Annotated in this window: 49 protein-coding genes, 2 tRNA genes and 5 pseudogenes (1 of these 56 cut by a window edge); 32 read left to right on the forward strand and 24 right to left on the reverse strand. The window is 62.6% G+C overall.

The window, feature by feature from the left end; genetic code table 11:
* Positions 1-24 precede the first annotated feature (24 nt).
* From EN804_RS17850 to proC, 3 genes are read left to right on the forward strand one after another with little or no spacing between them, the layout of a single operon-like run.
* Complete coding sequence (locus EN804_RS17850) at positions 25-1,023, forward strand: glycosyltransferase (RefSeq protein ID WP_135920514.1); 999 nt, start codon at positions 25-27, stop codon at positions 1,021-1,023.
* Positions 992-2,320 (forward strand): O-antigen ligase, encoded by a 1,329-nt coding sequence (locus EN804_RS17855; protein ID WP_135881012.1) that lies wholly within the window; start codon positions 992-994, stop codon positions 2,318-2,320. The genes EN804_RS17850 and EN804_RS17855 overlap by 32 nt, the downstream gene beginning before the upstream one ends.
* A 60-nt stretch (positions 2,321-2,380) precedes the next feature.
* Positions 2,381-3,196, forward strand: coding sequence for a pyrroline-5-carboxylate reductase (proC, locus tag EN804_RS17860; protein WP_127278913.1), 816 nt, complete (start codon positions 2,381-2,383; stop codon positions 3,194-3,196).
* Positions 3,197-3,244: 48 nt separating this feature from the next.
* Here proC and EN804_RS17865 read toward each other — a convergent pair whose 3' ends face one another.
* Both EN804_RS17865 and EN804_RS17870 read right to left on the reverse strand, forming a co-directional pair.
* Positions 3,245-3,454 carry a type II toxin-antitoxin system VapB family antitoxin gene (locus EN804_RS17865; protein ID WP_135916961.1) on the reverse strand — a complete coding sequence of 70 codons (210 nt, stop codon included), beginning with the start codon at positions 3,452-3,454 and terminating at the stop codon, positions 3,245-3,247.
* Between the two features lie 276 nt (positions 3,455-3,730).
* Positions 3,731-5,044 carry an NAD(P)H-dependent oxidoreductase gene (locus EN804_RS17870; protein ID WP_135920515.1) on the reverse strand — a complete coding sequence of 438 codons (1,314 nt, stop codon included), beginning with the start codon at positions 5,042-5,044 and terminating at the stop codon, positions 3,731-3,733.
* A gap of 343 nt (positions 5,045-5,387) precedes the next feature.
* Here EN804_RS17870 and EN804_RS17875 point away from each other — a divergent pair, with 343 nt between their 5' ends.
* The 3 genes from EN804_RS17875 (at position 5,388) to EN804_RS17885 (ending at position 7,634) form a co-directional block, all read left to right on the forward strand.
* Positions 5,388-6,794, forward strand: a complete 1,407-nt coding sequence (locus tag EN804_RS17875) for a PTS transporter subunit IIC (protein ID WP_127278916.1) — start codon at positions 5,388-5,390, stop codon at positions 6,792-6,794.
* Positions 6,795-6,864: 70 nt separating this feature from the next.
* Positions 6,865-7,326: a PTS sugar transporter subunit IIA gene (locus EN804_RS17880; RefSeq protein WP_135920517.1), complete on the forward strand. Its 462-nt coding sequence runs from the start codon at positions 6,865-6,867 to the stop codon at positions 7,324-7,326.
* A gap of 20 nt (positions 7,327-7,346) precedes the next feature.
* Complete coding sequence (locus tag EN804_RS17885; protein ID WP_127278918.1) at positions 7,347-7,634, forward strand: PTS sugar transporter subunit IIB; 288 nt, start codon at positions 7,347-7,349, stop codon at positions 7,632-7,634.
* Between the two features lie 33 nt (positions 7,635-7,667).
* On the opposite strand, the gene EN804_RS17890 is transcribed toward EN804_RS17885, so the two are convergent.
* Entirely contained in the window at positions 7,668-9,062 is a 1,395-nt protein-coding gene (locus EN804_RS17890) for a multicopper oxidase family protein (protein WP_135920520.1), read from the reverse strand.
* Positions 9,063-9,243: 181 nt separating this feature from the next.
* A complete protein-coding gene (locus tag EN804_RS17895) occupies positions 9,244-10,062 on the reverse strand; it encodes an alpha/beta hydrolase (protein WP_135881018.1) in 819 nt (272 codons plus the stop codon).
* A gap of 191 nt (positions 10,063-10,253) precedes the next feature.
* On the opposite strand from EN804_RS17895, the gene EN804_RS17900 reads away from it, so the two are divergent.
* From EN804_RS17900 to EN804_RS17920, 5 genes are read left to right on the forward strand one after another with little or no spacing between them, the layout of a single operon-like run.
* Complete coding sequence (locus tag EN804_RS17900; RefSeq protein WP_135920522.1) at positions 10,254-11,507, forward strand: ABC transporter substrate-binding protein; 1,254 nt, start codon at positions 10,254-10,256, stop codon at positions 11,505-11,507.
* Positions 11,508-11,510: 3 nt separating this feature from the next.
* Positions 11,511-12,248, forward strand: coding sequence for an ABC transporter ATP-binding protein (locus EN804_RS17905; RefSeq protein ID WP_135861928.1), 738 nt, complete (start codon positions 11,511-11,513; stop codon positions 12,246-12,248).
* Complete coding sequence (locus EN804_RS17910) at positions 12,245-12,958, forward strand: ABC transporter ATP-binding protein (protein WP_135920524.1); 714 nt, start codon at positions 12,245-12,247, stop codon at positions 12,956-12,958. The genes EN804_RS17905 and EN804_RS17910 overlap by 4 nt, the downstream gene beginning before the upstream one ends.
* 9 nt (positions 12,959-12,967) lie before the next feature.
* The gene (locus EN804_RS17915; RefSeq protein WP_027045159.1) at positions 12,968-13,843 is read left to right on the forward strand and encodes a branched-chain amino acid ABC transporter permease; all 876 of its coding nucleotides are present in this window, start codon (positions 12,968-12,970) and stop codon (positions 13,841-13,843) included.
* Positions 13,840-14,874: a branched-chain amino acid ABC transporter permease gene (locus EN804_RS17920; protein WP_135920527.1), complete on the forward strand. Its 1,035-nt coding sequence runs from the start codon at positions 13,840-13,842 to the stop codon at positions 14,872-14,874. The genes EN804_RS17915 and EN804_RS17920 overlap by 4 nt, the downstream gene beginning before the upstream one ends.
* Positions 14,875-14,896: 22 nt before the next feature.
* Here EN804_RS17920 and EN804_RS17925 read toward each other — a convergent pair whose 3' ends face one another.
* From EN804_RS17925 to EN804_RS17935, 3 genes are all read right to left on the reverse strand, one after another.
* Positions 14,897-16,213 carry an ArgE/DapE family deacylase gene (locus EN804_RS17925; RefSeq protein ID WP_135920529.1) on the reverse strand — a complete coding sequence of 439 codons (1,317 nt, stop codon included), beginning with the start codon at positions 16,211-16,213 and terminating at the stop codon, positions 14,897-14,899.
* A 41-nt stretch (positions 16,214-16,254) separates the two neighbouring features.
* Positions 16,255-17,160: a MurR/RpiR family transcriptional regulator gene (locus EN804_RS17930; protein ID WP_127870837.1), complete on the reverse strand. Its 906-nt coding sequence runs from the start codon at positions 17,158-17,160 to the stop codon at positions 16,255-16,257.
* Between the two features lie 94 nt (positions 17,161-17,254).
* A complete protein-coding gene (locus EN804_RS17935; protein ID WP_135920531.1) occupies positions 17,255-18,907 on the reverse strand; it encodes a DUF882 domain-containing protein in 1,653 nt (550 codons plus the stop codon).
* A gap of 328 nt (positions 18,908-19,235) precedes the next feature.
* On the opposite strand from EN804_RS17935, the gene EN804_RS17940 reads away from it, so the two are divergent.
* A complete protein-coding gene (locus EN804_RS17940; protein ID WP_135881023.1) occupies positions 19,236-19,607 on the forward strand; it encodes a VOC family protein in 372 nt (123 codons plus the stop codon).
* 128 nt (positions 19,608-19,735) lie between these two features.
* Here the strand turns inward: EN804_RS17940 and EN804_RS17945 are convergent.
* A tRNA-Thr gene (locus tag EN804_RS17945) sits at positions 19,736-19,810 on the reverse strand.
* Positions 19,811-19,971: 161 nt separating this feature from the next.
* Between EN804_RS17945 and EN804_RS17950 the strand changes: the two genes are divergently transcribed.
* From EN804_RS17950 to yacG, 9 genes are all read left to right on the forward strand, one after another.
* Positions 19,972-20,172, forward strand: coding sequence for a hypothetical protein (locus tag EN804_RS17950; protein WP_135920533.1), 201 nt, complete (start codon positions 19,972-19,974; stop codon positions 20,170-20,172).
* Between the two features lie 129 nt (positions 20,173-20,301).
* Positions 20,302-21,594 (forward strand): UDP-N-acetylglucosamine 1-carboxyvinyltransferase, encoded by a 1,293-nt coding sequence (murA, locus tag EN804_RS17955; RefSeq protein ID WP_127279570.1) that lies wholly within the window; start codon positions 20,302-20,304, stop codon positions 21,592-21,594.
* 201 nt (positions 21,595-21,795) lie between these two features.
* Positions 21,796-22,227, forward strand: coding sequence for a DUF2948 family protein (locus EN804_RS17960; RefSeq protein ID WP_135916967.1), 432 nt, complete (start codon positions 21,796-21,798; stop codon positions 22,225-22,227).
* Positions 22,228-22,234: 7 nt separating this feature from the next.
* On the forward strand, positions 22,235-23,527 hold the full coding sequence (hisD, locus tag EN804_RS17965; RefSeq protein ID WP_135920536.1) for a histidinol dehydrogenase: 1,293 nt from the start codon (positions 22,235-22,237) through the stop codon (positions 23,525-23,527).
* A 6-nt stretch (positions 23,528-23,533) separates the two neighbouring features.
* The gene (locus EN804_RS17970; RefSeq protein ID WP_135881025.1) at positions 23,534-24,019 is read left to right on the forward strand and encodes a UPF0262 family protein; all 486 of its coding nucleotides are present in this window, start codon (positions 23,534-23,536) and stop codon (positions 24,017-24,019) included.
* Positions 24,007-24,477, forward strand: coding sequence for a low molecular weight phosphatase family protein (locus EN804_RS17975; protein WP_127870835.1), 471 nt, complete (start codon positions 24,007-24,009; stop codon positions 24,475-24,477). The genes EN804_RS17970 and EN804_RS17975 overlap by 13 nt, the downstream gene beginning before the upstream one ends.
* 144 nt (positions 24,478-24,621) lie before the next feature.
* Complete coding sequence (gene infA / locus EN804_RS17980; RefSeq protein ID WP_006329283.1) at positions 24,622-24,840, forward strand: translation initiation factor IF-1; 219 nt, start codon at positions 24,622-24,624, stop codon at positions 24,838-24,840.
* 18 nt (positions 24,841-24,858) lie between these two features.
* Entirely contained in the window at positions 24,859-25,485 is a 627-nt protein-coding gene (locus EN804_RS17985) for a Maf-like protein (protein ID WP_127276802.1), read from the forward strand.
* A complete protein-coding gene (yacG, locus tag EN804_RS17990) occupies positions 25,482-25,679 on the forward strand; it encodes a DNA gyrase inhibitor YacG (protein WP_127276804.1) in 198 nt (65 codons plus the stop codon). Before EN804_RS17985 ends, yacG begins: the two co-directional genes overlap by 4 nt.
* Before the next feature lie 32 nt (positions 25,680-25,711).
* Here yacG and EN804_RS17995 read toward each other — a convergent pair whose 3' ends face one another.
* On the reverse strand, positions 25,712-26,917 hold the full coding sequence (locus EN804_RS17995; RefSeq protein ID WP_127276806.1) for an ROK family transcriptional regulator: 1,206 nt from the start codon (positions 26,915-26,917) through the stop codon (positions 25,712-25,714).
* 211 nt (positions 26,918-27,128) lie between these two features.
* Here EN804_RS17995 and EN804_RS18000 point away from each other — a divergent pair, with 211 nt between their 5' ends.
* The 4 genes from EN804_RS18000 to EN804_RS18015 all read left to right on the forward strand — a co-directional run bounded on the left by EN804_RS18000 (position 27,129) and on the right by EN804_RS18015 (position 31,127).
* On the forward strand, positions 27,129-28,256 hold the full coding sequence (locus EN804_RS18000; protein WP_189343531.1) for an SGNH/GDSL hydrolase family protein: 1,128 nt from the start codon (positions 27,129-27,131) through the stop codon (positions 28,254-28,256).
* Between the two features lie 111 nt (positions 28,257-28,367).
* The gene (locus EN804_RS18005) at positions 28,368-29,321 is read left to right on the forward strand and encodes a sugar ABC transporter substrate-binding protein (protein ID WP_127276810.1); all 954 of its coding nucleotides are present in this window, start codon (positions 28,368-28,370) and stop codon (positions 29,319-29,321) included.
* On the forward strand, positions 29,321-30,109 hold the full coding sequence (locus EN804_RS18010) for an ATP-binding cassette domain-containing protein (RefSeq protein WP_210212409.1): 789 nt from the start codon (positions 29,321-29,323) through the stop codon (positions 30,107-30,109). Before EN804_RS18005 ends, EN804_RS18010 begins: the two co-directional genes overlap by 1 nt.
* Before the next feature lie 16 nt (positions 30,110-30,125).
* Positions 30,126-31,127: an ABC transporter permease gene (locus tag EN804_RS18015; RefSeq protein WP_127276812.1), complete on the forward strand. Its 1,002-nt coding sequence runs from the start codon at positions 30,126-30,128 to the stop codon at positions 31,125-31,127.
* Between the two features lie 22 nt (positions 31,128-31,149).
* On the opposite strand, the gene EN804_RS18020 is transcribed toward EN804_RS18015, so the two are convergent.
* The 6 genes from EN804_RS18020 to EN804_RS18045 form a co-directional block, all read right to left on the reverse strand.
* Positions 31,150-32,520, reverse strand: coding sequence for an alpha-glucosidase/alpha-galactosidase (locus tag EN804_RS18020; RefSeq protein WP_127276814.1), 1,371 nt, complete (start codon positions 32,518-32,520; stop codon positions 31,150-31,152).
* A 19-nt stretch (positions 32,521-32,539) separates the two neighbouring features.
* Complete coding sequence (locus EN804_RS18025) at positions 32,540-34,207, reverse strand: ABC transporter ATP-binding protein (RefSeq protein ID WP_127276816.1); 1,668 nt, start codon at positions 34,205-34,207, stop codon at positions 32,540-32,542.
* A gap of 10 nt (positions 34,208-34,217) precedes the next feature.
* A complete protein-coding gene (locus EN804_RS18030) occupies positions 34,218-35,354 on the reverse strand; it encodes an ABC transporter permease (RefSeq protein ID WP_127276818.1) in 1,137 nt (378 codons plus the stop codon).
* Positions 35,355-36,362 carry an ABC transporter permease gene (locus EN804_RS18035; protein ID WP_127276820.1) on the reverse strand — a complete coding sequence of 336 codons (1,008 nt, stop codon included), beginning with the start codon at positions 36,360-36,362 and terminating at the stop codon, positions 35,355-35,357. It abuts the gene before it with no gap.
* Between the two features lie 134 nt (positions 36,363-36,496).
* Positions 36,497-38,578 carry an ABC transporter substrate-binding protein gene (locus tag EN804_RS18040; RefSeq protein ID WP_127276822.1) on the reverse strand — a complete coding sequence of 694 codons (2,082 nt, stop codon included), beginning with the start codon at positions 38,576-38,578 and terminating at the stop codon, positions 36,497-36,499.
* A 152-nt stretch (positions 38,579-38,730) separates the two neighbouring features.
* Positions 38,731-40,197: an alpha-glucosidase/alpha-galactosidase gene (locus tag EN804_RS18045; protein ID WP_135861950.1), complete on the reverse strand. Its 1,467-nt coding sequence runs from the start codon at positions 40,195-40,197 to the stop codon at positions 38,731-38,733.
* A 213-nt stretch (positions 40,198-40,410) separates the two neighbouring features.
* Here EN804_RS18045 and EN804_RS18050 point away from each other — a divergent pair, with 213 nt between their 5' ends.
* Entirely contained in the window at positions 40,411-41,319 is a 909-nt protein-coding gene (locus tag EN804_RS18050) for an AraC family transcriptional regulator (protein WP_189524534.1), read from the forward strand.
* Between the two features lie 22 nt (positions 41,320-41,341).
* Here the strand turns inward: EN804_RS18050 and EN804_RS18055 are convergent, their stop codons facing one another.
* The 5 genes from EN804_RS18055 to EN804_RS18075 all read right to left on the reverse strand — a co-directional run bounded on the left by EN804_RS18055 (position 41,342) and on the right by EN804_RS18075 (position 47,587).
* The gene (locus EN804_RS18055; protein WP_135861952.1) at positions 41,342-43,369 is read right to left on the reverse strand and encodes an aldo/keto reductase; all 2,028 of its coding nucleotides are present in this window, start codon (positions 43,367-43,369) and stop codon (positions 41,342-41,344) included.
* Between the two features lie 36 nt (positions 43,370-43,405).
* On the reverse strand, positions 43,406-44,485 hold the full coding sequence (ugpC, locus tag EN804_RS18060) for a sn-glycerol-3-phosphate ABC transporter ATP-binding protein UgpC (RefSeq protein WP_135861953.1): 1,080 nt from the start codon (positions 44,483-44,485) through the stop codon (positions 43,406-43,408).
* A gap of 8 nt (positions 44,486-44,493) precedes the next feature.
* Complete coding sequence (locus EN804_RS18065) at positions 44,494-45,330, reverse strand: carbohydrate ABC transporter permease (RefSeq protein ID WP_127276331.1); 837 nt, start codon at positions 45,328-45,330, stop codon at positions 44,494-44,496.
* On the reverse strand, positions 45,327-46,187 hold the full coding sequence (locus EN804_RS18070) for a sugar ABC transporter permease (protein ID WP_135881036.1): 861 nt from the start codon (positions 46,185-46,187) through the stop codon (positions 45,327-45,329). Before EN804_RS18070 ends, EN804_RS18065 begins: the two co-directional genes overlap by 4 nt.
* Positions 46,188-46,315: 128 nt before the next feature.
* A complete protein-coding gene (locus EN804_RS18075) occupies positions 46,316-47,587 on the reverse strand; it encodes an ABC transporter substrate-binding protein (RefSeq protein ID WP_127276327.1) in 1,272 nt (423 codons plus the stop codon).
* Between the two features lie 104 nt (positions 47,588-47,691).
* On the opposite strand from EN804_RS18075, the gene EN804_RS18080 reads away from it, so the two are divergent.
* The 3 genes from EN804_RS18080 (at position 47,692) to EN804_RS18090 (ending at position 50,243) form a co-directional block, all read left to right on the forward strand.
* Positions 47,692-48,564 (forward strand): helix-turn-helix domain-containing protein, encoded by an 873-nt coding sequence (locus tag EN804_RS18080; protein ID WP_127276325.1) that lies wholly within the window; start codon positions 47,692-47,694, stop codon positions 48,562-48,564.
* Between the two features lie 172 nt (positions 48,565-48,736).
* Positions 48,737-48,812 (forward strand) — tRNA-Phe (locus EN804_RS18085).
* A gap of 210 nt (positions 48,813-49,022) precedes the next feature.
* Positions 49,023-50,243 carry an integrase arm-type DNA-binding domain-containing protein gene (locus EN804_RS18090; RefSeq protein ID WP_127310301.1) on the forward strand — a complete coding sequence of 407 codons (1,221 nt, stop codon included), beginning with the start codon at positions 49,023-49,025 and terminating at the stop codon, positions 50,241-50,243.
* Positions 50,244-50,268: 25 nt separating this feature from the next.
* Here EN804_RS18090 and EN804_RS38025 read toward each other — a convergent pair.
* Positions 50,269-50,346, reverse strand: a pseudogene (locus EN804_RS38025) (IS6 family transposase); the annotation flags it as partial.
* Between the two features lie 89 nt (positions 50,347-50,435).
* Between EN804_RS38025 and EN804_RS18100 the strand changes: the two are divergent.
* Positions 50,436-51,080, forward strand: a pseudogene (locus EN804_RS18100) (transposase).
* Positions 51,081-51,288: 208 nt separating this feature from the next.
* Here the strand turns inward: EN804_RS18100 and EN804_RS18105 are convergent.
* Together EN804_RS18105 and EN804_RS18110 are read right to left on the reverse strand one after the other, a co-directional pair.
* Positions 51,289-52,334 (reverse strand): annotated as a pseudogene (locus tag EN804_RS18105) (IS3 family transposase).
* A 188-nt stretch (positions 52,335-52,522) separates the two neighbouring features.
* Positions 52,523-53,815 (reverse strand): LLM class flavin-dependent oxidoreductase, encoded by a 1,293-nt coding sequence (locus EN804_RS18110; RefSeq protein ID WP_245463608.1) that lies wholly within the window; start codon positions 53,813-53,815, stop codon positions 52,523-52,525.
* A 316-nt stretch (positions 53,816-54,131) separates the two neighbouring features.
* Between EN804_RS18110 and EN804_RS38030 the strand changes: the two are divergent.
* Positions 54,132-54,395: pseudogene (locus tag EN804_RS38030) on the forward strand (IS3 family transposase); the annotation flags it as partial.
* Between the two features lie 143 nt (positions 54,396-54,538).
* Here the strand turns inward: EN804_RS38030 and EN804_RS18115 are convergent.
* Complete coding sequence (locus EN804_RS18115) at positions 54,539-55,321, reverse strand: class I SAM-dependent methyltransferase (RefSeq protein ID WP_127310300.1); 783 nt, start codon at positions 55,319-55,321, stop codon at positions 54,539-54,541.
* 812 nt (positions 55,322-56,133) lie between these two features.
* On the opposite strand from EN804_RS18115, the pseudogene EN804_RS18120 reads away from it, so the two are divergent.
* Positions 56,134-57,081 (forward strand): annotated as a pseudogene (locus tag EN804_RS18120) (IS256 family transposase); it runs 247 nt beyond the window's last position.

A 57,081-nucleotide genomic window follows, 5' to 3' on the forward strand; every position in this document is an offset into this window, starting at 1 on the left:
GACTCAAGACGCGGCTGGATACGGATGATCCCTTTGCCATCGGACGGTTCGGTATCGATCGCGGGACGGTCTCCCCGGCTCGACGCGGAGGCCGTCGAAGCGATCGTCACCTTGCCGACTTTCAAGCGGCCCGAACAGCTGCTGGAGACGCTGGCGTCGCTGCGCCAGCAGCAAACCGGCAGGCGCTTTGCGGTCATCGTCATGGAGAACGAGGCCGAGGCGCGTGACGGTGCCAAGGCCGCGCTGCCGCTGTTCGAGCGCGGCGAGATACCGGGCATGGTCGTCATCGCGCATGAGCGCGGCAATTGCAGCGCCTACAATGCCGGCTGGCAGACGGCGATCCTGCATTTCCCGAACTTCAGGCATCTGCTGGTCATCGACGATGACGAGATTGCCGATCCGCAATGGCTGGAGCGGATGTGCCGGGTGGCCGAAACGCTCGGCGCCGATATCGTTGGCGGCCCGCAGGTGCCCGTCTTTGCCGATCCCGCCCACGCGACATGGGCCGAGCATCCTGTCTTCGCGCCTCCCTACCGGGAGACGGGACGGGTGCCCGCACTCTATTCGTCCGGCAATCTTCTGATCGGGCGTAACGTGCTGACAGCGATGGGGCCGCCCTTCCTAGACCTGAAGTTCAATTTCATGGGCGGCGGCGACGCCGACTTTCTCAGCCGGTCGGCGCAAAGGGGCTTCGTGCTAGGCTGGTGCGCCGAAGCCAAGGTGCGGGAGACCGTTCCGGCCCGGCGCGTCGAGACCAACTGGATCCGTGCCCGCAGCCTGCGCAACGGTGTCATCTCGACGCTGGTGGAAAAGAAGAAGCGCGCCGGCACGCCCTTCGCCGGTGCCAAGGTGTTCGCCAAGAGCCTGGCGCTCCTTGCCGCCTCGCCGCTTCGCGGCATGATGCGGCTGGCGCGCACGGGATCGCCGGCGATCGCCATCTATCCCGTCCATGTGGCGCTCGGCCGCGTGCTGGCCGAATTCGGATATGCCAATGAGCAATACCGCCAGCCTGAGAAAAACTGAGCGCGCCCCGCTCAGCGCCGCGTTCACGCGCGACGGCGTCGCGACCGCGATCGCGGCGCTGCTGTTCACCGTCATCATGGTGTCCTTCCGCCCGTTCCAGCCGGCCGGCGCCGAACTCACCGGCGAAGGTGGCGACATCGTCAATCAGCTCGGCTTCGGTTCGCTCGGCGCGGTTTCGATCTTCGCGCTGATGGCCTTCGCCGATCCGCGCGTCGTGCGCTCGCTGCTCAGCCCGTCCTGGATCCTGATGCTGGGTTTCTTCTTCCTATCGGTGGTGCTGGCAACGGATCCGCCCTCGGCCATGCGCGCGGCGTCCTTCACCATGATCGGCATCCTGACGATGGCAACGATCCTGGCGCTGCCTCGTGACGCCGAGGCTTTCGCCAGGGTCATCATCTTCACCGCCGTCGTGGTGATGGGCCTATCCTATCTCGGCCTCATCGCCTTTCCGCACGAGGCGATGCACACGGCCGACTCGCAGGAGCCCGAACATGCCGGCCTGTGGCGCGGCGTGTTCACCCACAAGAACATCGCCGGACCGATCATGGCCTGCTTCAGTTTCGCCGGCCTTTATCTCTATCGGCGCGGTCAGCGCTGGTGGGGCGCTGGTATCTTCTGCGCGGCGATGATCTTCATGCTGCACACTGGCTCCAAGACCACAGCCGGGCTTGTGCCGTTCTCGATCCTGATCGTCATGTTTCCGAGCCTGATGGGCATGCGGCTCGGCACGCCGATCCTGTTTGCGCTGGCGATCATCGCCACGGCGGTCGGCACGCTGGGCATCGTCTTCCTGCCGCCGATCAAACATCTGGCGGCGATCTATTTTCCCGACATGACCTACACCGGCCGCACCACATTGTGGGAGTTCGCCGGCTCGATGCTGGCGAAGAAGCCGTGGACCGGCTACGGCTATGAGAGCTTCTGGGGCACGCCGCTGCTGTTCAACCAGGACCAGCCCTTCGATCGCCCCTGGGACATCAGAACCATCGTGCACGGACATGACGGCTATCTCGACATTGCCGTGCTGATGGGCATCCCTGCCCTTTGCGTGGCGGTCTACACTTTCCTCATCGCACCGCTGCGCGACTACATGCGCATTCCGCAGCGCAAGGAAAACATCTTTCTCGGCGACTTCTTCATGATGGTGGTGCTGTTCACCGCGCTCAACGCCTTCCTCGAAAGCTTCTTCTTCCATCGCGGCGATCCGGTCTGGCTGTTCTTCGTGCTCGGCGTGCTGGGTCTCAGGCAAGTGTCGCTGCGGCCGATCGCGATGCGCACGCCCGTCCACCGGTCCTGAGAGGGCTTCCCCACCGATCCGCGAGCGTCTATGTCATGGCCTTTCCTCGGAGGGCTCTCGATGACGATCAGGCTTGTTCTCGCCGGCTGCGGCAATATGGGTTACGCCATGCTCTCGGGCTGGCTGAAGTCCGGCAAGCTCGCACCCTCAGCGGTTTTCGTGGTCGAGCCCAACGCGGACCTGCGCAATCGCGCCGCCGCACTCGGCTGCGGCACCGCGGCGGAAGCCGAAGCCATTCCGACGGATGCCGTACCTGAACTCGTCATCATCGCGGTGAAGCCGCAGGTGATCCGTGACGTCACCGCCGCCTACAAGCGCTTCGGCGACGGCCGCACCACTTTCGTCAGCATTGCCGCCGGAACGCCGTCGGCCACCTTCGAGCAAATCCTCGGCAACCGCGCGCCGATCGTGCGCTGCATGCCCAACACGCCGGCTGCCATCGGCAAGGGCATGATGGTGGTGTTTTCCAATCCCCTGGTTTCCGACGACGCCAGGCGTTTCGTCGCCGACCTGCTTTCGGCCAGCGGCGAAGTGGCCACCATCGACGACGAGAGCCTGATGGATGCGGTGACCGCCGTGTCCGGATCGGGTCCGGCCTACATCTTCCATTTCATAGAAGCGCTGACCGTGGCCGCCGAGAAGGCCGGCTTGCCGGCGGCGACCGCCAGGCTGCTTGCCATGCAGACCGTCTACGGCGCCGCGTCGCTCGCCGCGGAAAGCAGTGAGGACCCGGGTGTGCTGCGCCAGCAGGTGACCAGCCCCAACGGCACGACGGCGGCCGCGCTTGGCGTGCTGATGGGCGAGGACCGGCTGACCAAGCTGCTCACCGACGCGGTGGAAGCGGCGCGGCTAAGGTCGATCGAACTGGGGAAATAAGCGGGGACAGCTCGGGGTGTGTCAGGAATATCCCCACATGTCGCTGATCTATTCCTTATCCATAGTTCGGCCACCCGCTCCTGCCTTGGCTCTAAGATCGTGAGCTATGATGGCAAGCCTTTTGGCGAGCGAGAGTTGCTTTCGCTGCAGTTCGGATTCAAGCGCTTTGAAGACCGCCTTGGCCATCGACGTATTGCGCAAGTCTGCAAGCCGTCTCGCCAATTCGCGTGCGCGCGGATTTCTGATGTAGAGTTTCATCTGGGTCCTCGACGCTATGATTTTGACAGAATAGAAGCCTGAGCGGTAGTTCCTAACGTCGTCATCCTAGGGCGAAGCAGGAGCGAAGCTCCGTCGCGGAGACCCTAGGATCCATGCCGGGAGCTCAATGGAAGGGCGCAGCGGAGCAAAATTCTGCCACCGCTGCAACGCCTCTAAATCACGGCATGGATCCTGGGGTCTGCGCCGCGTCGCTACGCTCCTTGCTTCGCCCCAGGATGACGAAGTTGCGGTTACCGCTTTCCCGGCAATGCGAGGCTAGCTTCCGTAGAGCATTTCATCCTGCAGATGGCGCAGCGCAAACAGCCTGGTCGTCTGGTCGGGCGCGGCATTGTCGGCCGTCAGCAGATCACCTTTCCTGACTGGTTTCAGCACCTTGCCGCCCTCGAGCAGGCCGACCGGGACGGCGCGCTGAGCGCGGGCTTCGCGAACGGTCATCGTCCAGGAGCGATAGCAAGTTTCGCCGATCGCATCGAAGGTCTCGCCGACGGCGAGATCGCGCTTGGCAACGGCGCAGACCTCGGCAACCGGCCGCGGCAGCGGCACCATGTCCGGTTTGCCGAACAGCACGATGCGGGCGGCGGTGAGCGGCACTTCGAGCGACGTCAAATGGTAAGGCCGGAACAGGCTGTAATAAGGGCCGTGGCCGATATGCAGGTCGTCCATGCGTTCGATGATGCGCGGATGCGTCGCCTCGACGATGACGAAGACGCCGGGCGCCACACCCTTGCCGATGGTGTAGTCGACGACGCCCTTCTTCAGCAGGAGGCCACCGTCCTCGCGCGGGATCAGCACCTTGACGAGGTCGTCGCGGTCGGCCTTGGGACCATGCATGCCGGGCACGTCGGGCACCAGCCCGGTGGCGTTGGCGATGGCGCACATCTCGACCATGGTCTTGGAGCCGTCGATGAACTCGACCAGCATGCGCGGGTTCATGTTGCGGCGGATCGCTTCCTCGCGATAGTCGTCGGGCACCGCATCATGGTTGAGCGGGTTGTTCTTGCCCTTGCCGGCCGAGACGATGGTCAGGCCGAGGGCGGAGGCGAATTCGATCAGTTCCATGCAACTCGACGGCTCATCGCCGGCGCCGACCGAATAGACGACGCCAAGCCGGTCGGCCTGCTGTTTGAGATAGCAGCCGATGGTGACGTCGGCTTCGACATTCATCATCACCAGATGCTTGCCATGCTCCATCGCCATCAGGTCGAAATCGGCGGCAACGCCGGGCTTTCCCGTGGCGTCGATAACGACGTCGATCAATGGATTGGTGACCAGCATCTCGTTCGAGGTGATGGCTATTTTTCCCGCCTCGATCGCAGCAGTGACTTTCGAAGCGGCATCGGCTTCGACCGCCATCGCCTCGTCACCATAGGCGATGCGGATGGCATCGCGCGCGGTGTGCGGGCGCCGGGTCGAAACGGCGCAAACCGCAATGCCCGGCATCAGCATGCCTTGCGTGACGAGGTCGGTGCCCATTTCGCCGGAGCCGATGACGCCGATGCGCACGGGGCGGCCCTCGGCGGCGCGTCTGGCGAGATCGCTGGCAAGTCCCGTCAAGGCGACATTGGTCATGCAGGGATGTCCACAGCTTCTTGATTCGAGGCCGGATTAGCAGGGACGGGCCCGCTGTGCCAATGAAACCGCTCGCGGCCGGCGATTTCCAATGGAATCGCCGGGAAACGGCGCATTCGCCGCGAATTATTGGCCCAAAGGGTTGCCAATTGACATTGTCGTGAACAGCCACAATAAAACATTCGTTTGCTAACAAAGGCAAATGTTCACTCCGAAACACCGCTCGGACGAGCATTTCGCCTCTCGTTAGATTTGGGGAGGCCTTTGCGCCAAGGCGCGGCAAAGGCGTGGACGAGACAACGGAGCACCTTCGGGCAGAGCCCGTGGCTCCAGGGGAGGAAGAATGGATACTCTACTCGCTGGCCTCAAGGGGGCCATCGACACGCTCGGCGCGACAATCCTGCTGCCGATCGTCATTTTCATCATTGCCGTGGTTTTGGGCGCCAAGGTCAGCAAGGCCTTTCGCGCCGCCGTCACCATCGGCGTCGCCTTCATCGGCATCAACCTTGTGCTTGGCCTGATGTTCACGTCGATCGGCGACGTGGCCAAGGCCATCGTCACCAACACCGGCATCCATCGCGACATCATCGATGTCGGCTGGCCCTCGGCGGCCGCGATCGCCTTCGGCTCATCTGTCGGACTTTGGGTCATCCCGGTCGGCATCCTGGTCAACATCGTGCTGTTGCTGACGCGCATGACGCGCACGCTCAATGTCGACGTCTGGAATTTCTGGCACTTTGCCTTCGTCGGCTCGCTTGTCGTCGCCGCCACCGACAATCTGGCCTACGGCATTGCGATCGCGGCGCTCGTCGCGGCGCTTTCGCTGCTTTTCGCCGACTGGTCGGCGCGCGCGGTGCAGCAGTTCTACGGCGTTCCCGGCATTTCGGTGCCGCATCTCGCCTCGGCGCAGATCCTGCCGATCGCCATCATCCTGAACTGGATCATGGATCGCATTCCCGGCATCAACCGCATCAACATCAACACCGAAACCATCGAGCGCCGCTTCGGCGTGTTCGGTGAACCGGTCGTGCTCGGCCTCATCATCGGGCTCGTGCTCGGCGCCATCGCCTTCTACAATGCGGGCGATCTCAGTGTGGTCCTGGCCAAGGTGCTGGGCACCGGCATGACGCTGGCCGCGGTGATGCTGCTTCTGCCGCGCATGGTGAAGATCCTGATGGAAGGCCTGCTTCCGGTTTCCGACGCGGCGCAGGAATTCGTGCGCAAGCGTACCGGCGACCGTGAGCTTCTGGTCGGCCTCGATTCTGCGATCCTGATCGGCCATCCCGCCGCGATCTCGTCGTCGCTGATCCTGGTGCCGATCGCGATCATCCTGTCGGTGATCCTGCCGGGCAACCGCGTCATCCTGTTCGCCGACCTGGCGGTCATCCCGTTCATCGTCGCCATGACCGCGCCGCTGGTCAAAGGCAATGTGTTCCGCATGGTGGTGATCGGCACGGTGACCTTGGCGATCGGCTTCTATGTCGCCAACGCGCTGGCGCCGCTGTTCACCAGTGCGGCCGTCGCATCGGGTTTCAAGCTGCCGGCGGATGCGCTGCAGATCACCTCGGTGGTCGACGGCTTCCTGTGGGTGCCCTACGTGATCATCGAGGCGATCCAGGGGCTTGGCCTTATCGGCATCATCATCATCGCGGTGGTCATCGCAGCGCTGTTCGTGCTCTACCGGCGCAATACGCTCGGCTGGGAGCGGGCGGCAGGCGCCGAGGACGAGCCGGCCGAACACACCGCCTGAGCCTTGGCGGCTTCAATCTGAAACGATCGTGCGCCCTCCCCGGGCGCACGATTCATCGACGGAGCAAGACATGTCCGACGGCCTCATGCAGCTTCTGGATCCCGAGGCGATCGTGCTCGGATCCGATGCCTCGACCAATGAGGAGATCATCCGCATCCTCGCCGGGCGGCTCGAGGCGCTTGGCTATGTCAAAAGCTCCTATGCCGACGCGGTCGTGCGCCGCGAAATGACCATCCCGACAGGGCTGCCGCTGGAACGCGCCGACAATGTCGCGGTGCCGCACACCGATCCCGAGCATGTGCTGAAGCCCGGCATCGCAATGGGCACGCTCAAGCAGCCGGTGACCTTCGCCAACATGGAAGACCCCGACGAGAAGCTGCCGGTCGGCTTCGTCTTCCTGCTTGCCATCAATGACAGGGACAAGCAGATTGAAGCGCTGCAATCCGTCATGGAGACCATCCAGAATCCAGATGCATTGGACGCCTTGAGGTCGGCCAGGAACCTCGACGACGTGCGTGCCGTGCTCGGCTGATAACCAAGGAGGAGCAGCAAATGTCCAAACAGAAAACCATTCTCTTTGCCTGCGGTACCGGGATCGCCACCTCGACGGCGGTCAACGTCGCCGTGACCGAGGCGATGAAGAAGCGCGGTCTTACCTTCAACGCGCAGCAGGCCAAGGCGACCGAAGTGCCGGGGCTGGCCGACAGCGTCGACTTCATCGTCGCCACCACGCCGATCTCGGCTTCGGTGACCAAGCCGGTGATCAAGGGCCTCGCCTTCCTCACCGGCATCGGCAAGGACAAGGTGCTCGACGAGATCGAGGCGCAACTGCGCAAATAGGGCGCGGACAACGCGGCCTTCGATGGCCTGGCTTCAAACCACCCTGACGTAGCTCGTCATGCCTGATTTCTGGTGCTCGATGATGTGGCAGTGCAGCAGCCAGTCGCCGGGATTGTCGGCGACGAAACCAAGGCTCACCTTCTCATTGGGCTGGATGAGGTAGGTGTCGGAAATCAGCGGCTGAACCGCGCGCGTCGACGACGACAGCACCTTGAAGCTCATGCCGTGCAGATGCATCGGATGCGATTGCGGCGTCAGGTTCTCCATGTCGATGATGTAACTCTTGCCGAGCTTCAATTCGGCCAAAGGCGCGGTTGGATCGGATGTATCGCCCGGCCACGGCACTTTGTTGATCGCCCAGAAACTGTAGCCGAGCGAGCCGCATATGCCGTCGCTCGGGACGTTCTCCGCCGTGGCGCTGAGCGTCAGCGAAATATGCCGGGCAGCGGTGAGATCGACCTCGGCCACCGGATTGGCCTCCAGCGGCGCGAGATCGCGGCTGTCGCGTTTGAGGGAGGTTCCAACCGCGCGCAGCGTCGCCAGGGATTTCGGCTTGGTGCCCCTGACGTCCCGCAAGGTCACGAGCGCGCCCTCGTCGTCGGGCATGCGGACTGCGAGTTCCAGACGCTGACCGGGTCCGATCAGCAGGGCATCGGGTGCAAAACGCCGCGGCACCGGGTTGCCGTCCAGCGCGATGACATCAGCGTCGGCACCGTCGACGCGAAAGGCGTAGATTCGGGTGACATCGGTGATTGCAACGCGCAGCCGCACCAACCCGCCGGCCGGCGCGTCATATTGCGGCTGGTCGAGCCAGTTGGCGGTGCGCACCGTGCCGTAGGTGCCGGTTCTCGCCGCATCGCGCGGCCGGAACTGGTCGATGAACTGGCCGTCGTCGCCAAGGCGCCAATCGCGCAGATTGAGGACAAATTCGGCGTCGAATTTCGGATCGTTCGGGTTTTCGACCACGATCACGCCAGTCAGGCCGCGCCCCATCTGCTCCAGCGTGTTGCAATGCGGATGGTACCAGAAGGTGCCGGCGTCGGGCGGCGTGAAGGCATAGTCGAAATGATCGCCGGTGTAGACATAGGGCTGCACCAGGAAGGGCACGCCATCCATCTTGTTCGGCAGGCGAATGCCGTGCCAGTGGATGGTCGTCGGATCGTCGATGGCGTTTATCAGACGCGCGGCGAAGGGCTCGCCCTTCTTCATCCTCAGCACCGGCGGCATTCCGGCGTTGCCATAGGTCAGTACATCCCTGGTCGGGCCGACATCCATAAGCTTCGCCTGGATTTTTGCCGTCCGCAGCACCACCGGCTCGGGCGTGGCCGCGGCCGAGCCGCCAATCCTGCCGATCGCGGCAAGCCCGACACCGCTCGCGCCAGCGATGGCGGCGGTTTTCAAAAGCCTGCGGCGTGTGATTAGGGTCATTCAGCGCTCCAACTGCAGGGTGACCCGCATCCAGTGCGCCTTGGATCACAGGCGAGCCACCGGCGCAAACGTCGACACATTGCACATTGGCGATTGCTTGCGCCATCACTTCGAAACCGAAGTCGGTTTCGTGCCCTCTGACACCAGGGCCGAGTCATTGCCTCCCCAGGATCCCGACGACTTATGCCTGATCGACGCTCGCCAGGAAACGAGCGAAGACAGGGTTGAAGCGGTCGGGCGAATCCCAGAACGGCGCATGGCCCGATTTGTCGAGCAAATGCGCCTTGCCTTCCCACAGGTTGGAAAACTTGACCGCCGCGACGAAATCGGTGTTGACGAAAGGCTCGTCGATGCCGTTCAGAACGGCGATCGGCGGTGTCTTGCCGGCGACGATCTCGCGCTGGTTGCGGCCGGTGCCGGCGGCGAATTTCTCGAACATCAGGCGTCGCGCCCGCCCGTCGGTGCGCGCGACCGTGTCGATGAGGAACGGTTCGAACGGTTCGCCGCAGGTGCTGCGCGCATAAGCCTCGACGTCGGCGGCGGTGAAGACCTCCTGTCCGGCAAGGTGCATATGCGGGCTCGGTTTGAAGCCGTTGCCGACTTCCTCGGGCGACACCGGCGGGGTGCCCGTTATCATCAGGCCGAGCAGGCCAGGATACCGGTCGATCATCTCCAGCCCGATATGGCCGCCGAGCGACCAGCCGAAGACGATGGCCTTGCCGACACCGAGCAGGCCGAGCACTTCGGTCATCGCGTCGGCGTAGCCCTCCATGCTGTAGGAGCGGTCCGGATCGATGGCATCGCCGGACGCGCCGTGCCCCGGCAGATCGGGAGCGATGAGGTGGTAGCGCTCGCCGAGCGGGCTCTCGAGCTGGTTGCGGAAGACCGCGCCGGAAGACGAATTGCCGTGGATCAGCAGCACGGCGGTGCCTTTGCCGTCGGTCTCGCGAACGGCGATCCTGCCGTGGCTGGTTTCAAGGGTGTTCTGCGAGATCGTCATCTTTGGCTCCGTCTGGAATTGCCCTGTTTCGAGGCAGTTGCACAACAAAGCGCCGCCACCTTCCCCTAGCCCTGCCATAACATTCTCCCGGTCTCATGCCGTTGAAAAATCCTTTTCAAATAAGAACAATTATGCGTAGATTGTCAATTATCCAACTCCCGATGAACGGGAGGAAAACAGGGAACGGCACGATGAAATCCAAATCCGCAGGCAACAGAATCCGCCATATGCTGATGAGCACAGCGCTGATCGCAGCGTTTGCCACGGCGAGCGCACCGGCCTTCGCCGATGTCGTCAAGATCGGCCTGCTGGCGCCGATCACCGGCCCTGCCGCGGCGGACGGCCAGGAATTCCAACGCGGCGTGCAGATGGCGATCGATGAGGCGAACGCCGCCGGCGGCGTTGTCGGCAACACGTTCGAACTGGTGGTCGGCGACGTCAAGGATCAGTCCGCCGGCAACGTCACCAGCGCGGTCGAACGCCTACTTGGCGATCCCGGCGTGCAATTCATGCTCACCGGCTACGCCAGCCTGACGAATTTCGAGATCGACAACATGGCAGAGGCCGAGATGCCCTACATGCTGGCGGCCACCTCTCAGCAGACCAGGGACATCATCGCGCCGAGCCCCGACAAATACATGTGCTGCTGGTCCCTGACGCCATCCTTCGACGCCTACAATACCGACGTCACCCTGTTCGTCGAGAAGCTCGCGGCCGACGGCAAGATCACCTTGCCGACCAAGAAGGTCGCCATCATCTCCTCCGACAATGCCTATTCGAAGACCATCTCCGAAGGCATGAAGAAGACCTTCAAGGAGAAGGGCTGGACCATCACGGTCGACGAGATCGTGCCGTTCGGCGAAGTGACCGACTGGCGCCCGATCCTGGCCAAGGTGCGCGAGAACGTTCCCGACGTCGTCATCAACACCGACTATCTGCCGGGCAATTCGGCGTCCTTCCTGAACCAGTTCCTCGAGCAGCCGACCAAGAGCCTGGTCTTCCTGCAATATGCGCCGAGCGTTCCGGAGTTCGTCGAACTCACGGGCAAGAAGTCGAACGGTGTCATCTACAATCTTCTGGGCGGTGCCCTGACGACGCCGAAGAACCCGCGCGCCGACGAGGTAGCGGCCAAATTCAAGGCCAAATACGGCGTCGAAAGCGGCACCTATGGTGTCGGCCTCTATGAAATGACCAATGTCTATTTCGACGCGGTCAAGAAGGTCGGCGGCGCATCCAACCATGCGGCGATCATGAAGGCGCTGTCGGAGACCGACAAGCAAGTCGCTGAAGGCCGGCTGAAATTTGATCCCGCCACGCATCTCGCGACGCAGGGCGACGACTATATCCCGATCACCTTCTTCCAGATCTGGGACGGCCAACGCACGCTGATCTCGCCGGAAAAATACGCCACCGGCGCCTTCAAGCCGCAGCCCTGGATGCAGTGAGGCATGGCTCTGCTTGAACTGGACGACGTGTCGAAGGCCTTCGGTTCGCTGAAGGCCGTCGACGGCGTGTCGTTCAAGGTCGAGGCCGGCGAAATTTTTGGCATCGCCGGTCCGAACGGCAGCGGCAAGAGCACGCTGTTCAACATCATCACCGGCATCCCGTTCGGGCCGGACAGGGGCCACATCCGTTTTGACGGGACCGCGATCAACGGCAAGCCTGGACATGCCATCGCGCGCCTTGGCCTTGCCCGCACCTTTCAGCGCGAGACCAGCTTCGACGGGCTGACCGTATTCGAGAACGCGTTGATCGGCGCCAGCTACGGCCGGCAGGAGAAAGCGGCGGCCGCCGCCCGAGACGCGGCGGCCGAGGCATTGGAATTCGTTGGGCTGGGGCCCGCGTCCTTCGGGCGGCTGGCCGGCGAGCTTTCCGTCTTCGAACGCAAATGCCTGATGCTTGCCACCGCCATCGCCATGAAGCCCCGCATGCTTCTGCTCGACGAGCCGGCGTCGAGCCTGACCAAGCCCGAGATCGAGACGTCGATCGGGCTGATCCGCCGCACCGCCGAGCGCGGCATCACCATACTCCTGATCGAGCACGTGCTGACCTTCCTGATGAGCCTGTCGCGGCACCTTCTGGTGCTCAACAATGGTCGCGTGCTCGCCGCCGGTGAACCGGAGAGCGTGATTGCGGACCAGCGCGTCATCGAAGCCTATCTCGGAACCCGGAGGGCGGTGGCGTGAATCCCATCCTCACCGTCGAAGGCGTCACCGCCGGCTATGGCCGCGTCACCGTGCTGCACGACATTTCGATGGAGGCCGGCCGCTTCGGCAATGTCGGCCTGTTCGGCCCGAACGGCCATGGCAAGACGACGCTGCTGCGCGCCATCTCCGGTCTCCTGCGGCCGAAGAGCGGCCGCATCCTGTTCGACGGGCAAGACATATCAGGCCTCAGCGCCCGCGCCATCGTCGGCACCGGCCTGATCCACGTGCCGCAAGGCAACCGGCTGTTTCCCGACCTCTCCATCGCCGACTGCATGAAGCTGGGCGCCTATTCGCCGCGTGCCCGCCCACATGAGGCGGAGAACCGCGAGAAGGTGATCAGGCTGTTCCCGAAACTGGCGGAACGCTGGCGCCAGCGCGTGCGCACGCTGTCCGGCGGCGAGCGCCAGATGGCGTCGATCGGCACGGCGCTGATGAGCCATCCACGCCTGCTGATCCTCGACGAGCCGACGCTTGGGCTGGCGCCCAAGATCAAGGACGAGCTCTGCGCCTCCGTCATGGACATTTCGCGCGGCGGCGTGCCGCTCATCGTCGTCGAGCAGGACATCGAATTCCTGCTGGAGCTGACGCAGCAACTCTACCTCGTCAACCATGGCGCGGTGGCGACCGAGATCAAGCCGGGCGAAAGCCTCGACCACGGCGAGATCATGTCGATGTATTTCGGACACTAGGAACGTCGAATGAGCGCATTGGCGGAAATCCTGTTCGGCGGCCTGTTCCAGGGCTCGCTCTACGCCATGATGGCGGTCGGTCTGGCTTTGGTCTGGACGACGATCGGCGTGTTCAACTTCAGCCATGGCGTGTTCATGATGCTGGGCGCCTATATCGCCTGGCAGTTGGTCGAGCTCGGCCTGCCCGCGGCGGTGGCCTTTCCGATCGCTGTCGTCGTCATGGCCGGCGTCGGCTGGATCCTGCAGGCGAGCGTCGTGCGGCCGCTGATCGGCCGGCCCAACATCGTGCTGGTCGTCGTCATCACCACCCTTGCCGCCGGATCTCTGATCGAGAACGGAGCGCTCACCATCTGGGGGCCGCGTTCCAAGCAGATCCCGGCGCTGATCGACGGCAACGCCACCATCGGCGGCGTCGGCGTTTCGCTCCACCAGATCGCCATCATCGTCATCACGCCGCTGATCCTGGCGGCACTGTGGATGTTCCTCAACCGCACGCGGCTCGGATTGGCGTTGCGTGCGGTGGCGCAGAACGAGGATGCCAGCCATCTGGTCGGGCTGAACGTCACCGCGCTCTATGGGCTCGCCTTCGCCATCGCCGCATCGCTGGCGGGGCTCGCCGGCATCTTCATGGGCGGTTATCGTTTCATGTCGCCCGTCATGGGCAGCGACCCGCTGCTCAAGGCGCTGATCGTCGTCGTGTTCGGCGGCATATCGAGCATATCGGGACCGATTTTCGCCGCCTATCTGATCGGCTTCTTCGAGGCCGCGTGCAGCTATTATTTCGGCCTCTACTGGACGCCGGCGCTGCTGTTCGGCGTGCTGATCCTGACCCTGATGGTGCGCCCCGAGGGCATTTTCGCCAGCCGCTCACGAGGCCTCGCATGACCGACATGACCTCACCGATCACCCAGATCCGTACAGCGGCGGCAACCCCGATCGCACCCGGCCGCACGCCGTGGAAGCACGAAGCCGTCGGCTTCGTGCTCGGTTTCGTCGTGCTGGCGCTGCTGCCGCTCGTCTTTGGCGACACCTATGCCCGCCACATCCTGATCATGGCCTTCATCTACGCCATCGTGGCGTCGAACTGGGACCTCAGCCTCGGCTATGGCGGCGTCTTCAATTTCGGCCATCTGGCGCTGTTCGGCATTGGCGTCTACGCCTACAGCCTGCTCACCAAGCTGGCCGGGCTCGACCCGTGGATCGCGCTTCTTGCCAGCGGCATCATCGCCACGCTTGCCGCGATCGTGGTGACCATCCCGATCCTGCGCCTGAAGGGCATCTATATCATCCTGGTCACCTTCGGCTTCGCGCAATTGGTCATGCAGGTGATCCTCAGCCAGTCCGACATCACCGGTGGCACGCAAGGGATCGTGCGTATCCCCGGCCTCTACTGGTTCGACCACAACATGGTCCGCGACGCCAAATTCGCCTATTTCTACATCGCGCTGGCGCTGCTGGTGGCGAGCACGCTGTTTCTGCGCGTGTTCGTGCGCTCGCGCGCCGGCGCCAGCATCGTGGCGCTGCGCGACAATGAGGAATACGCCATCAGCCGCGGCGTCTCGATCGTTCGCCAGCGCATGCTGACGCTGGCGGCAAGCGCCTTCTTCACCGGCATTGCCGGCGCCTTCTACGCCGCCTACCAACGCAATGCCTCGATCGACGTGTTCGGCATGAGCCTGGCGACCATCATCCTGTCGATGGTGCTGCTGGGCGGCACCAGCACCATCTACGGTGCCGTCGTCGCCTCCTTCGTGCTGACGATCTTCGCCGAGTGGATGGCCGATTTCGGGGCATGGCGCCCGATCATCACCGCGGTGCTGATCATCGGCGTCATGCTGGCCTATCCCAGCGGACTGGCAGGCATGATCAGGTCGGCATGGGGTGCGGTCGCCGGGCGGATCAAACGCCCGGCCTGACTGCCTGGAACAATAGCTCCGCTCAGCGCACGCCGCACCAGTCGATCACCGAAGCGGCGATCACCTTGGCGGTCTCGACAACCGATTCCACCTCGACATATTCGTTGGCGCCATGGAAGCCGTCGCCCGACGGGCCGAAGATGACGCCGTCGACGCCGGCGCCGGCATAATGCGCGGCATCGCACACGGCGACGAAGCCGCTTGCCTTCGGCGTCTTGCCGATAGCGGCCTTGCGTTTCATCAGCGACGTCACCAGCGGATGGTCGACCGGGGTGTTCATGGGCGGGAAATGCAGCCCGCCGAGTTCCCACTGGATGACAGGCGGGTTGTCGCGCAGCCAGGCGTCGGCCTCGGCGAAATGATGGACGAACTCCTCGAAGTCGCGGCGGTATTCCGACGAGTTTTCGTCCGGCAGGAATTTCATGTCGAGGTCGAGCACCGCGACATCGGGAATGATGGCCGGATTGGTCATCACCGTCGGCAGGCCATGTTCGCCAAGGCCCGTTCCGCCATGCATGACACCGATGTTGATCGTGTTCATGCCGACCGGCAGCAGCGGATGGGACTTCGCCCGTGTCCGGTCCAACTCATATTGGCGGACGGCGGCGATGAACCGCGCCGCGATCTCGATCGCATTGACGCCCGGCTTCAGCCGGCCCTTGTCGTGCCTCTGCGGATAGATTTCGTTGTAGCGCAGCGCCGAATGCGCGTTGCGGCCACGGATCGTCACCCGCGCCCACTCAAGCCCGCCCTCGACCGGCAGGACATCGCCCCAGGTCGGCTCGGCGACCAGCACCGCCTTGGCGAGCTTGCCCTTCTTCACCGCATCCATGGCGCCGAAGCCGCCGGCCTCCTCGTCGACGACGGAGTGGATCGCCAGCCGCCCCTGCAGCGTGATGCCTGCCTTGCGGATCGCGTGCGCGGCGGCGACGCAAGCCGCGACGCCGCCCTTCATGTCGACCGCGCCCCGGCCATAGAGCCGGCCGTCAGTGATCTCACCGCCGAACGGATCGACCGACCAGTCCTTCATCTCGCCGACCGGCACGACATCGATGTGCCCGCACAGGATCAGGCTGCGGTCTTCGCTTCCAGCCCATTCGCCGACCAGATTTGGCCGGCCGGGCAAGGCGTCCCATTGTTCGGTCTTGAAGCCATCGTGCTTCAAGATCGGCTCCAAGAGCGCCTGGACGTCCGCCTCGCGATTGATCGCCGGATTGGCTTCGAATTTGGGATTGACCGAAGGGATGCGGACCATGTCGCGGACCAGGCCGATCAGCCAGTCGCGGTCGGCCTCGATTTCAGCCTGCGCGGCATCGATGATGGTCTGGATATCGGCCATGATTGTTCCTTCCTCGCATCGCCGCGCCGGGCGCTTCGACGCTATTTCCTCGGGGTTCTTGGTTTGGTGGTTTCGGTGTCGAAGGGCGACAGGCCGGCATCGAGGGTAACGGCATTGGCGCTGCGGATCTTCTCGATGTCCTCGATGCGCTTGCGTACCCCGGCGCCATGGCCTTCCAACGCATGGGCAAAAACGGTTTCCATCTGCGCGACGGCGGTCGCCAGCGTGTCGAAGGGCGAGTTGGCGTCGATCGCCGCGACCATGGTCAGGTCGGCCACGTCAGCGATCGGCGACAGCCACACATCGGTGAACAGCAGGACGGAGACGCCGCGTTCTTTCGCCTGCTGTGCAAAACTCACCACGTCCGACTGGTAGCGCCGGTAGTCGAACACGACGAGAAGGTCGCGCTTGCCAAGATCGATCAACAGGTCGAAATCGGCGGGGCTCAACGAACCGATGTCGCGCACGCCGGAGCGGAACTGGAGAAGGTAACCGGCAAGCATGGAGGCGATGTGGCGGCTGAAACGGCCGCCCAGCAGCACGACCTGGCCCTTGGTCTCGAGCAGCAGGTTGACGGCGCGCGTATAGGCCTGCAGGGGCACCGCCGTGCGCGTACGCTCCAGACTGTCGGAAACCGAATGGAAATAGGCCAGTGCCGTGCCTTCGCTGGAGCCGCCCGGGCGCTTGGCCTCCATCATCAGCAGCGGCGAATGCAGCCGGGATTCCACTTCCGTGAGCAACCGCGCCTGGAAATCGGCAAAGCCGACATAGCCGAGCTTGGTCATCAGCCGCGTCACGCTCGGGTCGCTGACGCCGGCGCGACGCGCCAGCCGGGTCGCTGTTCCCAACCCCGACATCGGATAATCGGCAAGCAGGACCTGAACGATCTTTTCTTCCGCCGACGTGAACGCCAAGGTGGCGTTGGCCAGTTCTTCGCGGATCGACATGGTCATCGCCTCTCGCCGGGGAAAGACGATTATCTTACAATTTCATGCCTGATTGTCAAATTTGGATAATATCTTACAGGCTTGCAGAGTCGACCTATCTGAAGCTGGCGATGGGCAGGAATTTCACCGCGGAGCCGGTGAAGCGGCGGTGATCGGACGTCTTTCCTCGTGGCTGGAATCCATCGAGATAAACCTGCTCCGGCGCCGTGCGGATGAAATTGGCGGCAATGACGGGCGCCGCCATCGAGCCGGCTCCTGCGCTGCCGCGACCGCTTTCACGCGGACGGCCAGTCAATGCCGCGGGTACAATGACGGCGGTGCCCTTGGGGTCGAGACGTGGCTGGACACGGTCAGCCTTGGGGCTTGTCCTGGCACGATCTTCGGGTTTCGACGCCGGGACCGCAATCGGCTGGCCAGCCAGCGGATCGAGATTGTCATCGGCGTGATGCGTGGCGAGCAAGGCGCCGATTGCATCGGCGGGTTTGGCCGCCTCCGGCTGTCGCGCAGGCCCCGTCCGGCCTTCGGGCCGCCATGTCGGGACAGGGATGTTGAGCGCCACCATGTCCGGACCGGCAATCGCGAGAGCGGCGCCAGCCTTGCCCGAGGCAGTTTCGGCGCCGGCCGCCGGTTCAGCCCGCGCCGGAGATGCGCTGGCTACGCCGAGCGGCACGGTTTGCGGGGTTGGAATGCTGGCAGCGAGCCCGGTGCGCGGTGCGAAAGCGGGTACCGGCACCGTGCCGGGCGCCATCGCCATGACGATCGCTTCGGGCGTCTTCGCGGGCGTTTCTTCCGGGGAAACCATCTGAATGTCCGCCCGCTGGGCTGCCTCCGGCGCCACGATAGCGATGCCCTGTCCGGCCATCTTCGGTTCATCGGCCGTCTTGGGGTCACCGGCCGTCTTGGGCTCAACCGGCTTCGCCGGCTTGCGTGGCGCAGGCGCCACTTCCGCGGCATCGTCGGCATCGTCCGTGCCGCGCCCACCTAACAGCGACGCCAGCAGGCCACGCGCCGGCCTGCGTTGGCCGCCGTCGGCGCTTGCCAGTTCGATGTTGGGCGTGCCGGCGGCCTTGCGCGATTTGTAGGCGGCAAACGCTTGATCGTAGCCGGGCAGCGGCTTGCCGTCGCTCGGCACATGCAGCGTATTGCCGTTGGGGAAGACCCTGGCCAGTTCCTGGCGGCTGATGCCCGGCCAATGCCGCACATTGCCGACGTCCATGTGGATGAAGGGCGAACCGGAAGTCGGGTAATAGCCGACGCCGCCGCCCTGCATCTTCAGGCCGATGTCGCGCAGCTTCTTCAGCGGCACATCCGGCAGGAAGAAATCCATGGCGCGGCCAACCATGTGCTGGCTTTCGCGGGCCACCCCTTTCGAACGGCCGCGCAGCATGGCGTTGGTCGCCGGCGAGCGATAGGCGCTGACCACATGGATATAGCTGGTCGAGCCGCTGGCGCGATAAGCCTGCCAGACCAGGTCGAGCAGACGCGGATCCATCCTGGTCGGCTCGTTGCGGCGCCAGTCGCGCAGCATGAAGTTGATCTTCTTCAGGCCCGCCTGATCGTAACGCCCGTCGCGCTTGAAGACGATCTCGGCCTTCTCGCCCGTATGGAGATGCTGAATTCGCAGGGCGCGCGTTTCGGCGAACGCATCGGTGATGCACATGCAAAAGAAAGCGGCCATGAAAGCCTGCAACCGGGTCCAGAAGCGGAAACCGCCGGGCGCGTTCTGTTGGCTTTCAATCACGTTCATGCCTTGCACATCGTTCCTGTTTCGGGCGATTTGACGTCCTCGCCGGAGGCGGAGCCTTCTTTTCAGCACCCTTCCCGGCGCTGCTGACCAGGCGGACAGGCCAGACTTGACCAGGCGGACAGGCCAGCCATTCCACAACACGTCATGTCGAAGAACAGCATCTTGGTTAACGAATCGTGTCATGCGGCGTTTCGACTGGAGGTTGCCGCCCCCCGCCTTTGGGGAAGCCACGTTGTCTTCCGGCTGAACGCGCCAACACAGGTCGGCCGACCGACAGGAAACCTTTCATGCAAGTTGGCCGTTGTAGCTGGAAGAGAGGAGAAGTTGAATGGCATCCGTCCGGTACATCGTTTCGAACGTCGACAAGGCGGTCGCGTTCTATCGAGACAATCTCGATTTCAAGATCGACAAGCACAATCCGGGCAAGTTCGCCGCGCTGTTGCGCGACGACTTGACGCTGTATCTCAGCGCCCCAGGTGCGGGGAGCGGTGGTCAGGCGGGCGGCGATCCAAAGCCGGGCGGGTGGAACCGATTTATGATCATTACGACCGAGATCGATGTCCTCATCGAGCGGTTGCGCCGCACTGACGCAAGATTCCGCGGCAAGATCAGCGACGGCGGCGCCGGCCGCGCCATCTTGCTCGAAGATCCCTCCGGCAACGTTATCGAGCTATTCGAGTTCAAGAAGGATCGAGCCTGATTTAAAGCTCGTGGCGACGCTGGTTTTGATCGCCTTCGCGGTGCTGACAATGTCAAGCTTATGTGTACCACCCGGCGTACCAGGCGGCAAAAAGACCAAGGTAGGGGTTCCCTATCAATGGGATAGACTGGTGCTGCGAGAGAGGATTGAACTCTCGACCTCTCCCTTACCAAGGGAGTGCTCTACCACTGAGCTACCGCAGCCGCCGATGGCGGGGCTTCTGCCATATCGAACCGGCAAGCGCAAGGCCAAGAACAACGCTTCTGTGAAAGCCTTTGCCGGATAGCTTTCGATGACATGGCGGTGCCACAATGTTGGCTATCCCTGAATGGCGGGTTGGCTGGCTGCCAGCCGGGGCAGGACGATGAACGACACGACAAATCCACCGAAAAGCAGCGGAACGACCCGCAAGGACCGGCTCGCCGAGCAGTTGCGCGCCAATTTGCAGAAGCGCAAGGCGCAGTCGCGCTCGCGCCGTAGTGGCGACGCCGACAAGCGGCGCGCCGGGGAGGCCGACCAGCGGCCCGACGGACTCGGCACGGCAAAGGAAATGCAGAAAGATTAACTCAAATCGGCCACTCTTGGACGGGATGCTCGGAAATCCTATTTCTTGAACCATACCGGCCAATGGTCTAGACGGGCCGACACTCAAACGATTGAACCGGCCTTTTCTGGCCGAGAGGGACATTCTCCAATGGATCGCATCAGAATCGTCGGCGGCAACAAGCTTGCCGGAAGCATTCCGATCTCGGGCGCGAAAAATGCCGCCCTGCCGCTGATGATCGCCTCGCTTCTGACCGACGACACGCTGACACTCGAAAACGTGCCGCATCTGGCCGATGTCGAGCAACTGATCCGCATCCTCGGCAATCATGGCGTCGACTATTCGGTCAATGGCCGCCGCGAGAAGCAGAATGAGGGCTATTCGCGCACCATCAACTTTTCCGCCCGCAACATCGTCGACACGACAGCTCCTTACGAGCTGGTGTCCAAGATGCGCGCCTCGTTCTGGGTGATCGGGCCGCTGCTGGCCCGGATGGGCGAGGCCAAGGTGTCGCTGCCCGGCGGCTGCGCCATCGGCACGCGCCCGGTCGACCTGTTCCTCGAAGGCCTGCAGGCGCTGGGCGCCGATATCGATGTCGACACCGGCTATGTCATCGCCAAGACCCGCAATGGCCGCCTCGTCGGCAACCGTTACATCTTCCCCAAGGTCTCGGTCGGAGCAACCCATGTGCTGATGATGGCGGCATCGCTCGCCAAGGGCGAGACGGTGCTGGAAAACGCCGCCTGCGAGCCCGAGATCGTCAATCTCGCCGAATGCCTCAACGCCATGGGCGCCAGGATTTCCGGCGCCGGCACGCCGACCATCACCATCGACGGCGTCGAAGCGCTGTCGGGGGCGCGCGTGCGCGTCATCCCCGACCGCATCGAGACTGGCACCTATGCCATGGCCGTGGCGATGACCGGCGGCGACGTCGTGTTGGAAGGCGCACGGCCGGAGTTGCTGCAGACCGCGCTCGACGTGATTTCGCAGACGGGCGCGGAGATCACGCAGACCAATTCCGGCATCCGCGTGAAGCGAAATGGCGCCGGGATTTCGCCGGTCGACGTGACGACGGCGCCCTTCCCGGCCTTCCCGACCGATCTGCAGGCACAGTTCATGGGCCTGATGACCATGGCCAAGGGCAAGTCGCGCATCACCGAGACGATCTTCGAAAACCGCTTCATGCACGTCCAGGAACTGGCGCGGCTCGGCGCCCACATCACGCTTTCGGGCCAGACGGCGATCGTCGACGGCGTGGCGAAGCTGAAGGGCGCGCCGGTCATGGCGACCGATCTTCGCGCTTCGGTCTCGCTGGTCATCGCCGGTCTGGCCGCCGAAGGCGAGACCACGGTCAACCGCGTCTACCATCTCGATCGCGGCTTCGAGCGGCTGGAGGAAAAGCTTTCCAATTGCGGCGCGGTGATCGAGCGGATTTCTGCCTGACGATCCGCGGTCGCTTGGCGAAATCATCTGCAAAGCGTTCCTTCTCCCGTCACCATACGGGGAGAAGTGCCCGGCAGGGACGATGAGGGGTGCGCAAAACCTGCGGCAAATGCCTCTGGCGGTATTCCTGTCGCGGTTGCACCGATCGGAAAGACCGCCTAACAGAAAGGCTGATTGCCAACCTCTGGGTGTGAAATCCGCATGGCCTTAAAACTCATTGCGCTCGACGATCAGGATCTGGGCATCGTCTCGGCCCACCTCCAGGACGCCGTGATGAAGGTCTCGGACCTCGAATTCCTGCCCAAGGCCAAACGGTTCGTGCTGACCATGAACCGTTTCGTGTGGGAGGCCAAATCCGGCCTGTTTCGCCAGCACAATGAGCGGCGGCAGGCGGTGCTGCATTTCGACCGGGTGCTGGGCGCCAAGACCAACGGCATTGCCCGCGACAAGCCGGCCGAAATCCTCTCCCTGCTGGCGATCAGCTTCATCGAGATCAGCAAGCCGGCCGGCATCGTCGAACTGATCTTCTCGGGTGGCGGTACCATCATGCTCGACGTCGAATGCATCGAGGCCCGCCTTGCCGATATCGGCGGTGCGTGGGAAGCCACGTCGCGCCCCATCCACAGAGCTTGAGCATACAATGGCCATCACGCTTCGCCAGTCCGACGCCGATTTCGAGCAGCGTTTCGCCGCCTTCCTCATGACCAAGCGCGAGGTATCGGCCGATGTCGACGCCGTGGTGCGCGACATCATCGCGCGCGTGCGCGCCGAGGGCGACACGGCACTGATCGACTACACGCAGAAATTCGGCGGAGGCGACCTCGCCGCGCTAGGCATTGCCGTCTCGGCGGAAGACATCGCCCGCGCCTATGCCGAGGCCGATCCGGCCACGGTCGAGGCGCTGAAATTCGCACGTGACCGCATCCGGTCCCATCACCAGCGGCAAAAGCCGCAGGACGAACGCTACACGGATGCCGCCGGCGTCGAGCTCGGCTCGCGCTGGACCGCGATCGAGGCGGTCGGACTCTATGTGCCGGGCGGCACGGCAAGCTATCCGAGTTCGGTGCTGATGAACGCCGTGCCGGCCAAGGTAGCAGGCGTCGAGCGCATCGTCATGGTCGTGCCGGCACCGCACGGTGTCGTCAACCCGCTGGTGCTGGTGGCGGCGGATATATCAGGCGTCTCCGAAATCTACCGCGTCGGCGGCGCGCAGGCGATCGCCGCACTTGCCTATGGCACGCAGACGATCAAGCCGGTGGCCAAGATCGTCGGCCCCGGCAATGCCTATGTCGCCGCGGCCAAGCGGCGGGTGTTTGGCACCGTCGGCATCGACATGATCGCGGGGCCGTCGGAAGTGCTTGTGGTGGCCGACGGCGGCAATGATCCGGAGTGGATCGCGGCGGACCTGCTTGCCCAGGCCGAACATGATGTGTCGGCGCAGTCGATCCTGATCACCGACGATCCGGCGTTCGGCGAGGCGGTCGAACGGGCGGTCGAGCGTCAGTTGCAAAGCCTCTCGCGCGGCGATACGGCGGCGCAGAGCTGGCGCGATTTCGGCGCCGTCATCCTGGTTCCGACGATCGAAGCGTCGCTGCCGCTGGTCGACCGCATCGCGGCCGAGCATGTCGAACTGGCCATCGACGATGCCGAAGGCTTTCTCGCGAAGATGCGCAATGCCGGTGCCGTCTTCCTCGGCCGCCACACGCCGGAAGCCATCGGCGACTATGTCGGCGGCTCCAACCATGTGCTGCCGACGGCGCGCTCGGCGCGCTTCTCATCGGGCCTGTCCGTGCTCGACTTCGTCAAGCGCACCTCGGTCATGAAGCTCGGGCCGGCACAGTTGCGCATGCTGGCACCGGCGGCGATCGCACTCGCGCGGGCGGAAGGGCTCGACGCGCATGGCCGCTCCGTCACTATCCGGCTGAACATGTAGGCCGGCATGACGGGCTCCGGTCAAACCCGCGCAAAACTGATCGATGTCGAACTCGATGAATCGATCGGCCGTTCGACGCCCGATGTCGAGCACGAGCGGGCGGTGGCGATCTTCGACCTGATCGAGGAGAACCGTTTTCAGCCCGTCAACGACAGCGGCACAGGTCCTTACCGGCTGAAGCTGTCGCTGGCCGAGTCCCGTCTGGTCTTTGCCGTGGCGCGCGAGGACGGTGCCGCCGTCGTCACCCACATCCTGTCGCTGACGCCGCTCAGGCGCATCGTCAAGGACTACTATATGATCTGCGAGAGCTATTACGACGCCATCCGCTCCTCGACGCCGAGCCATATCGAGGCGATCGACATGGGCCGCCGTGGCCTGCACAATGAGGGCTCGCAGACGCTGATGGATCGGCTCTCCGGCAAGATCGACATCGACTTCGACACGGCGCGACGGCTGTTCACGCTGGTCTGCGTGCTGCACTGGCGGGGCTGACCCTGGCCCCCGGCGCCCTGCCCCGCTCGGTCCTGTTCCTGTGCGGCATGAATGCCGTGCGCTCGCCGATGGCCGAGCAGCTGGCGCGCCGGATGCTGCCCCCCACCATTTTCGTCGCCTCGGCCGGTGTGCGCGCCGGCGAACGCGACCCGTTCGTCGATGCCGTGCTTGCCGAGGACGGCCTGACGCTTGGCGAACGTCATCCACGGACGCTGGACGATCTCGAGGACGACTATTTCGACCTGATCGTCACACTGGCGCCGGAGGCGCACCATGCCGCGCTCGAACTCACCCGCTCGCTTGCCGTCGAGGTGGAATACTGGCCGACGCCGGACCCGACCGATGCCGGCGGCACGCGCGAACACATCATGGCCAGCTATCGCGACGTCCGCGAGCGGCTGAAGTTGCGCATAGGCCGACGTTTTTTGCTTCCAGGAGCAAAAAACGCGACGGATTAAGCGTGTTCACAAGCGAACGATTATCATATAGGTTCCGCCGAAATTCCGGCCAGAGTCGGAAGTAGAGCATGATCCGAAAACCGCTTCACACTTCTCGGCATCATGCTCTAGGCGCCGAAACTGCCATCCAAGCAAAGGTATCGAATGCCGAAGGAAGAAGTCCTCGAATTTCCGGGTATCGTCACGGAATTGTTGCCCAACGCGATGTTCAGGGTGAAGCTCGAAAACGAACACGAGATCATCGCCCATACGGCCGGCCGCATGCGCAAGAACCGCATCCGCGTGCTGACCGGCGACAAGGTTCTGGTCGAAATGACACCATACGACCTGACCAAGGGCCGCATCACCTACCGTTTCAAGTAAGATCAAGACCCGAGCGCGATGAGCATTTTGCAAAAGCTGGTGCTTGCCTCGGGTTCGCCGCGCCGCATCGAACTCTTGCAGCAGGCCGGCATCGAGCCTGACCGTATCCTGCCAGCCGATGTCGACGAAACGCCGCTGCGTGCCGAGCACCCGCGCTCGCTGGCCAAGCGCTTGTCGAAGGAAAAGGCCGAGAAGGCGTACGCGTCGCTGAAGACCGAGACCGACTATGCGCCGAGTTTCGTGCTGGCCGCCGACACGGTGGTTGCCGTCGGGCGGCGCATCCTGCCCAAGGCCGAAACGCTGGACGATGCCGCCAACTGCCTCGGGCTCTTGTCCGGCCGTTCTCACCGGGTCTATTCAGGCATCTGCCTGATCACGCCGGGCGGCAAATTGCGCCAGCGGCTGGTCGAGACGCGGGTGCGTTTCAAGCGGCTGCCGCGCGAGGAGATCGACGCGTATGTCGCCTCGGGCGAATGGCGCGGCAAGGCCGGCGGCTATGCCGTGCAAGGCCTCGCCGGCTCCTTCGTCGTCAAGCTCGTCGGCTCCTACACCAACATCGTCGGCCTGCCGCTCTATGAGACGGCGACGCTGCTGTCGGGCGAAGGTTTCAAGACCCATCAAAACTGGTCGTCCGCGCGACCATGAGCCTGGACGACAAAGTCACGCCGCTGCGGCCCAAGCGCCCGTGCCCCGAATGCGGCAAACCGTCGGCGCGCGAGACCTATCCGTTCTGCTCGACGCGCTGCAAGGACATCGACCTCAACCGCTGGCTGAAGGGCGCCTATGTCATCTCGGCCCGCGACGACGAGGAAGAACCCGACGCCGACGATCCAAAATAAGGCCAGGCCATCAGCGCGGGCCAGACTTTCGATCAGGCTTCTGGCGAGCCCGCAGGGCCATTGGAGTCCGACTGCAAAAAGAATCTGTCGAGGAGGGGAATGCAGGCCGCCCCAAGGCCGGCTGCCTGCCGGTCCGACGTGCCCTCCCTGACGAAGAGAGACGCAAGATCGCTGGCGCCGATGGCCGTGAGCTTTTCCCTGATCTCCCTCACCAGCTCGGCTCTCACCCATTGCGGCATGAGGCCGTCCAGAACGATGCCCCTGAATGTGGCAAGCGCCGACGCCGAATGGACCGCCAGCGATATGCTGGACGAGGTTGCCTCAATCCATTTCCTGAGTTGCGGGTCAGGGGCGCGAGACCCTGGCGCCAGGCCGACATCGTCAACCGAAACCGATGTGCCGAGCGGTGCCACGCCGCCGGTCGCAGATGGCACCAGGATACGTCCGATCCCAGGCCTTGCATCGCGGCGCGAGAAGCCGAGCCGACCATGTTGGACAATGCCTCCGTCAAGCGAATGCCCGATGAAGATATAGAGGAAGTCGGGCGCGCCTCCGGCCAGCCCATAGGCCAGTTCCGCGCTGCATGCCGCCACCGCATCCCGGTCGAGATAGATCGATAGATGTGTTTCCTTGCCCAACTGCAGGGCCAGGTCCTCAAACTCGGCCCACGCGCTCTCCGGACCGTCCGTGCCCTTGCCGTTGGCAACCGCCGCAAGAATATCCGAAGCTACCGCTATGCCGATGTCCTCCAGCCTCGCGTGCTGGGCTGAGGTCAGGCGCGAGCGCATCTCGGCAATCGCCGTATATGCGATGCGTGCTATTTCACCCATTTCGCCCGCGCCGTACGACAGCCTTCGCTGCTCCAGGACCCCGCCGACAAAATCGACCAGTGCGATGTCCGCATGGCGCAGCCCCAGCCGCAGGCCAAGAAACAGCGCTCCCTCGGGATTGATCGACATCGGGACCGACGGCTGTCCGACCTTGCCTTTGACGGGCCTTCCCGCCACCAGCAGTCCTTCCGCCTCGAGGGAGCGGACGATGACGGACGCGGTCTGCTTGGTGAGCCCGGTGATCTCGGCGATCTGAGCTTTGGACAGTTGACCGTGTATCCTGATCAGCGACAGGGCAAGACGTTCATTCGACGCGCGGAGGCCGACCTGGTTCGCGCCCCTGTAACCTGAATAAATACCGTTCGGGCTCGTTCGGGCAGAGCTTGCGCCACCTATACGTCCGGTCACAGTGATACCCCAATAAGGACGCGCCCGCCGACCTTGGTGTTGGCGGACGCAGATACGACCCTTGGCAAGGATTTGCAGGAGGAGGGCAAATAAGTCAATCGAAATTACCTATTGACTTGGTCTGCGACCTGAAAGTAGCTGGCATGGACCAAAGACGAGGGAAGCGAAGATGATACGCGGCGACTGGATCGCAACATGGACTGCCAGCCCTATGAATATCTGGGCCGCCGACATGGTGATCCCAGGGTTCTACAACCAGACGGTTCGCGAGATTGCCCGCATCAGCGTCGGAGGCCGGCGGTTAAGGATACGGGTGTCGAACGAGTTCGGCAGCGCACCGATCGTCATCAACGCGGCGCACGTCGCACTTGCGGGCGAGGACGGAGCCATCCAGCCCCTGACAAGCCGCCCCCTCACCTTTGGCGGCGAGGCGACCGCCTCGATTGCGCCGGGCGCTCCACTGTTCAGCGATCCCGTGGAACTGGCAACGCCCGCGCTGTCCCGGCTTGCCTTGAGTTTCTATGTGAGCGGCCATCTTCCGGTGGAAACCCATCATTACGAGGCGCAGCAGACGGCATTCATATCCATACCGGGGAATTTCGCCGCCTCCGAACTCCTGCCGCTTCAGCAAACCACCACCAGCCGCTACTTCGCTTCAGCCATCTATGTCGACGCAAAGGAAGGATCGCGCGCGATTGCCTGCTTCGGCGACTCCATCACCGACGGCTACGGCTCGCAGATAGACGGCGACAGGCGGTGGCCGGACATTCTGAGCGAGCGGCTCAGCGCCGGCACCGCGACGCAGGACCTGGCCGTGCTCAATCTTGGTATCGGCGGCAACCGGCTTCTGAGCAATCGCCGCGGCACGAAGGCTTTGGAGCGGTTCGACCGCGATGTGCTCAGCCTGCCCAGGGTGTCGCATCTCATCATTCTGGAGGGCGTCAACGACATAGGCTGGCCCAACACCGCGCTTGCGGGCGCCGATGAGGCCGTAACGGCAAAACAAATCATATCGGCGATCCGGCAGCTTGCCGTGCGCGCCGAGACTGCCGGCATTCGCGTCATACTGGGGACCCTGACCCCATTCGAAGGAACAACATCGGAATCGCCGGTCGGCGATTTCTACACGCCCGAGAAAGAGAAGGTTCGCGGCGCCGTCAATGCATGGATCCGAAAGGCCGAGGGCGTTTACGGCTTTGTCGACTTTGATGCCGCCGTTCGCGATCCCGGCCGGCCAACCAGGCTTCTCCCAGCCTATGATTGCGGCGATCACATCCACCCGAGCGACGCAGGCTACAGGGCCATGGCGCAAGCCATCGACATGGCCCTGTTCGAATAGGCGAACAATTAGTAAGTCATTATGACTTATTATTGACACCCGCCATTGTTTGTTGCATAACGTCCTCGAACGCTGGCGAGCCGTGACTGCAAGCGTCAATGGGAGGATTTCATGCGAACCAATAGTCTGCGGTTGTCGCGCATAGCGCTGGCATGCACATTGAGTGCCTTCACCGCCTTCGGACCAGCGGCTGCTGGAGCGGCGGACCTTTCCTCGATCCTTTTCGTCAACCCGCTGCCCAAATATCCGGCGTGGCGGCTGATCGGCGACTGCGTCGCCAATCGGGCGAAGGAGCTGAACATTCCCACGACCGAATCCGGTCCGACCACCGGCAATCTCGATGCCACCGTCATGATTCAGCAAATTCAGCAGGGCATCGCCAACAAGGCGGGAGCGATACTGACTTTTCCGGCGACGGCGGGATTTGTTCCCGTGCTCCAGCAGGCGGGGAAGGCCGGCATCATGGTCGGCACGTTCTATGGTGCTTCCGGAACGGAATCCGGTTCGAACGTGAACATCGGTGCGAACTTCACACGGGTCGGCGAAATCTTTGTCGAAGCGATAGCAAAGCGCGAGGGGCCGCAGCATGTCGGGCTGATGGCGCAGGGACCAAGCGGCGCGGCCAAAGCCTTCGTCGACGGGTTCACCGCGGCGGCCGCGAAGACCCAGAACGTCACCGTGTCCGCTGTGGTCTACACCAACGACGATGCCAGCAAGGCGCTTGACCAGGCCAATGCCCTTTTGACGGCGCATCCCGAGGTCAACGTCATCGCCTCGCATATGGGAACCGCCACGCAGGGCGGGACCGCTGCCATCAAGTCAAAAGGCCTGACCGGCAAGGTCGTATTCGTCGCCAACGGGACGGCAGGTGGGGGCGAGCAAGGACTTGCCGACGGCACCGTCTACAAGTTGATGCTGCAGGATCTCTGCACGGCAGGTTCCAAAATGGTCGATTCCGTCGCGGCCATCGCTCGCGGCGAGGCGGTTCAGCCGCAGATCGATGTTGGCGTGCGCATGTTCGACGCGAGCGACTACAAGGCGTATCTCGCCAAGGGATGGCAGTGATGGCAATCGCCCAGCCGGACATTCCGGCACCCGCGCTGGAGATGCGCGGGGTGGGCAAGTCGTTCGGCAACGTCAAGGCGTTGTCGAATGTCGATATCACCGCCGGGGTGGCCGAAATCCATGCCATTGTCGGCGACAATGGCGCGGGCAAGTCGACCACGCTCAAGATCATGTGCGGGATTTTCCGTCCGGATCAGGGGCAACTGCGACTGGGCGGAAAGTCGGTTGAGATACGGGACGCGTCGGCGGCCCATCACCTCGGCATCTCGGTTGTTCATCAGGACCTCGCCCTTGTCGAATGCCTGGACATCGCCACGAACATGGCTTTGGGAGCCATTCCGCGCAGGGGGCGCTTCCGGCTGGACCGTCGCCGCATGGAGACGGAAGCCGCCAAGGTGCTGGACGACCTGAAGATAAGGGTCGGCTCGGTCCGCACGCAGATCGGGCTCCTTTCTGGTGGCGAACGTCAAATCGTCGCCATAGCCCGTGCGGTTCGGATGGATCTTCCGATCATGCTTCTCGACGAGCCGACCGCGGCACTGGGAGTCCGGGAGACGGCCCATGTGGGAGAAATCCTCGGCGAACTCCGGCAGCAGGGGAAAGCCGTCATCTGCATCAGCCACGACATGGATTTCGTGTTCCGCAACAGCGACAGCATCACTGTCATGCGGCTGGGGCGCTCGGTCGCGACGCGACGCACCAAGGATACCAGCCGTGATGAAATCATCGGACTGATTACAGGTGCGATCCAGGGCGACACTGCCAGTTCCGATCCAACTTTTGCCTGAACGAGGGAACCAGACCGTGGCCAGCGAACAGGCAGAACACCAATCTTCGACAGCCTCTCAAGGTGTCCTTTCGGAATTGATGTTGCGTCAGGAAACGACATTGCTGGCGGTCATCGTGGCGGTTGGGATCGTTGCCACGCTTCGCAACCCCGCATTCCTCAACCCGGCAAATCTCACCGACATCGCCCGCGCGGCGGTGATCTATTTCGTCATGGGCTGCGGCGCTTCACTGCTCATGATCGGAGGCGGGCTCGATTTCTCCGTGGGCGCCGTCTTTACGCTTGGCGGCATCATCTGCGCGTGGTTGTTGGTGTGGGGAGCGCCCTGGCCGCTCGCCGTCCTGGCGGGCGTGGCGGCTGGTGCCGCCGTCGGATACGTCAACAGCGTGATCATCGAGCGGCTGCACGTGCCTCCGATCATAGCGACGCTCGGCACATTCTTCATCGTCGGCGGGCTATGTGTCCAATTCACTGGCGGAGAAGACATTGTCCCGCTGCCCGAAACGTTTCAGGCCCTGGGTCAGGGAGCCGTGCTCGGCGTCCCCTACATCGTTCTCTATGCCATCGCGCTGGGACTGCTTTTCTGGTTCCTGCTCGAGCAGACGCCGTTCGGTGTCGAGACACGCGCGCTGGGTGGCAATCGCAAGGCCGCGATCGCCAACGGCCTCAAGGTCAACAGGCTCGATACGATCCTCTACGTCACCGCCGGCGCCACCGCCGGCCTTGCCGGTGTCATCTACGCTGCGCGCGTTGGAAGTGGCCAAGTTGCCGCCGGCGGACCCTCGGTCACACTCTCGGTCGTCACGGCCGTGCTCATAGGGGGTATAAGCTTGCTCGGAGGCTTGGGCACAATCACCGGCGTTGCGGTCGGGGCCCTCTTGCTATCGGCGATCGATAACGCCCTCATCGTTGCCAGCGTGCCGCCCCAATACAACAGCATCATCATCGGCGCGATCCTTATCTGCGCAGTGGCGGTTGATCACATGCGCAGGGAACGTCTGTACAAGCGCCGCCGGTGAGGTCTTCCCGGAGTTGCCCTGCTCAGGCCGCGTGGGTCTTGCGGCTTGTCCGCGCCCAGGCCGGCAGCCAGTCGCCGTGGGCGGCCAAGAGATCATCGACCAGCGACCAGATCTGGTCGAGGTCGAGTTCGGCCGCCGTGTGCGGATCCATCATCGCCGCGTGGTAGATGTGTTCGCGGTTTTCCGTCATCAGCGCCCGCACCGTCAGTTCCTGGACATTGATGTTGGTACGGATCAGCGCCGTCAGTTGTGGCGGCAGGTCGCCTATATAGGTCGGCTGAATGCCGGACGCGTCGACCAGGCACGGCACTTCGGCGGCGCAATCGCGGGGCAGCGAGGTGATGCAGCCATTGTTGCGGACATTGCCGTAGATCACCGACGGCTCGCCGGTCCAGACTGAATTCATGATCGAGGAGGCATACTCCTTGGACTCCTCGACCTCGATGCGCTGGGCCGAGCGGTAGGCCTGTGCCTGGTCCTTCCAGCGCTCGATCTGCTCGACGCAGCGCTTGGGATATTCATCGAGCGGAATGCCGTATTTCTCGATCAGATCGGGGCGGCCGTCCTTGATGAAATAGGGCGTGTATTCGGCGAAATGCTCCGAGCTTTCGGTGACGAAATAGCCCAGCCGGGTCAGCATCTCGTAGCGCACCTTGTTAGGACAGCGCGGGTTCCAGCCGGGCTTCGGCGCGCGGCCCTCGCGATAGGCGCGCACCAGGTCGGGATAAAGATCGCGGTAGGATCCGTCCGGCTGGCGATGCTCGAACTTCAGATAGAAGGCCATGTGGTTGATACCGGCCGAGCGGTAACGAATCTCGTTGTAGGGAAGGTCGAGGTCGTGCGCCAGTTCCATGGCCGTGCCTTGCACCGAGTGGCACAATCCGACCTGCCGGATCTCGGGATATTTCTCCGATATCGCCCAGGTGTTGATCGCCATCGGGTTGACATATTGCAGCATGATCGCCCGCGGGCAGACGGCGAGCATGTCCTCGCAGATCTTCCACAGATGCGGCACGGTCCTGAGGCCGCGCATGATGCCGCCAACGCCGAGCGTATCAGCGATGGTCTGGCGCAGGCCGTACGTCTTCGGCACCTCGAAATCGGTGACGGTGCAGGGCTCATAGCCGCCGATCTGGAAGGCGACGACGACGAAATCGGCGCCCGCCAGCGCCTTGCGCTGGTCCGTGCAGGTCTCGGCCTTCGCCTTGACGCCAAGCGTGGCGATCAGCTTGTTGACGACGACCGCGCTTTCTTCCAGCCGCTGCGGGTTGATGTCCATCAGCGCGATCGTGGCGCCCGAAAGCGCCGGCCGCTGCAGCACGTCGCCGACGATGTTCTTCATGAACACCGTCGAACCGGCGCCGATGAAAGTGATCCTGGGATGTCTTGCCACGTTAACCTCCGGCATGTGTTCAGGCCACGTCGAATGCGGCCCTGACGAGCCGTTCGGTGTAGGCGGTCTTGGGATTGGTGAGGACCTCGTCGACGGGTCCCTGCTCGACGATCTTGCCGTGCTGCATGACGATGACGCGGTGGCACAGCGCGCGCACCACCTTCAGGTCGTGCGAGATGAACAGGTAGCTCAAGCCGCGCTCGTCCTGCAACTTGCGCAAGAGATCGATGATCTGCGCCTGGACGGACAGGTCGAGCGCCGATGTCGGCTCGTCGAGCAGGATGAATTCGGGTTCGAGCGCGATGGCCCGCGCAATCGCGATACGCTGGCGCTGGCCACCGGAGAATTCATGCGGAAACCGCGACAGGATATCGCCCGGCATGCCGGCGCTGACCAGCGCCTCGCGCACCCGCTCGACCCGCTCGCGCCACGTGGCGCCGATGCTGTTGACGATCAGCCCTTCCTCGATGATCTGGCCGATCGTCATGCGCGGGTTGAGCGAGGAGAACGGGTCCTGGAAGACGATCTGCATGCGCGAGCGCAGCGGCCGCATCTGCGTCCGCGACAGGCCATGGATCGGCTGGCCGTCGAAACGGATCTCGCCGCGTTTGGCGTCGGTCAGCCGCAGCAACGCCTGGCCGAAGGTGGTCTTGCCGGAACCGGATTCGCCGACCAGTCCCAGCGTCTCGTGGCGGCAAAGCTTGAGATCGAGATCGTCGACCGCGACCAGTTCACGCCAGTCCGGTTTGAGAAACGTGCCATGGCGCAGCATGAAGCAGACGCGCACGCCATCCGCCTCGAGGATGGTGCCTGAGCCCTCCGGCAACGGTTGCGGGCGTCCCCTTGGCTCCGAGGCAAGCAGCCGCTGGGTATAGGGATGCCGCGGATCGGCGAACAGCCGTTCGGTGACGTTGTGCTCGCACATTTCGCCATGCTGCATCACATAGACATAGTCGGAAAACTTGCGCACCACGGTGAGATCATGGGTGATCAGGATCACCGCCATCCGCAGCTCTTTCTGCAGATTGCGGATCAGGTTGAGGATTTGGGCCTGCACCGTGACGTCGAGCGCGGTCGTCGGCTCGTCGGCGATCAGCACGTCGGGATTGTTGGCGAGCGCCATGGCGATCATCACGCGCTGGCGCTGCCCGCCCGAGAGCTGGTGGGGATATTGCTTGAGCCGCGCTTCGGGTTCGGGGATCTGCACATGCCGCAAAAGTTCGAGCGCCCGCGCCCAGGCTTGCTTGCGGCTCACCTTGCGATGCACCCTGATCGCCTCGACGATCTGGCTGCCGACCGTATAGATCGGGTTGAGCGAGCTCATCGGCTCCTGGAAGATCATCGAGATGCGGTTGCCGCGCAGCTTGCGCCGGGCGCTCTCGGGGAATTTCAGGATGTCCTGTCCGTCGTAACAGATGCTCGATTTCGGCGACACGGTGGCCCGCCGCGACAGCAGGCCCATGACGGTGCGCGCCGTCACCGACTTGCCGGAACCGGATTCGCCGACGATCGCGATCGTCTCGCCGCGATAGAGCTGGAACGAGATGTCCTTGACCGCTTCGACCACGCCGTGTTCGACCTTGAAGGCGACCTCGATGTTGCGGGCGTCGATGACGGGCTCTCCCTGGCGCCCATCATGGTCGAGGCGGAAGGCTGGTGCGAAGGGCTCGGCGAGTACGATGGTCATCCCGGTCCCCTCAATACGGATCGACGGCGTCGCGCAGGCCGTCGCCCAGCGCGTTGAAGGCGAACACGGTGACGAGCACGAAACCGACCGGTGACAGGATCCAGGGATAGGTGCCGATGACCGAATAGGTCGCGGTGTCCTGCAGCATCAGGCCCCAGGAGATCAGCGGCGGCTTGACGGCGAAGCCGAGGAAACCGAGGAAGGATTCCAGCAGCACCACCGTCGGGATCGCCAGCGTCACGGCGACGATCACATGGCTCATCACATTGGGGAAGATGTGCTGCAGGATGATGCGCTGGTCGGTGGCCCCGACCGCCATGGCGGCGCGCACATATTCGATGCGCGCCAGCGCCAGTGTCTTGCCGCGCACCTCGCGCGACATCTGTGCCCAGCCGAGCGCCGACATGACGATGATGACGAAGGCGAGGAACACATTGGTCGGCGCGGTGACCGGGATCAGCGTCGTCAGCGCGAGATAGAGCGGCAGTTGCGGGAAGGCCAGCACCAATTCGACGAAGCGCTGCATCCAGACATCGAACCGGCCGCCGAAATAGCCTGACACCATGCCGACTGTGGTGCCGATGACGGTGATGATGAAGACGACCGTCAGCGCGATCATCAGCGAAACGCGCGAGCCGTGGATGGCGCGCGACAGCACATCGCGGCCGAATTTATCGGTGCCGAGGAAATGCACCGGCTGGCCGTCCGTCGAGGCAAAGAAATGCCGGTTCGCCGGGATCAGCCCGAAGAGCCTGTAAGGCGCGCCCTCTACGAAGAAGCCAAGCAGCCTTGGGTGGTCGTAGTCGGGACCGACGATGGGCTGAAAGGTGACCGGATCGAGATCGGCCGAATCGGCCAGCGCATAGACCCTCGGCCGCGCGACGAAATTGCCGTCCTTGTCGTGGAAGGAAGGCAGCTGCGGCGGGGCGAAGCCGACATCGGTCGCCTTCGGATCCATCGGCGCCAGGAATTCGGCGAAAACGGCCATGACCAGGAGCAGCACGACCAGCCAAAGTCCGGCCATACCGGTCCAGGAGCGCTTCAGCCGGCGCCAGACAAGCGCCATGTAGCTCTCATTGCCGCGCGCGGGTGCCACTGTGGCTCGCTCGGCCGGCAAGGGTGGTGGTGAAGGGTCGCGCGCCAGCATCTAGCCCTCCCCGAACTGGCGCACGCGCGGATCAAGCAGGACCAGCAGCATGTCGGCGATGATGTTGCCGACGATCAGCGTCGCCGACAGCACCATCATGAAGGTGGCGGTGACATAGACATCGCCGACCGCCATCGAGCCGACGATCGCCGGACCGACGGTCGGCAGCGCGAAGATGATCGCCGTCTCGATCTCGCCGGTCAGCATATAGGGCAGCACCACGCCCTGATACATGACCAGCGGGTGCAGTGCGTTGGGCACGGCGTGGCGCATGACGACGGCGCTGCCGGTCAGGCCCTTGGCCTTGGCTGTCTCGACATATTGCGCGTTGAGCGTGTCGAGCAGATTGCCGCGCATGACGCGCATATTGTAGGCGAGGCCGCCGAAGGTGGCGATCGCCACCACCGGCCAGACATGCTTGACCAGGTCGACGAACTTGGCCCACGACCATGGCGCGCCGCCATATTGCGGCGAGAAGAATGAGCCGATCTCCGAGACGTTGAACTGGAAGACGAGGAGATAGACGATGATCAGCGCCATCAGGAAGCGCGGCACCGTCATACCGAGGAAAGAGATGGCCGAAAGCGTCGAGTCGATCCAGGTGTATTGCCGGGTCGCCGCCCATATGCCGAAGGTGATGCCCAGCACCGAGGCGAGCAGATGGCAGACCAGCGCCAGCAGCAGCGTGCGCGGCAGGCGCTCGCCGACGACCTCGGCCACTGGCTTGTTGTAATAGAGGCTGTAGCCGAAATCGCCGCGGGTGACGATGCCGCCGATCCAGTTGAGATACTGGACGGGCAGCGGCTTATCGAGGCCGTGTTCGACGCGATAGGCCTGGGCTTGAGCGTCGGCCTCGGCGAAGGAGGCCCCGCCCTGGTTGATCAGCTGCGAGCGAATGTAATCGGCGTAGTCGCCAGGCGGCGCCTGGATGATGGCAAAGGTGACGAGGCTCAGAATAGCGAGAACCGGTATTGCCGACGCTATGCGCGTGAGCAGGAATCGCAACATCGACGGTCCGCTTCCTCATCTCGCCGGACGCTCCCCTGGAGGGGCGCTCGGAGGGTTGGTTTGTCCCGGCCGCGCCAGCGGCGCGGCCGGGTTTCTCTCAGTCAGGGAGGTAAACTTACATCGGGCCTTTAATCTTACATCGGACCCTTGTCTCCAGGCTTGCCGGGAAGCTCTTCCGGGAACAATTCATATTTCGCCTGCTTGTCGGCCGCGACGAAGACCCGTTCGCGGATGATCGAATCCTCGGCCCAGTTGAACATGAAGATCGGCGTGCCCTGCGGAATGTTCGAGAAGCGCTTGTTGACGATCAAGGCGCCGGGATATTCCGTCAGGCCGATATTGTAGACGTGCTCGGTCGAGATCTTCTGGAAGTCCCGCATCAGACTGGCGCGCTGGTTGTTATCCGCCGACGAGACGAATTTGTTGACGATGTCGACGAGGTCCTTCTCGAAAGGCATCAGATCGACCTCGCCGCTTTCCGGCGCGCGATGATCCCAGCTGGTCTTGGGGCCGACTGGAGCGAGCTGCACGGTGTTCTGCACCACGGAGGTCAGCTCCTGCTCATTGCGTCGGATCAGCCAGTCGAAGCGGCCTGAATATTGGGTGGCATCGCGCTGCGTGCCGTTAAGCCCGTTGAGCACGATCCGGAGGCCAAGCTTCTCCATCTGCGCCACCACGCCTTCGGCGAGGCTCTTGTCGGTCGTGTAGTCGTTGTTGACCAGCATCACGATTTCGACGTTCTTGCCGCCGGCGGTGCCGGCTGGAAAGTTGACGAAGCCGTCGCCGTCTGTGTCCTTCAGACCGGCCTTGGCGAGTTCGGCCTTGGCGCCCTCGAGGTCGAAAGGATAGTAGACGGTGGATTTGCGGTCGTAGAAGCTGGTGCCGGAGGAGAGGCCGCCTGGATAGATCGCGGTGAACGGCCCCTTGACGAGGGAATCGCCCAGCGCCTTGCGGTCAAGCGCCATGGTGACGGCCTTGCGGAAATCCTCGTTGCGGTTCAGTTCGCGGATCGCTTGGCCGCGCTCATCGGGGTTGCCCCAGCCATTGGCGGAAAAGTTCAGGCGCAGATTGTAGCCGATCAGCCGTGGGCCGAAGGCCAGACGCGCCGGCGCATTCGGCTCGGCCGCGCGCTTCAGGGAGGCAACGAAATTTTCCGGCTGCTCGAGATTGGAGAAATCGCCTGCGCCGGCGACCGCCTGAACGTCGCGGTCGGCCCAGGTCGACAGTTTGTAATGCAGCTCGTTGAGATAGGGCAGCTGGTTGCCCTTCTCGTCCACCTTCCAATAGTAGGGATTGCGCCGCATGACGATGATGTCGTCGGCCCGATATTCGACCGGCACCCAGGCGCCCATGACGGGCATGTTCATATATTCCGGCGGGAAGGCGTTCTTGAACTGGTCGTAGGTGTTCTTCGAATATTTCGGGTGCTGCGGCTTCAAGATGTGCGCGGGACCGGGGCAGAACGTGCCATAGGCCATTGCGTAGAGGTGCTGCTTCGGGAAGGCGTCCTTGAAGGTCCACTCGACGGTGTAGTCGTCGATCTTCTTGAGCGTCGTGCCGACGCCAAAGGTTTCCTGGGTGGCGCCATTGAGCGGCGAGACGTTGGGATCCATGACCTCGTCGTCCCAGTAGAACATGACGTCGTCGGCGTTGAATGGCACGCCGTCGGACCATTTGGCGCCCTCGACGAGATGCATGGTCAGCTTGTGACCATCGGCCGACCAGTCCCAGCTTTTGGCGAGGTTGGGCAGCGGCTCGGTGTCCTTCGCCTCGACCTGGAACAGCGGTGCGGTGCGCGTCAGGCACTCGGAAAGGCCGATGTCGATGCCGCCCCAGCCCTGGGTCTGGCCGGCGCCGTAGTTCCAGCCTTCCGGCCGGCCGCCGATGACGTGGCGCATCGTATCGCCATAGACGCCGATACCGTCCGGCATGTTGGCGGTCTTGAAGACCAGCGGCTCTTTCGGCAGCCGGTCTTTCACCGGCGGCAGCTTGCCGGCCTTGACGTATTTTTCCGTCACCCAGCCGGGCTCGTGATACTCGGGCAGCGCCTTGAACTCCAGGACGGAGTCGCGCGCCACGTATTTGATCTTGCCCTCGGCCGGAAACGTCGCCGGGACCGGCGGCACGGTCGGTTCGGAAGCGAAAGCGCTGAGCGCCGGAACGGAGACGCTCAGCGCCAGTCCAGCGGCAATGCCAATGCTGCGTAGGTTCCTCATGGTCTCCTCCCTCGTGTTCAGACGTCTGCTGCTGCTCGTCCTGTTAGGCCTCGAAGCAATTCCGGACGGAGATTCACCCTTCTCCTGGAATTGCTCCCGCACGCCTGACTGCGGTGGACCTGCCTCCCTGGATCCACTGGCGCGCCCGGTTTTCAGCCGGCCTGTTTCAGCGCGGCCTTTTCGGCGCGCAATTCCTCGATCGAGCGCACGCTTCGCCGCGCGGCACCCGCCCATTCGCGGGTCTTGACCGCGGATTTCGACAGTCGCTCCTTGGCCGCCGGAACCGCATGGGCATATTGCGGCAGCCATTGCGCCTGGGCGACGACCATTTCGTCGACCATCTGCCAAACCTCCTCGGGCGTCGACACGGCGCCGACCAGCGGATCGTGCAGCACGGCAAGCTTCAGAAGATCGATGTCGCCAGATATGGCGGCATGGACCGACATGCGCTGGACGTTGATCGAGGCCATGCAAGTGGCGGCACAGGCTTCCGGCAGCGTGATGCCGGCGGCCATGTTGATGCCGAAGCGGTCGACGAAGCCGGGCGACTCGATGATGGCGTCGCGTGGCAGATTGGTGATCACGCCGTCGTTCTTGACGTTGAAGTGGCCACGATAGACGCGGTTGGTCTCCAGCGCCTCCAATATGTGGCTGGCATGCTCGTTGGAGCGATTTTGCGGATCGATCGGCTTCGACGCCGCTTCGAGGAACTGCGGATATTCGGTCTCGAACCAGTTGCGGGTTTCCGTGGAATAACGGAGGTAGCCGCCGGTCTCGCCGTGGATCCAGTCCGACATGTCGATCCAGCGGGTGATCTCGTCGGGACGCTTGCGGTACCAGGGCAGATATTCGGAGAGATGTCCGTTGCTTTCGGTGGAATAGACGCCGAAGCGCTTCAGCACATCGATGCGCAGCTTTTCCTGCCGGGAATAGACCGGGTGCGCCTCGAAGGCGGCGACCAGTTCGTCCTTGCCGATTTCACGCCCGTTTAGCCTGAGCTCGATGAACCAGGTCTGGTGGTTGATGCCGGAACAGACATAGTCGAGTTCCCCAGGCGATTTCGCGCCCAGCACCTCGGCGATCTGTTCGGCGCCGTGCTGGACGCCGTGGCAGAGCCCAACCGTGTCGACCTTGCCGTATTCGATCGCCGCCCAGGTGTTCATCGCCATCGGGTTGGCGTAGTTGAGGAATTTCGCGTTCGTCTCGGCAACCTCGCGAATATCCCGGCAGAAATCCAGGATCACCGGAATGTTGCGCTGGCCGTAGAGGATGCCGCCGGCGCAGATCGTGTCGCCGACGCACTGGTCGATGCCGTATTTCAGGGGAATGCGGATATCATCGGCATAAGCTTCGAGGCCGCCAACCCGCACGCAGCTGATGATATAGCGCGCGCCCTCGATTGCCTTGCGGCGGTCTGTTGTCGCGGTCACCCTGGTCGGCAATCCGTTCGCCTCGACGATCCTGTCGAGGATCGCCTTGATCATCCCCAGATTGTGCTCGCTGACGTCGGTCAGGGCGAATTCAATGTCCTTGAATTCCGGCACACACAGAATGTCGGTGAACAGCTTCTTGGTGAAACCGACGCTGCCGGCGCCGATAATAGCGATTTTGAAACTCATCACCTTCACCTCGATCCAATCGAATGCTAGGCAAGGAGCAGCAAGGGAGGAAAACGGCCACACGCCTTGGCGTGCATGCCATTCAAGCCGGAATCCGGCTTTCTCTCCTCCCGCCCGCTCCTCGATCGCGGGTTATTCGCGTTCTTCGAGGCGGGATTATGCGCTTATTCGCGGTCACGGCCAGAGAAGGATTATGCTTTCAGGGGTAATTTTGTGCTGCGTGATTTGATCGCCAACGGACAGTCGATGCGGACAGTCTCGCTGCCGCGCGGCCGCCAGCGCCTGCATGCCATGCCGACGAGCACAGGCTATGAGGTGCGCGAGGACGTGACCTATGACTGGGATGGGCGAAAGCGCGGCCAGACACCGTTCACCGTGCTCCAGCACACGATCAGCGGCACCGGCCGGCTGCGCTACGAGAACCGCGACTACCGCCTGCAGACGAACGACACGCTGCTGGTGCTGGTGCCGCACAACCACCGCTACTGGCTGGCCAAGGACGAGCGCTGGGAATATTTCTGGATCTCGATGAACGGCGAGGAGGCGTTGCGCATCCACAAATCGATCCTCGACGTGTCGGGGCCGGTCTTTCGGCTGCAGCCGGCGACGATCGACCATCTCGCCGATTGCAGCCTGCGTCTCATCAAGGGGGCCGCTTCACCAGGTGCCGCTTCGGCCATCGCCTACGAGGCGGCGATGGCGCTCTATGACGATGTGTTCGGCTCGCACGCCTTTGCCGAAAAACAGAGCGCCATGCAGCCGGTCATCGATCACATCAACGCCAATCTCGACAAAGCCCTGCCGGTGGCGGACCTCGTCCAGATCAGCGGGCTCAGCCGGGCTCATTTCTCGCGCTGCTTCGCCGAGAGCGAAGGCCTGCCGCCCGCCGAGTTCGTGCTGCAGCAGCGGCTGCAACGGGCGGCGAAGCTTTTGACGAAAGCGGACTTCCTGCCCGTGAAGGAAGTGGCCATCCTGTGCGGTTTCGAGGACGCGAATTACTTTTCGAAGGTCTTCCGCCGGCTCTACGGGACGACGCCCAGCCAGTTCCGCACCACCGGCATGTATGCCAGCTTGCAAACCCCGGCCAGGCGCGGCGCCAGACTGTCGGACAACGAGATCTGACACCGCTTCGAGCTTCGTTCCATCAGGCCGCGTGCAGGCTGCCGCCGTCCAGCCACTCGCGTTGGGCGGGCGAAAGCGCGATGTCCAGCGCCCGCAGGCTGTCGTCCAGTTCGCCCAGCGTACGCGGCCCAATCAAGGGAACCGACGGGAAAGGCTGATTGAGCACATAGGCCAGCGCAATGTGGATCGGGCTCTTGCGCAGCCGGGCGGCGAGTTCGATCGCGCGGTCGCGGCGGCCGAAATTGCGCTCGGAGTACCAGACCCGCACCAGTTCCTCGCTGTCCAGCCTGTCGCGCCCGGCGCGATCGGTGAAGAAGCCGCGTCCCTGGCTCGACCAGGCGAAGTTGGGCATCTGCCTGGATGTCAGCCAGGCCTTCCAGTCATCGGTAGAAGAGGTGATGCAGCCGGCCCAGATCGGTTCCAGCATCTCGGCCAGCGAGAAATTGTTGGAGAGCACGCCCGGCTTCTGCTTGCCCGTGCGCTCGGCATAGGCAATCGCCTCGTCCATGCGCTGCATCGTCCAGTTCGAGCCGCCGAACGGTCCCCGGATGCGGCCGGCCCTCACCTCGCGATCCATCGCGTCGACGAACTCACCGACCGGCACGTCCGGATTGTCGCGATGCATGAAATAGATATCGACATGGTCGGTCTGCAGGCGGTCGAGCGACTGGGCAAGCTGCTTGCCGATCACGTCGGGATAGCAGAGCGGCGAATGCGCGCCCTTGGCGATAACGACCGATTGCTCACGCACGCCACGGTTCCTCAGCCATTGGCCGAGCAGCGTCTCGGTGTAGCCGCCCCCATAGACATAGCCGGTGTCGAACAGATTGCCGCCGGCTTCGAAGAAGGCGTCGAGCAGGATCGACCCGGAGGAGAAGGTGCGGAAATCCTCGAAACCGAGCGCCACCACCGAAGCCGGCTTCGCCACGCCCGGAATGGTGCGCTTGCCGATCGCCGTGCCGCCCGAACGCAAGGGCCGGCCTGAGATGGTGTTGGTGCGCAGCGAGGCCTTCTCGATCTCATATTCCAGTCCCACGGCCGCACGCCATCTGTCGAGCACGCGCAGGGTGCCGAGGCTGTCGGCCCAGCCCATGCCCGGCCAGGCGAATTCCTGCCGCCCGGCGCGGATCGCCTCGCCGGCGGCATCGACCTCGAAGGAATAGACGTGGCGCTTCTCGTTGACGCTGATGGTCTCGCGCGTACCGTCGGCGCCGATCACGTCGATCCGGCCGAGGCCGACATCGCGGTCGCCGCCGGCGAACCAGAAGTCCGGCACCTCGATACGCCCCTTTGTGCCGAAGATACGCAGCACATTGTCCTGGTTGAGCGAGATGCTGCAGGAAACTTCCGCGACGATACCGCCTGGAAAATGCAGGACAGCGGAGGCCCATTCGTCGACGCCGGATTGACCAAGATGGGCGATGCCGGCGACCTTGTCGGGTTCGGCGAATGGCTCTCCCGCGGCGGCGCCGGCAATGAGGCGCACCATCGAAACGGGATAGCCGCCGACATCGAGGATGCCGCCGCCGGCAAGATCGTTGGCGTAGAGCCGATGCTCCGGCATGAAATCAGGCATGGCGAAGCCAAAGCTCGACTTGATCATCCTGATCTCGCCGATGACGCCCGACTTGACCAGGTCCACCAGTTGCAGCGTCTGCGGGTGGAGCCGGTACATGAAGGCCTCGCCGAGGAAGGTGCCGGCCTTTCGCGCCGCATGCATCATGGCGTCGGCCTCGAAGGCCGTTAGCGCGAGCGGCTTTTCGCAAAGCACATGCTTTCCCGCTTCCGCAGCCCTGATCGCCCATTGCGCGTGTCCGGGATGCGGTACCGCGATGTAGATGGCGTCGATTTCCGGATCGGCAAGCAGCGCTTCATAGCCATCGAGGATGCGGGCGCCTGGGAAGCTCTCGGCCAGGCCCGGCTTGCCGGGGTTGCGGGCGCCGATGGCGACCAGTGTCCCTGTGCGCGACCCGGCGACGCCGCCGGCAAAGGCCTTGGCAATGCCCCCCGGCCCGAGGATGCCCCAGCGAATGGGCGTTGATACAGTCATGTCATTCTCCTTGCGGGCTTGAAAAGGTGCGGCCAGTCAGCGCAGCCGCAGCCCCTTTTCGTCGAACAGGTAGGATTTGCGGATGGAAACGGTGACCTCCGATGTCTCGGGGACCTTTGCCGCGTCGCGCTGGATCACGACGTCCTCGCCATGGCTCGTCCTGGCGTAAAGGAAGCTGGTGCCGCCGAGGTGCTCGACCACGTCGATGGCGGCGGTGAGGTCGGCGGCGCCTTCACCAGCGCTGCCAAAATGTTCGGGCCGCACGCCGACGATGACCTTGCTCCCAGGTTCAGGCGCCGCAACCTTCAGGGGCTGCGTGAAGCGGGTTTTCTCCTCGCCCGCCAGCTCGACCACGACGCCTTTTGCATCACGCCCGACAATGTGGGCCTTGATGAAGTTCATCTTCGGCGAACCGACAAAGCCGGCCACGAAAATATTGTCGGGATTGTCATAGAGATCGAGCGGCCGGCCGATCTGCTCGACATGGCCGCCGCGCAGCACGACGATCCGGTCGGCGAGCGTCATCGCCTCGGTCTGGTCGTGGGTGACATAGACCATGGTGGCGCCGAGTTCCTTGTGCAGCCTTGAGATCTCGACCCGCATCTGCACGCGTAGTTCGGCGTCGAGATTGGAGAGCGGCTCGTCGAACAGGAACACTTGCGGCTCGCGCACGATGGCGCGGCCGATGGCGACACGCTGGCGCTGGCCGCCGGAGAGTTTCTTGGGACGGCGGTCCATCAATTCGCTGATGCGCAGGATCTCGGCCGCGCGCTTGACCCGCCGCTCGGTGTCGGCCTTGGGGTTGCCGGTCATGCGCAGCCCGAAGGAGAGGTTCTGTTCGACGCTCATATGCGGATAGAGTGCGTAGGACTGGAAGACCATGGCGATGCCGCGATCTGCCGGCTCGACATCGTTGACCACCTTGCCGCCGATGGCGATCTCGCCGCCGCTGATGTCCTCGAGCCCGGCGATCATCCTGAGCAGCGTGGACTTGCCGCAGCCCGACGGGCCGACGAAGACGACGAACTCGCCATCGGCGATGTCGATGTTGGCGCCGTGGACGACCTCGAAGGCGCCGAAGCGCTTGGCGACGTTTGTGAGCGTGACGGTTGCCATTCTGCTCCCTATTTGACCGCGCCGGCGGCGATGCCGGCGATGAAATGACGCTGCAGGAGCACGAAGACGACAAGCATCGGCACGGTCAGCATCACCGCGCCCGCCATGATGCCGCCCCAAGAGACTTTGGTCAGGCCGATCAGCGTGCCGAGCGCCACGGGTGCTGTCATCGAACCCGGCTGGCTGTTGATGAGCAACGGCCAGAGATAGTTGTTCCAGGAGGCAAGGAACAGGATGATGCAGAGCGCGGCCAGCATCGGCCGCGCCAACGGCAAGGCGATGAAGACGAAGATACGCCACTCCTTGACGCCCTCGACGCGGGCGGCATCGAACAGGTCGTCGGGCATCATGGAAAAACTCTGGCGCATGAACAGCACGCCAAGCGAATTGAACAGCGGCGGCACGATCAGCGCCACCCATGTGTTGGCGAGCTTGAAGTCGCGCGCCACCATGATGAATTGCGGGATCAGCACCACCGCATAGGGCAGCGTGATGGTGCCCAGGATGATGGCGACGACCACGCTTTTGCCGAAGAACTGGTAGCGGGCCAGCGCCCAGCCGGCCATCGAGGTCAAAAGCACCGACAGGACGGTGTAGGTCACCGCCACGCAAACGGAGATGACGATGGCGCCGACGAAGTCGGTGTCATGCTGCAGATTGTTGAAATTGTCGATGAAATTGCCGTGCGGCAACAGTTCGATGCCGGGGCTGAAGATGCCATTGTCGGGCATGGTCGAGAACACCACCATCATCCACAGCGGAAACAGCCAGATCAGCGCCAGCGGCGTCAGGAATAGGTGCAGCGCGATGCTTCGTTTCAGTCTTGCCGATGAGAGCGAGCTCATTTCGGTTCCCTCGTCAGCCACAGCTGCACCAGCGTGATGGCGATCGCCAGCCCCGCCATGGTGTAGGCCACGGCCGAGGCATAGCCGAAATTGAGCGAGCGGAAGCCCTGGCGGTAGAGCAGCAGGCCGAGCGTCTCGGTGCCGCCGCCCGGCCCGCCGCGCTCGGTGATCAGGAACGGCTCGGTGAACAATTGCATGGTGCCGATGATCGACAGCACGGCGCAGAAGACGATGACCGGCTTCAACAGCGGCAGGGTGATGTGGAAGAATTGCTTGAGCTTGCTCACCCGGTCGAGCGTCGCCGCCTCATAGACATCCTCGGGAATGGATTGCATGCCGGCCAGCAGGATGATGGCGTTGTAGCCGGCCCAGCGCCAGGTGACCGCGATCATGATCAGCGCCATGGCCGGCGTGACGTTGGAGAACCAATCGACCTTGGGCAGGCCGACGCTGTTCAGGAGCTTGTTGACGATGCCGAAATCGAGGCTGAACATCAGCCGGAACACCGCCGAATAGGCGACCTCGCCGACCACCACCGGGGCGAAGAAGGCGAAGCGGTAGAGGCCGCGCGCCTTGAGCAGCGGCGAATTCAGAAGCACCGCCATTACCATCGCCAGCGCGATCATCACCGGAACCTGGATGACCAGGATGAGCAGCGTGTTCTTCAGCGCGTTGAAGAAGGCGGGGTCGCCGATCAGCCGGCCCCAGTTGAAGCCGGGCGCGAAGCGCCAGGGCACGGTGCGCGTCGCCTGGAACGAGATCAGGAACGAGGAGATGATCGGCCACACCCAGAAGATGGCGAAGATCAGGAGATAGGGCGTTAGAAAGCGATAGGCCGTCGCATTGCGGTTGCGCATCTTTTCTCCTCCTCCTTTCTGTTTTTCCGGTTAGTGAGGCAGCAATTGCCGAAGTAGGCGCCGCCCCTCATCCGCCTGCCGGCACCTTCTCCCCGTATAGTGACGGGGAGAAGGAAGCTGTCAGCACCTCAGGACTTGACCGGCAGCCCGGTCGCCGAGGCGATCTGGCTGGCGGCATCGTCGAGTGCCGCCTTGGCGTCGGGATAGCCGCCGGCGAGATATTTGGTCTGCACCGCGCGCACGATGATCTCGGCATCGCTCTGGAACTGCGTGCCGCGGCTCGGAACAACCTTGGGCAAGGTGCCCAGAATATCCTTCCACACCGCCTGGCCACCCCAGTAGGGCAGGCCCTGGCCGACATAGGGGTCGTTCAGCGCCGAGACCAGCGAGGGGACGAGGCCGAACTCCTTCAGCATGGTGATCTGGCCTTCATTGGTGCCGAGCGTGTATTTCAAATACTCGTAGGCAGCTTCCTTGTTCTTCGACGCCGAGGTGATGGCGAGCGAGGAGCCGCCGAGATTGGCCGCACGCGGGCCGTCCGCGGTCAGGCTCGGCATCAGGTAGACGCCCCATTTGCCGTTTTCGCCCGCCGATTCGGTGCGGATGGTGCCCTCGTACCAGCCGCCATAGACCTGGGTGGCGACGGTTCCGGCGGTGTTGTTGGTGATCTTGGTGCCCCAGTCGGCCGACGAGACGATGCCGGCGTCCTTCATCTCCTTGAGCTTGGTCATGGCGTCGACGCATTTGGGCTGGTTGACCGTGATCGACTGGCCGTCCTCGGCGAAATAGGCGCAGCCCTGTTCGTTGGCGATCATGCGGAAGAATTCACTGTCGCCGTTGAAATCGGCATTGGTCATCGAGACGCCCGGATTGGCGGCCTGGATCTTCTTGCCGGCGGCGATGAAATCGTCCCAGGTCTTGATCGATGCCGGATCGACGCCGGCCTTCTCGTAGAAGTCGCGACGATAGAAGGCGGCGACCGGACCGGAATCCCACGGCATGGCATAGGCCTTGTCGCCGACTTCGAGTTCGGTGCGCTTGAAATCGGGGAATTTCTTCTGGTCCTCGGCTGTGTAGCCCAGCGTGTGCAGGTCGACGAAACAGTCGGGGAACTGGCTCCAGTAATTCTCGGCCTCGCCGTTCTCGATGGTGACGACGTCGGGCAGGCCAACGCCGCCGGCCGCGCATCCGGCGATCGACTTGTCATAGGTCGGCTGGTTGCCGAGATCCTGGACGGTGACCTTGATGTCGGGATGCAGCTTGTTGAAACCGGCAACCGTTGCCTTCAGCGACGAGGCGGCGACATTCCAGCTCCAGATCGTGATTTCGCCGGATTGCGCGAAGGCCGGGGCTGAGCCCAAGGCAAGCGCGAGCACGGCGCAGGACAGTGTGATGCGCATTGAAATCCTCCCATTTCATTTGCTCTCTCTGCGAGCCTGGCTAGACTAGGCACCGGCAAGGGCCTGTCCCCGACAAAGGGAATACGAAATTGGCGGAAAGTAAGATGCCCGAACGGCCGTTTTACCAGCCTGGTGCCAGCAGCGTGGAAGGCCTGCCGTTGCTGCTGCAGATGTTCCACACCAGCCCCCTGGTGATGCTGAAGCCGCATTGGCATGCCCAGGTCGAGGTGAATTTCATCGTCCGCGGCTCCGTCCACTACCGCATGAACGAGCACGAAATATCGCTTTCGGCCGGCGAGATGTGCCTGTTCTGGGGTGGCCTGCCGCACCAGATGGACGATTTGAGCGACGACGCCGTCTATGCCGGCGCGCATCTGCCGCTGGTGCATTTCTTTCGGCTGCACCTGCCCGCGGACATACGCCACCGGCTGATGACGGGTGCGACGCTGGTGACCAGCGCCACCGATCAATCCGACAACGACAATTTCGCCCGCTGGAACCGCTATGCCCGCTCGGGCGATCCGGCCAAGGCCGAGCATGCCGTCAACGAACTTCTGCTGCGGCTGGAACGGGTAAGGTTCGAGCCCTACCGGCTGGTGCCGGTAAACACCGCCGGACAGGAAGCGGGCAACCCCTTCGACCAGCAATCGTCGCGCAATGTCGGGCGCATGTGCGATTTCATCGCCGAGAATTTCCTCTACGACATCGATTGCGTGAACATAGCGGCGGCCGCCGACATCCACCCCAAATACGCCATGAGCCTGTTCAAGAAATCGACCGGCATGACGCTCAACGAATATGTCAACCTGTTGCGGCTGAGCTATGCGCAGGCACTGTTGATGCACCAGGACGCCAACGTGCTGCGCGTCGCCATGGACTCCGGCTTCGGCTCGCTCAGCGCCTTCAACAAATCCTTCCGCAAGCTGGCCGGCATGACCCCATCCGACTTCCGCAAAGGCCTGGCAGGCGCCAGATAGGCGGGCGCACGGCATGCAAACCGGCCCATCGGGCGGCATTTCTTTTCCTGCGGGAAATCCACACCTGGGCGCTGGACAGGCCGAATTCCCGTGCTATAACCCACGCGCTTTCAAGGGGCGCCCACGGTGCCTTCATGAAATCCGGAACACGACTTTTCGTTAGCCGGAGCAGGCCCAGATAGCTCAGTTGGTAGAGCAGCGGACTGAAAATCCGCGTGTCGGTGGTTCGAATCCGCCTCTGGGCACCATCCCCTGTTCTCCCGATAATCTCCTTCGCCGAAGCTTCTACGCTTCTGTTTCTGCAAGCAGCGGAAATCGTTGCCGATTTTGGCACACAAGGTGCAGTTGGTCGGGTCTTGTAGAATTTCGGGGTAGTTGGTCCAACGAGGCGGAGGGCTGGTATTTCTGCTGGTATTGGACATTCTGATGGTATCGTCCAGCCAAATGGAGCCCCGAAAATGGCCCTTTCCGATGTGAAATGCCGAAATGCCCGACCCACTTCCAAGCTCATGAAATTGTCTGACGGTGGTGGGCTCCAGCTTTGGGTGCAGCCTACCGGATCTCGCCTTTGGCGCCTCGCCTATCGTTTTGGCGGCAAGCAGAAACTTCTGGCGTTGGGCAGCTATCCCCTAATCTCCCTCGCTGAGGCACGCGAGGCGCGCGATACGGCCAAACGCCTACTCCTTCGTGGCATCGACCCGGCACAGGAGCGTAAGTTGCAAAAGTTCCATTCGGCAAAGGACACGTTTCGCTCAATCGCGGAGGAATATGTCGACAAGCTGAAGATGGAAGGACGTGCCGATCGGACCATCACCAAAGTCAAATGGTTGCTCGATTTTGCCTATCCATCCTTTGGCGACAAAGGCGTCCGGGAGATCGATTCGGCCACAATTCTTACCGCTCTAAGGAGCGTGGAAGCTCGCGGTCGATACGAGTCGGCCAGGCGACTGCGCTCCACCGTCGGGAGCGTGTTGCGGTACGCAATCGCGACCGCACGCGCCGAGGCAGATCCGACTATCGCTTTGAGGGGCGCACTCATCAGCCCGACAGTCACGTCGCGTGCCGCAATTACCGATCCTAAGGCCTTGGGAGGCTTGCTGAGGGCGATCGATACATTTGACGGACAGGCTACAACCCGAGCCGCCCTGAAGCTGATGGCGCTGCTGTTTCCCCGGCCCGGCGAGTTGCGCGCGAGTGGATGGGACGAGTTCGATTTCGAAAGCTCGGTGTGGACCATCCCTGAAGGACGGATGAAGATGCGACGGCCGCACCGCGTATCCCTTTCAAGGCAGGCCGTCAGCGTCCTGACCTCACTTAAAGAAATCTCTGGTGGTGGATCGCTGCTGTTTCCTAGTGTTCGATCGGTTTCGCGTCCGATTTCCGACAATACGCTTAACGCCGCCCTGCGCCGTATGGGCATTGGCAAGGAAGAAGCTACGGCGCACGGTTTTCGAGCAACGGCATCAACTCTGCTAAACGAATGCGGGAAATGGCATCCGGACGCCATAGAGCGTCAGCTGGCCCATATTGAGAACAACGACGTTCGTCGTGCGTATGCCCGGGCAGAGCACTGGGAAGAGCGGGTCAAGATGATGCAATGGTGGGCCGATTATCTGGATGAACTGGAGAGCAAAAACGCGCGAGTGATCTCAATCGGGAACCGTGACATCATTAACTGAAGGCTCAGTTGGAGAAGGGAAGTAGCAGCCAAACTGCATGCGCAATGATCTCGCCAGGAAAACGATGGCGGCGATAGAGCGGATCTCGAACAATCTTCAACATCGTGACCTGATGCGGTGGACGGCCTCCGCTCCCGGCATCGCAATGTGCCAAAGTGTGGCTGTCGAAAGTCACATAAGGGAGAGCCGTCCATGGAGAAGGTTAGCACAGTCGGTTTGGATATAGCCAAGCACGTCTTTCAGATCCGCGGCGTAGAAGCGTTGGGCGTGGCAGTCCTCCGCCGAAAGCTGCGTCGTGACGATGTCGCTGGTTCCTTCAAGGTGTTGCCGCCGTGCCTGATCGGAATCGAGGCGTGCGCGACCGCACACTACTGGGCTCGGGTCCTAATGGCGCTGGGTCACGAGGTTCGGCTCATGCCGGCGTCGTACGTCAATGTGAAGAGGCAGAAGAATGAGGCGATGGATCCCGAGGCGATCTGCGAAGCGGTTGAGCCGTCTGCTCGATACAACTCCTCGAATAGGTCCAATCACTGCAAGCGATCGCTGCGACCGTAGCGGCGAAACTCATCGGGTGGTAAAGACCGCCTCGGCAGGATCAGCAAGCAGGGCGATCCATATCTCCGTCGTCTACTCGTGGTCGGTGCCCACGCCGTGCTCCGATTCAGCGCAAAAAGCAAAGTGGCGTCTACCCGCTGGGCTACCGAACTGCTGGCGAAGAAACCATATAACGTCGTCGCCGTCGCCTTAGCGAACAAGATGGCGAGGACCGTCAGGGCGTTGATGGCGACCGGCCAACGCTTTGAGGCTCCCGGTCGCGAAGGATTCAGAGATTGGTGAGGTGCTGATGGTGTGATGGCGAACCGTCGAGCCGGGGTCGGACTAACCCGCTCAGTGGGTGCCGCTTGAAAGCGCGTTAACCTGTCTGGGATCCGATCAGCGGACTACATCAGGGCCAGCGACATGAACGAGCCGCACTCAAAGGCCGAATACATGCCTGCACCAGAAGCGCCGAGAAAGCCCTTTAAGGTAGAGTTTCCCGGCTTTCTCACGATGGCGGGCTGGCGGCGCCATTGGCATGAAGCAACGAGATCGGGGCCTTGTGCCCGATCGCCACATGCGGGCGCACCTCGTTGTAGTATCTGCGCCAATCCTTCGGTCGCGTCGGCAAGGGTCAGGAACCAGTGGGCGTTCAGGCACTCCGCCCTGAAGCGGCCGTTGAAGGCTTCGATGTAGGCGTTGTCGGTGGGCTTTCCCGGCCTGCTGAAGTGGAGCGTCACGCCTTTCGCCTAGCCCATAGGTCGAGGTCGCGGGAGACGAACTCAGAGCCTTGGTCGACGCGGATCGTCTTCGGATAGCCGATCTTCGGACAGACCTGTTCCAGTGCCCTGACCACATCCTCCGCCCGATAGCCGAACCGCGGGTCGAGCACAGGCACATGGCGGGAGAACGTGTTGACGACCGTCAGCACACGGATCTTCTTGCCCGTCGCGAGCTGGACGAAGTCCATCCCCAGACGTCGTTCGGCCCGACGGCTTCCTCCCGGCCTTCCCGCAGCTTCGCCTTCACACGCCGGCTCGGCGTCTTGTTCCTGAGCTGCAGACCCAAGTCCCTGCAAGTTCGATAGGTTCGCTTCATGTTGATGTCCCAGCCCTCGCGCGTGAGCATCACGTGCACGCGCCGGTATCCCTAGCGGACCCGTGTGGCGCAGATGTCCTTGATCCGAGCTTCGATGCCGGCCTGACATCGCGGCGGCGGGACTTGTAGTGATAGGTTGACGTGTCGAACTCCAGAACCCGGCATGCTCGCCGGATCGACACGTTCCACTCATCACACGTCTCGGCCACCAGCTCGCGTTTGCGACCAGGCCTCACAGTGTTCGATTGACGTCCTGCAGCATCTCCTTGTCCAAGGACAGATCGGCCACCAGCTTCCTGAGGTTGCAGTTCTCGTCCTCAAGCTGCTTCAGCCGCTTCATCTTGGTGGGCAGCAGTCCGTCGTATTTCCTCTTCCAGTTGAAGTACGTCGCCTGGCTGATCCCGCCCTACGACAGATCTCCGCGACGGGGATTCCGTCCGGCCCCTGCTTCAGAATGAACGCCTACTGCGCGTCCGAGAACTTCGATGCCTCCATCGCCTTCAGCTCCTCCCAGCCAAGGGATGTTACCGCGGAAACTCCACTTTGAACGATCCAGTTTTCAGGGATCAGAGAGTCAGAGGAATCGCTTTACACCGCAGATTTCCCTCAGTTTTCAGTTAACGTTGCGGTGCCCTTGGGAGGCCTTACACCTTAAGCGTTTCTCTGAGTGTCGAGCCCGGATACTCCCTGCGGAAGAGTCCACGCTTTTGGAGGATGGGCACGACTGATCGAGTGAAGGCCTCAAAAGAGCCGGGCATTTCAGTGGGCGTGACGATGAACCCATCGCAGCCCTTCTTCTCGAAAAATTCCTGGAGTTGGTCGGCCACGCTCTCGGGCGTGCCGACGAGTTGAGGACAGAGCTCGCTTGTGGCGAAGCGCTTCGCCGCCTCTCCGAGCGTGAGATTGCCGGCCTTGGTCCCCTGCAGGATGACATCGAAGGAGCCACGAGAGCCGGCCTCTGCCGGAATGTCGCTAATCGGCTTGTCTATCGGCCATTGTGACAAGTCGAGTCCGGTATGGGCTGACATTAAGGGGATCCCGATGCGAGGTTCGACAAGTTCATTGATGTAAGCCTGCTTCTCGCGCGCAATCGATTCCGTTTCGCCGACGATCGGGTCCACCGAGACCAAGATAGAGCAATCGTCCGGATTCCGCCCCCCGCTGTCGAGGCGATGCTTCATGTCAGCATAGAACTCCTGCATGTCCGGCAACGAATGCTGGAGCGTAAAGACGAGCTCGGCGTAGGTGGCGGCAAATTTGCGTCCGCGCAGTGACGATCCGGCCTGCATGATGACCGGATGCCGCTGAGGGCTCGGTGGAACGGTGAACATGCCACTCGCACCGACGAACTTCCCGGCGATCTCGGTGCGGCGCATCTTCGCTTCGTCAATGAAGTCGCCGCTTTCCTTATCGATGACGAGGGCGTGATCGGACCAACCCGTCCACATGTCAAGACAGACATTTAGGACCTCCTCGGCGCGGTCGTAGCGTTCGTCGCGCCCCGGGAGCGCATCCTTGCCGAAATTCTGCGCCGCCCGGTGGTATGAGGAAGTCACGATATTCCAAGCGATGCGGCCGCCGCTCAGCACATCGAGCGATGAAAGCACTCGGGCTATCGCATAGGGCTCTTGGAAGCTTGTGGAAATGGTCACGCCGAGTCCAATGCGCGACGTCGCTCGCGCCATCATCGCGATAAGAGGGACAGGATCAAGTAGCGACATCTGCCCTCCCCGAGCCATAGCGTTTTCGCTGTGGAAGCACAGGGTATCGGCAAAGAATAATCCGTCAAATCTGCCGACCTCAAGGGTTCGAGCCAGCGTTTCCCAGAATGCCGGGTCGAGAAACCTGTTTTCTGTTTCTGGATGACGCCACATGCCGTGATGATGGAAAGTTGGCCCGGCCATGAGAAACGCTACGAACTTCATTTGTCGTGACATTCTGCTTTCCTCTTCATTTTTTAATTTATGTATACGTGCTAACGAAGCAAGGGTCGCGCCAATCTAGAACTCCTACTGCTACGTAGCTGTTTTACATTCATTTTCTTAAGCCACTAGAGGGCAGAGCCAAACTGTCCCGCAAGGCGCAAGATATACCCCAGCTATTGGCGGATTAAGGACATTGTGATGTCCTTTGCGATCAGGCCCGCGATAGGATCAGAGAAGTCAATTTGTATGCGATCATGCCTTTTTTCTCGCCTCGGACGGTTTCTTTGGGTGAACACAATCGATATTGCGAACCATCGCTCGAACTCGCCAATACGCCTTGATCGAATTCACTGAGAGCTCGGCGGAGACCAGCGTCGAGACCTCGGTTGGGAGCGTCGGCAATTTCCTTGACAACGCTCTGTCGTAACGACTACCGCTCTACACAAGGCCGAGGTGATCCCTCCATGCGGACCATGGCGTTACGTCGAGGCCGTGGCGTTCGCGACGCTGGAATGGATCGACTGGTCCAGTAATCGCCGGCTGCTGGAGCTTATCAGCAACATCCCGCCGGCCCTTAGGGGAACGCTACTAGGCCATACTCGAAAAGCTAGCCATGGCGGCGCGTCTCAAAGCAAACAGCCTCCGAAACCTGGCGCGGTTCATACAGCTTGTCATCTCTACCTCTTGACTAAGCCCAGGCTCCATGACGAAATCGATTAGCTTTATGTGATCACCTCACCCGCGTTGAGCATGCCATGCGATAGAGCGAAATCGCAGGCTGGCCGGCTGCCACCTTCGAAACGTCTCCGCAATCATTTGCAGTATGGAATTCCAATGCTCAGGTGAGACTTGACTCGGGATATCATGTCTCCCAGCCCAAAACTTGACAAACCGCTCTTCGCTCATGGATACAGCTTCGGTGCTAGCGAGAGAGATGCAGTTGCCCAGATTGGGATATTGATTGAGGAGCGGTTCGTAGGTTCCCATTTGACCGACGAGTGTAGTAACCGCCCGTCGCAAAGCGGGTGCCATATCGCGTATCCTATTTTCGATTTCAAGTTGAAAGGGATCCCTCTCAAGATCTGCAAGAAGGGTCACAATGGTGAAAAACCCGCGAGGCCGCAAGATTCGCATGCTTTCGCGAAGTGCTTCGCGCGCGTTCGTCAAATGGAACGACAGGCTGTAGCAAACCCAATCTAGCGATGCGTCGGCGAGGCCCGTGCTTTCTCCCGGTGCATTGATCCAGGAAACGGCAGGATAAGTTGGGCCTAGCTTTCGCCCCACCTCAACCATCTGACTATCAGGTTCCACAGCATACCCTGAAAGTCCCATGTCAGCTAAGGCATAGGCAATTTGGCCAGTACCTGCGCCGATATCCCCGAAGATCGGACGCTCGGCGGAGTGCTTTACTTCATCGAGAAGAGATTGAAGGACTCGCCGGGAAAACGGAGGGAACGCAGGATAAAACTTCGCTATTTCGGAAAAGCTTCCAAAAGACCGCCTACTCGTAACTTCCATCTTCTACTCCACTGCGTTGTTGACTTCTTACATCGGGCCATTCGCTATGAGCCCCGGCAGCCCAGCCGGCGCGCTGCCTTGGAAGAAAGGCTTCAAAAATCGTGCCAACTTGTCTATCGAACTGGTGCGAAGAATTTTCGACCAGTTTGCGCCGTCTACCTGCGGATGAAAAATGAGCCATCGGCCAAACAAGCCTGTCACAGCCGCGACAAACCCGACAATTGTCGCATCGTTCGTCTGAATTGCTCCTGAATAGTAAGTTGTGCCTTCTGTGATTGCTGCCTCTGATACAAGAAGTATCTGAGGCAATGAGGGCGTAGTCGCGTGGCTCTGATAAAGGCCTTCGTGCCTGGCATTTTCAGAGGCCGTTTATGATGATAGCGGGTCCGGTTCGAACTCATTTCCGAGCACGGCTGCTTGGGGGCAACGGCTTTCCTGATCTGGATCTAGCTTACGTCGGCTCGGCTAAGCGAAGCATTCGCCCAGGCCCGCCTTGTGCGCCCAGAGATCCGTGGAACCGTGTGTCGCCCCAGCGCGCTGACCCGGTGCAGCAAAGGTTCGCCGTCTCAGCATCTCGAAGCGCTCCGGAGAACCAACGAACCCTTAGGTGCATTTCCTCAATGCGAACTGCCAAGCTGTCCTTCACGGCGGTGACCCGAGTGGGCAAAGATAGAACACTTCCTAATTGAAACGGTAGGCAGGGACCTCTTCAACGGAGAAAGGGGTAGCGTGCTGAGGGTTCGGCTGAGAGAGGGCGGTCATGGCAGGCTGGTGATTGTTCACGTCACCGATTCCCGCGAAGGAACGCCACCATGACCAAGACAGAAAGTAAGACCGCCAGCGCTGCCGTCAAAGACATTCTGCTTTCGAACCCGGATGGATTGCACGAGGTGATCCGCGCGGTGATGCAGGAGGTGCTCGAGGCCGAGATGGACGAGGCGCTGGGTGCTTCGAAGAGCGAGCGCACGCCGGAGCGTCTCGGCTATCGCTCGGGTTACTATGGCCGTACCCTTGTCACGCGTGTCGGCAAGCTTGAGCTGCGGGTTCCGCAGGACCGGGCGGGCCGCTTCTCGACCGAACTTTTCGAGCGTTACCAGCGTTCCGAGCGGGCCTTGGTGGCCACGCTTGCGGAGATGTATGTGCAGGGCGTGTCGACCCGGAAGGTCAAGGCGATCACCGAAGAGCTGTGCGGCCATGCGTTCTCGGCCTCATCGATCTCGGCCATCAACAAGCGGCTGGACGAGAGCCTGAAGGCCTTTGCCGAGCGCCCGCTTCAGGAGCCCTTTGCCTATCTCATCCTCGATGCCCGCTACGAGAAGGTGCGCGAGGCCGGCATCGTCACGAGCCAGGCGGTGCTGATCGCGGTCGGCATCGACTGGGACGGGCGGCGCCAGATCCTGGCAGTGGAAATGGCCAATCGCGAAAGCCGCTCGGCCTGGAGGGATTTCCTCGTCGCGCTGAAGACGCGCGGCCTCAAGGGCGTCGAGCTGGTTGTCTCTGACGACCATGCCGGCCTGGTCGCGGCGATCGGCGGGGTGATCCCCGAAGCCGCCTGGCAGCGCTGCTACGTGCACTTCCTCAGGAACGCGCTCGATCACCTGCCGAGAAAGCACGGCGACGACTGCCTGCAGGAGTTGCGCTGGCTCTACGACCGGCGCGATCTCGCCGAGGCCAAGGCCGATCTCGCCGCATGGCTTGCCACATGGTCGGGCCGCTATCCGCGCCTGACGAGCTGGGTAGAGGAGACCATCGAATGCACG

This window comes from Mesorhizobium sp. M8A.F.Ca.ET.161.01.1.1 (assembly GCF_004792105.1).
Taxonomy (GTDB): domain Bacteria; phylum Pseudomonadota; class Alphaproteobacteria; order Rhizobiales; family Rhizobiaceae; genus Mesorhizobium.

Bases quoted from the DNA above. Each gene is read 5' to 3' on its own strand.
- EN804_RS17850 (WP_135920514.1), top strand. From the start codon at position 25: ATGATCCCTTTGCCATCGGACGGTTCGGTATCGATCGCGGGACGGTCT.
- EN804_RS17855 (WP_135881012.1), top strand. From the start codon at position 992: ATGAGCAATACCGCCAGCCTGAGAAAAACTGAGCGCGCCCCGCTCAGC.
- proC (WP_127278913.1), top strand. From the start codon at position 2,381: ATGACGATCAGGCTTGTTCTCGCCGGCTGCGGCAATATGGGTTACGCC.
- EN804_RS17865 (WP_135916961.1), bottom strand. From the start codon at position 3,454: ATGAAACTCTACATCAGAAATCCGCGCGCACGCGAATTGGCGAGACGG.
- EN804_RS17870 (WP_135920515.1), bottom strand. From the start codon at position 5,044: ATGACCAATGTCGCCTTGACGGGACTTGCCAGCGATCTCGCCAGACGC.
- EN804_RS17875 (WP_127278916.1), top strand. From the start codon at position 5,388: ATGGATACTCTACTCGCTGGCCTCAAGGGGGCCATCGACACGCTCGGC.
- EN804_RS17880 (WP_135920517.1), top strand. From the start codon at position 6,865: ATGTCCGACGGCCTCATGCAGCTTCTGGATCCCGAGGCGATCGTGCTC.
- EN804_RS17885 (WP_127278918.1), top strand. From the start codon at position 7,347: ATGTCCAAACAGAAAACCATTCTCTTTGCCTGCGGTACCGGGATCGCC.
- EN804_RS17890 (WP_135920520.1), bottom strand. From the start codon at position 9,062: ATGACCCTAATCACACGCCGCAGGCTTTTGAAAACCGCCGCCATCGCT.
- EN804_RS17895 (WP_135881018.1), bottom strand. From the start codon at position 10,062: ATGACGATCTCGCAGAACACCCTTGAAACCAGCCACGGCAGGATCGCC.
- EN804_RS17900 (WP_135920522.1), top strand. From the start codon at position 10,254: ATGAAATCCAAATCCGCAGGCAACAGAATCCGCCATATGCTGATGAGC.
- EN804_RS17905 (WP_135861928.1), top strand. From the start codon at position 11,511: ATGGCTCTGCTTGAACTGGACGACGTGTCGAAGGCCTTCGGTTCGCTG.
- EN804_RS17915 (WP_027045159.1), top strand. From the start codon at position 12,968: ATGAGCGCATTGGCGGAAATCCTGTTCGGCGGCCTGTTCCAGGGCTCG.
- EN804_RS17920 (WP_135920527.1), top strand. From the start codon at position 13,840: ATGACCGACATGACCTCACCGATCACCCAGATCCGTACAGCGGCGGCA.
- EN804_RS17925 (WP_135920529.1), bottom strand. From the start codon at position 16,213: ATGGCCGATATCCAGACCATCATCGATGCCGCGCAGGCTGAAATCGAG.
- EN804_RS17930 (WP_127870837.1), bottom strand. From the start codon at position 17,160: ATGTCGATCCGCGAAGAACTGGCCAACGCCACCTTGGCGTTCACGTCG.
- EN804_RS17935 (WP_135920531.1), bottom strand. From the start codon at position 18,907: ATGAACGTGATTGAAAGCCAACAGAACGCGCCCGGCGGTTTCCGCTTC.
- EN804_RS17940 (WP_135881023.1), top strand. From the start codon at position 19,236: ATGGCATCCGTCCGGTACATCGTTTCGAACGTCGACAAGGCGGTCGCG.
- EN804_RS17950 (WP_135920533.1), top strand. From the start codon at position 19,972: ATGAACGACACGACAAATCCACCGAAAAGCAGCGGAACGACCCGCAAG.
- murA (WP_127279570.1), top strand. From the start codon at position 20,302: ATGGATCGCATCAGAATCGTCGGCGGCAACAAGCTTGCCGGAAGCATT.
- EN804_RS17960 (WP_135916967.1), top strand. From the start codon at position 21,796: ATGGCCTTAAAACTCATTGCGCTCGACGATCAGGATCTGGGCATCGTC.
- hisD (WP_135920536.1), top strand. From the start codon at position 22,235: ATGGCCATCACGCTTCGCCAGTCCGACGCCGATTTCGAGCAGCGTTTC.
- EN804_RS17970 (WP_135881025.1), top strand. From the start codon at position 23,534: ATGACGGGCTCCGGTCAAACCCGCGCAAAACTGATCGATGTCGAACTC.
- infA (WP_006329283.1), top strand. From the start codon at position 24,622: ATGCCGAAGGAAGAAGTCCTCGAATTTCCGGGTATCGTCACGGAATTG.
- EN804_RS17985 (WP_127276802.1), top strand. From the start codon at position 24,859: ATGAGCATTTTGCAAAAGCTGGTGCTTGCCTCGGGTTCGCCGCGCCGC.
- yacG (WP_127276804.1), top strand. From the start codon at position 25,482: ATGAGCCTGGACGACAAAGTCACGCCGCTGCGGCCCAAGCGCCCGTGC.
- EN804_RS18000 (WP_189343531.1), top strand. From the start codon at position 27,129: ATGAATATCTGGGCCGCCGACATGGTGATCCCAGGGTTCTACAACCAG.
- EN804_RS18005 (WP_127276810.1), top strand. From the start codon at position 28,368: ATGCGAACCAATAGTCTGCGGTTGTCGCGCATAGCGCTGGCATGCACA.
- EN804_RS18010 (WP_210212409.1), top strand. From the start codon at position 29,321: ATGGCAATCGCCCAGCCGGACATTCCGGCACCCGCGCTGGAGATGCGC.
- EN804_RS18025 (WP_127276816.1), bottom strand. From the start codon at position 34,207: ATGACCATCGTACTCGCCGAGCCCTTCGCACCAGCCTTCCGCCTCGAC.
- EN804_RS18030 (WP_127276818.1), bottom strand. From the start codon at position 35,354: ATGCTGGCGCGCGACCCTTCACCACCACCCTTGCCGGCCGAGCGAGCC.
- EN804_RS18035 (WP_127276820.1), bottom strand. From the start codon at position 36,362: ATGTTGCGATTCCTGCTCACGCGCATAGCGTCGGCAATACCGGTTCTC.
- EN804_RS18040 (WP_127276822.1), bottom strand. From the start codon at position 38,578: ATGAGGAACCTACGCAGCATTGGCATTGCCGCTGGACTGGCGCTGAGC.
- EN804_RS18045 (WP_135861950.1), bottom strand. From the start codon at position 40,197: ATGAGTTTCAAAATCGCTATTATCGGCGCCGGCAGCGTCGGTTTCACC.
- EN804_RS18055 (WP_135861952.1), bottom strand. From the start codon at position 43,369: ATGACTGTATCAACGCCCATTCGCTGGGGCATCCTCGGGCCGGGGGGC.
- ugpC (WP_135861953.1), bottom strand. From the start codon at position 44,485: ATGGCAACCGTCACGCTCACAAACGTCGCCAAGCGCTTCGGCGCCTTC.
- EN804_RS18065 (WP_127276331.1), bottom strand. From the start codon at position 45,330: ATGAGCTCGCTCTCATCGGCAAGACTGAAACGAAGCATCGCGCTGCAC.
- EN804_RS18070 (WP_135881036.1), bottom strand. From the start codon at position 46,187: ATGCGCAACCGCAATGCGACGGCCTATCGCTTTCTAACGCCCTATCTC.
- EN804_RS18075 (WP_127276327.1), bottom strand. From the start codon at position 47,587: ATGCGCATCACACTGTCCTGCGCCGTGCTCGCGCTTGCCTTGGGCTCA.
- EN804_RS18080 (WP_127276325.1), top strand. From the start codon at position 47,692: ATGCCCGAACGGCCGTTTTACCAGCCTGGTGCCAGCAGCGTGGAAGGC.
- EN804_RS18090 (WP_127310301.1), top strand. From the start codon at position 49,023: ATGGCCCTTTCCGATGTGAAATGCCGAAATGCCCGACCCACTTCCAAG.
- EN804_RS18110 (WP_245463608.1), bottom strand. From the start codon at position 53,815: ATGTCACGACAAATGAAGTTCGTAGCGTTTCTCATGGCCGGGCCAACT.
- EN804_RS18115 (WP_127310300.1), bottom strand. From the start codon at position 55,321: ATGGAAGTTACGAGTAGGCGGTCTTTTGGAAGCTTTTCCGAAATAGCG.